Raw genomic sequence first — 57,671 nt, 5'->3', positions numbered from 1 at the left:
TTAGAGACAGGCGCTGATGACTATGTCACCAAGCCAATCAAACCAAGAGTTCTGCTGGCCAGAGTTCGTTCACTATTACGCCGCCAAGACACCAATACAGCTTCAGTCGATGACTCAGACAACCTTCAGTTTGATCAACTGGTTCTGAAAAACACCTATAAGAAGTGTGAACTTTCAGGTGCCGTTTTATCACTAACTGACAGCGAATTTGACCTGTTGTGGTTATTAGCGAGTAACCCTGATACTCCGCTATCACGTGACTATTTGACACAAACGCTACGTGGTATTGAGTACGACGGAATCGATCGAACGATTGATAATAAAATAGTGCGCCTAAGAAAGATTCTTGGCGACGACCACACACCAGCAGAGAAAATTCAGACCATTCGCGGGAAGGGTTACTTATTTGTTTCGACCGCCTGGCGTTAACCTCGCTCAATACGAGCGTAATAAAAGAGAGCGATTATGCGACGTATCTTTTTGGAGTCCTTAATAGGGCTGTTAGTTTGCTTTATGGCTGGCCTTGTCGCCTACGAGATTAGCGTCTATCAGCTCAATACCGACTACGAATATGTACTGGAAGATTACGAAGCAGCTGCCCACCAGCAATTGATCGAGAATATCGCTAAAAATCAAGGCCTTGAAGCGGCCCATCAAGCAATAAACCAGTTTGTAGAAACCACACGAAATAAATTGGTTACATTCAGCCCAGACGATGAAATACCTAGTCCCGTTTCAGAGTTCTTCAGCACTAACCCGAATACCTTTGTTTTTCACGATGATGAACGTGACCTATGGTTTCGCTTAACAAGCAGTGACAATACCTATCACTACCTCCCCAACAGTGAAGCGTTCGTTAGGCAAAAAATAGAGTTGGAGGATGACCTCATTTGGTTGTTCTTTTTAGCGAGCTTTATCTTATATGGCTTATGTCATCTATTTATTATCTTCCGCCGAGTTAAAAAGCTAGAGGCGGCCACTCTGCGTTTTGCGGAAGGGGATCTCTCGACACGAGCCGAGACTTCAAGTGGTATTGCGATTGGTTCACTGAACAAATCCTTCAACCTAATGGCCGATCGAATTCATCGCTTAGTAGAAAGTAATCGCTCACTCACTAATGCTGTCGCTCATGAACTGCGCACGCCAATATTCCGTATTCAGTGGCAAGCTGAAATGTTGAAAGACACCCAGCTAAACGCAGAACAAGAGAGCACGATTGAGAGTATTGTCGAAGACACGGAAGAGATGGAAAAGATGGTCGATGAACTATTGTATTACGCCAAACTCGATAGCACTGACCTAGAAAACTTACAACAACCATTAGAGATTCGAGACTTTCTCGACCACGCCATGACGCGTTGGAACAAAGACACTCAGCTCAGTATCGACCTATCACTGCCAGAGCAACCTAGCTCAATAATGGCAGATGAAACACTACTCAACCGAGCACTAGATAACCTAGTGCGTAACGCAATGAAATTCGCACGTTCGCAAGTGTCGATTGAAGCAAGCGTGCATCAAGATAAGCTACAGATCGCGGTACATGATGATGGTGATGGCGTGGCACAAGAACATCAAGCTCACCTGTTTGAACCGTTTTACGTTGGCGACAAAGCGCGTAACAAAGCCAAGAGCGGCCATGGTTTAGGGCTTTCTATCGTTGAGAAGATCTGTACTCAACACAACGCAACCGTGGAGGTAGGTCAGAGCCAGACCTTAAAGGGTGCAGTATTCACCATAACCATTCAGCTATGTAATGATTCAGCTGACAAACCCATACAGTAACTACAAAACACCTCTGGAATAATGTTCAACATCGGTCGGGAGATGCTGTCTCCCAATGAACTTATTGAATCTAAATTCCAATCTTTCTTAAGGTGTTTGTATGAAAAAGTTATTAGTCGTTTTAGGCATTGTTTCTCTAGCGGGTTGTTCTGGTATTAGCCACAATGAAGAAGTTTACACAGCGCACGCTGAAAGCTTCAACATTGTCGGTTTCCAAGTTCCAGGTAATACTCAAGACCGCGCAATGGAATTAGTACCTGAAGGTGCAACGGTTGATACGATTCGCTCAACAAACTCTGATACGAGCTCTGTTCTGGGTATCATCAACCGTATTATCGGTATCGACTACGTACAAGTTGGCGGTAAAAAGCAGTAATTCGCTATAGTGACGTTAGCCACGTACCATAATTAAGTGTCGCAGTTGCCTACCTATATTCAGTAGCCTGCACAAACTAAGTTAATCTAAGCCAGTGACCCGTCGCTGGCTTTTTTCATCCAGCAGATTTTGTGCTCTGTGCCAAACAAGTGCCCGATTCCCCTTCCCTCTTTTAACTAACAATTCGAAAAATAAGCCGAAAAGTCTTCGATTTCTTATCAAAATTGCCCCTAAATTCGCTAAATGGCCTTCTGCTTAAAGTGACACTTTCAAATCGTTGATCCTTCTATCAACCCAAAATCCGTTAATTGAGGCACAGATCAATTTACTCGAAAATCTTAATTCCCAAGAAAAATTAACACTTAATAAAAGTGTCACGATTTTATAAATAAAACATATGGGTGCGTTCAAAAATAAACAGAAATGATAACTATCTGTAAATACGAGAAATATAAGTTTCATGAATAAAAGAGATCATTGCCATGCTACTAATTAATCAGATCGAATGATGTAAATTCGCTGTGATTAATTTGTTACGTTTTCTTGGATTTTACATGGAAAGAGAAAACAACAATGAAAATAAGAAAGCGTTTAGTTGCCGTTGCTATAGCCAGTGCTATGTCTTTGTCAGTGCATGCAAGTGAATCCGTTCAAATCGATCAACCGATCAACTTTACTAACTTCTCTGGGTTAAACGCTCAGTTAGGAGTCAGTAACGCCTCTAGCTTCAAGATGGTGAAAGAAGTAAACCTGAAAAAGCGTGGTATCTATAAAGTTAAGATCCAGCAGAATATTTGGGGTACCCCGGTATGGGGGCATTACCTAAATGCCACCCAAAGTGCACAAGGTGGGGCGTTAAAGTCGGTTCAAGGGAGCTACCTTAAAACAACGACCTTAGAGCGATCTTTTGTTAAGCCATCAATCAACAGCGCTCAAGCAGTTGAACTCGCAAGTAAAGATCTAAAGACTCAAGGCTTAACCAGCAAATATCTAGACAACGTTCAACATCAGCTATTTATCTATCAAGGCTCTGTAAAGCAAGGCGTCGGACAACAAAGCGTAGATAAAACACGACTAGTGTACGTTGTCTCTTACCTAGTCGAAGGCAGCGAACAGCCGACTCGACCGTTCACCATGCTAGACGCGCACACAGGCGAAGTCATCGACCGCTGGGAAGGTATTGCCCATGCTCAGATCGGCACTGGCCCTGGCGGTAACGAAAAAACAGGCATGTACGAATACGGCACCGACTACCACTACCTTGATGTTCAAGAAGTGGGCACAGAGTGTGTGATGGAATCGGAAAACGTGGTCACTGTTAACCTGAATGGTGCGACCGACGGCGACACCACTTACAGCTATGAATGTCCTCGTAACGAATATAAAGCCGTGAACGGCGCATTCTCACCACTCAACGATGCACATTACTTCGGTAACATCGTGTTCGACATGTATAAAAACTGGTTCGACACAGCGCCACTCTCCTTCAAGCTCATGATGCGTGTTCACTACGGTGAAAACTACGAGAATGCATTTTGGGACGGCAGAGCCATGACCTTTGGTGATGGTGAAAGCTTCTTTTACCCGCTTGTTAGCCTAGATGTATCAGCCCATGAAGTGAGCCACGGTTTCACTGAGCAAAACTCAGGTTTGATATACGCAAACCAATCAGGCGGTATGAACGAAGCATTCTCGGACATGGCGGGTGAAGCGGCTGAATACTACATGAAAGGCACCAACGACTGGATGGTCGGACGCAATATCTTCAAAGGCGAAGGTGCGCTGCGTTACATGGACGATCCATCACGCGATGGCTCTTCAATCAACAATGCATCCGAGTATTACGATGGCTTAAACGTGCACTACAGCTCTGGCGTGTTCAACAAGGCGTTCTACCATCTTGCAACCACACAAGGTTGGGACACCAAGAAAGCGTTCGAACTGTTCGTGCTAGCCAACCAAATCTACTGGTCTGAAAACAGTGATTTCTGGCAAGGCGCTTGTGGCGTGAAGAACTCAGCAACCGATCTTGGCTACAGTGCTGATGATGTTGTTTCTGCGTTCAACTTAGTGGGTGTATCACCGTGTGGCGAACCACCACTTCCACCAGAACCGGAATACCAACGCCTTGAAAATGGTGGTGAAGCCGCAGTTGCTGGCGAAACAGGCTCAAAGACTTACTTCGATATCCAAGTACCAGAAGGCCAAGATAAACTGACGATTGATCTTGCTGTGTCTTCGGGTGACCCAGATCTTTATGTCGGCCTAGATTATGCGCCAAGCTCTCAAGAGAATATCTGTAAGAGCGAAACCGTGACCGATGAAGTGTGTGTGATTGAAAACCCAACTGCAGGTCGTTACACGGTTAACGTTCTAGGTTACTCAGATTACGCAGGTGCAAACCTAAAAGCATCGTACGAATCTGGCAGCGCTAACGTGCCACCCGTCTCTTCTTTCGAACACACCATTGACGGCAAAGAAGTAGAGTTGCGCAGCACAAGTTCAGACAGCGATGGTCAAATCGTCTCTTACCAATGGAACCTAGGCGATGGCAACACGCAAACAGGTGAAGTGACTCGTTATACCTACGCTGAAGTTGGCGACTACGTGGTAACGCTAACCGTGACTGACGATGCAGGCATTGCAACATCAACCAGCAAGTCGATTACGATTGAAGGTGACTCAGCGGAAGGCTTCCCACTAAAACTGAAGTTTGGTAACAAAAACCCGAATGGCAAAGCTCGCGTTAAGCTGGCATGGGATTACGACACCAACGACTACTTCGTGATTAAGCGCAATGGCAAGAATGTTGGTGCAACAGACTTCAACTCATACGTCGACAAGTTCCGTCACAACGGCACAGTCGATGTGGAGTACCAAGTGTGTACCTCAAGCGATATCTGTTCAGAAACCAAGCACTACCGTTTCATTAAAACTCAATAATCGAAAGTAGATTCAGGGCTCCTTACGGGAGCCCTTTTCGCGATTGAGCTACTTGGCTTCTTGGTTAATGAGCTAATGAAACGCCTACATGAAAAAACCACGCATTACACAAAAATCACACCCATCAAGATAACAATACTCACCATAAAAAGGACGACAAATGGCTATTCAAAAAAGCATGCTAGCTTTGGCTGTACTCGGAGGCTCTCTAGCCTTAATTGGCAGTACTTCGGCTTACGCATCCCTAGGCATCACACCACCAGCGAACCAAGAGGTTTGGATCACCACCGATGCGGACGCACAGCATATAATGACTCAGCATGGCGCAACGGTTTACCCGGGAATAACGGGAAACAAGCATTCCATCGTCGCGAAAATCAACCAGAAAGAGCTCGCGAAACTATCCAGCCACATGCATGAAGAAACCCACCGTTGTGGTGGCTACATGGTGCACGAAGACAAAGCTAGCGCACTCAAAGCCGCAGCGATGCCATTGACAATGAGCACCTTCGAAAAGCCGGTGATCAGCCATCAAGATACGGTGAATGACCTACTCGCTCAGGTCGAGCCAAACAACATGGTCACGACCATTGAAAATCTAACCAACTTCACCAACCGTTTTTATACTACTTCTACTGGTGTCGCGGCTTCAGATTGGCTTTTAGAGCGTTGGGAAACAGAAATTAAAGATGTGCCTTATGCGTCTGCACGCCAGATCACGCATGCCGAATACCCGCAGAAATCCGTTGAAGTGACACTGCTTGGCGCTAAAGATCCTGAAGAGATCGTGGTGGTTGGCGGCCATCTTGATTCAACGGTAGGTTCCTGGACAAGTGAAGGTACCATCTCACCGGGAGCCGATGATGATGCTTCGGGCATTGCAACGGTAACAGAGTCGCTTCGCCTGATGATCGCCAGCGGTATTCAGCCAGACAAAACCATCAAGTTCTATGGCTATGCTGCAGAAGAAGTGGGGCTGCGCGGTTCACAAGATGTCGCCAACGCTTTAAGAGATGAGCAAGCCAACGTTGTGTCCGTATTGCAATTAGACATGACCAACTACAACGGTTCAGCGCACGATATCACCTTCATCACGGACTACACCGACAGCAACCTCACCGCCTACTTAAGCGAGCTAATCGACACTTACGCGAGCGACATCAGTTACGGTTTTGATGATTGTGGCTATGCCTGTTCTGACCACGCCTCTTGGCACAATGTTGGCTACCCAGCCGCCATGCCATTCGAAAGCATGTTCAATGATTACAACCCAAGTATTCACACTGAGCACGACACGCTTGAAAACTCCGATCCAACCGCAACACACGCGACTAAATTCGCCAAATTGGCCATTGCTTATCTTGTCGAAACTAGCCTCGACTCACCGGTTGCCGGCCCTAAAGAGCTGCAAAATGACGTCCCCGTTGAAGGACTTACTGCAGGATATGGTGAAGAGCAATTCTTCACATTTACGACGGAAAGTGCAGGTCAGTTAACGGTGACATTAACAGGCCCTCGTAGTGGCGATGCCGACCTTTACGTGAAACACAATGGCACCGTATCAAAAGCGAGCTACGATTGTCGTCCATACCAGAACAGCAGCAACGAACAGTGTGTATTGAACAAGCCAGCGGGTGAATTCAATATCATGGTACGCGGTTACCGTAACTTTAGCGATGTCACTATCGTCGCTAACTTCGTCCCTGATTGGCTGTAAGGTTGGTTAATTGACTAACAATTAAACCTCGTAAACACGGCAAAAACTAAAAATCCGCAAGCCCACGATCATAAACAGATTGGAGCTTGCGGATTTTTTATTGTCTTCGGAGAGCATCTCAACTTAATGACCCTTAGTTATCATCAAGCCGTCTTTTTCATTACCTTGCCACAAATGTACTCACCAATCGGCATTGCAGAGGTCGCCGCTGGTGATGGCGCATTGCACACGTGCAAGCTTCTTGAGCTTTCGGCAAACAGAAAATCATGAACCAAGGTGCCATCTTTGAGGACTGCTTGGGCACGAATGCCTGCTGGATAAGGTTTGAAATCTGACACCGTAATGCTCGGGCAATATTTGTTCACTAGCTTTAGATAACCCGGCTTCCACCAGGAGTTTTTAAACTCGACCAAACCGGTTTTTAGATTATTCGCAGTCACTTTCCAAAAGCCCGCAAAACTCAGCATCTGCCAAGTGTCCTTGAAACTAAAGTTAAGCCTACCATAACCTTCTCGCTTCCAACCTTGAACTGCATTTGGCCCTACTGTTACGGAGCCATCAATCATGCGTGTTAAATGCACGCCCAAGAAAGGCAGCTCTGGGTCAGGGATAGGGTAGATAAGATGATTCACCACTTGGTTGTGTTTGGCGTCTAACTGATAATATTCACCGCGATATGGGACGATTTGGAAGTCGGTTTCAATGCCAAGCATGCTGGTCATTCTATCGGCCATCAAACCAGAACAAGTGATCAAGAATCGGCTATTGAGTTGTAGAGTCTGACCATCGACTTTACACGTTAACTGCACCTCATCTTCTTGCTCATCGGCCAAGATCACTTCAGTGCCAAGGCTAAGTTTGCCACCCGCTTCAACAAACTCTTGAGCCATCACTTCAGTGACTTTTTTGTAGTCGACGATACTGGTGGTTTTGACATAAATCGCACCCAAACCCGTGATGTTTGGCTCGGCAAGTTTGAGCTGAGCTTGATCCAACAAATCGACATCAATATCGTTATCGTGGCAACGCTGATAGAGCGCATTCATTCGCTCGACTTCTTGCTCATTGGTCGCGACCAACAACTTACCGCAGTTTTCGACGGGGATATCGTGTTGGCTACAAAAGGCGATGGTGCGCTCTACGCCACGTTTACAAAAATCGGCCTTTAAACTGCCCGGAGCGTAGTAAACACCAGCATGAATCACCCCGCTATTATGGCCAGTTTGGTGCAGTGCAAAGCCACGTTCCTTTTCGACTAAAAGGATACTTTTATCAGGGTGAGCTTGCTGTAATTGCCATGCCGTCGACACGCCAACAATGCCGCCACCAACGATAATATAGTCGTATATTGAGTTCATAATATTCCTACATTCAATCCTTTTAATTATAGGGAAGACGCGACAGTGTCAGACTCGGTTTGAGGCAAAGATTCTTGCTCATCTTCCGATTCCTTTTTCACTTGGTTGATGTCGTATTTACGACCGCTGTAGATGAAGATGCTCACAAATAGAGCCACACAAACCAAGCGAATCACAATTGACACATCAGGCCAAACCAAAGCGACACCCAGTGCAATCAACACGACTCGAAGAGCGAGATTGATTTCACTTTCTAAGTAACCTTCAATCGCTGCGATAAACGCATACGTACCGATAATAGCAAAGCCACCCGTAACCAAAACGGAGGTCACATCCCAACTTACCAAGTTGGTGTAAGCAATCAGCAATGGCACCAAATACAAGCCTTTGGCTATCTTCCATGCCATTAAGCCGGTTCTCATCGGTGGGGTTTTCGCAATGGTCGCAGCTGCAAACGCCGTTAAACAAACAGGTGGGGTTACGTTGCTGTCTTGCGATAACCAGAAGATGATCAAATGTGCAGACAGCAGCGCAAGGCTGATCGCTTCCAAGCCTAAGCTTTGCTCAAGCAGGGTTTCGACAAAATCTGCAGGGACTAACGCAATCATCTCTTTGGCTGTTTCGAGTGCCATTGGCGCACTCAGCAAGTCTAACTTGTCTGGTGCCGCCAGCATGAAGATGGCTTTCGCCTGTTCAGGTAACTGACCCGAAACCAACAGGTCAAGCAATTGGCTTTCAGCAATCAACTTGTACAAAGCCGGAGCCGAGAGTGTGCCCAAAACGATATAAGCCGCGGTTACCGGCAAGCCCATACCTAAAATTAAAGACGCCAGTGCGATCAAGGCAATCATGACTAGCAAGTCGCCGTTCGCCCAGCTGTTGATCATCAAAGAGAAGGTGTTACCAATTCCGGTGGTGCTGATAACGTTAATAACAAGGCCAATACCCACCAACAACACCGCCGTAGTCGCCATGTTTTTCGCACCTTGAGAAAGCGCTTCGATGATCGCCTTTGGACCCATTTTGTGATTTTTAGAGAACCATGAGGCTACGACGACAGACAGGATCGAGATACCCGCTGCGTAAGTCGGCGTGAAGCCCTTCACCAACAGAGTCACCAACACCGCTAACGGGATCAGGTTATGCCAACCCGACAGCAATACTTTCAATAGAGGTTCACAGCCAGAAGTCACCTTTTGCACACCACTGCGTTTTGCTTCGATGCGCACGAAGAATGCCACAGACAAAAAGTAGATAAGCGCAGGTAAGAAGGAAACCGCAATGATGTCGACATAAGGGATCTGCGTGTAAGACGCCATAATAAACGCACCCGCACCCATCACTGGTGGCATCAACTGCCCGCCCGTCGATGCTGCCGCTTCAACACCCGCTGCGAAACGCGAAGGGAAGCCCGCCTTTTGCATCAAGGGAATACTGATCACGCCCGTCGATACGGTGTTTGCTACGCTCGAACCAGACACTGAGCCCATCAAGCCAGAGCCTATTACCGCGATGAAGCCGGGGCCACCTATCACTTTGCCTGCCGCTGCGCGAGACACATCAATGATGTAATCACCGACACCCGAACGCACTAAGAATGCGCCAAATAGGATGAACATAAACACGAACGTCCAGCTGATTCTTGAGATAGAACCAAACATCCCTTCTGATGAGTAAAAGCTTCGATAAAGCAGTGTTTCAAGGCTCAAACCTGGGAAATGGAAGATGCCACTGGTCCATTGCCCCCACAGCACCACATAGCTCAAACACACCAAAATAAGCACCGGAATAAACCAACCCATGGTGCGACGAATTAGCTCAATAACGATAGCAATCGCCAAGATAGAAAAGAACCAATCACTGGCGACAAACTTCACGCCTCGCTCATACAAGGCATCTTCTGCAAAGGGGATATAGATAAGACAAGCCAGAGCCGCCAAAGCGATCCCGATGTCCACTGCCAAAGCAATTTTGCTTTTTTTTAGTGAGATATGGGCGGGATACCAAAGCGCACAAATGATCGCGAAACCGGCAAAGTGGGTCGCCGAGATCCAAAGTTCTGGCAAGGTAGATAAGGTGTTAAACCAAATGTGTAATAGAGAGAGTATCACTCCCATTGTCGTTATCGCTTTGCCTACCCACGGAAAATCCGTTCGGGTCGGCAGTTCAAATTTTTTCAGTTCCTGCTGCAGCGAATCGCTCATAGAAAACTCCTGCTCTCCACAGCGAAATGCGCAGAGAAAATCCATAAAGTAAGCAGGTGCACGAACACATTCACAATATGAACGCGCACCTAGCAATTTAGTTACGAAGGGTGTTTTTTGAATTGACGAAGACGGTTAGTTGTCGAAACCGTTAGTTGACGATCAACTCAGAAGGGACATCGATACCCACTTCTTGGTAGTAACGTGCAGCGCCCGGGTGAAGTGGAACAGGCAGACCTGCGATCCCTTTCTCGAGAGCCATTGCTTTGGTTGCTTTGTGGATACCTTGTAGGAAAGGTAGGTTTTCGTAGATAGCTTTGGTCAGCTGGTACACGTCTTCTTCAGAGATGTCTTCACGAACCGCTAGGAAGTTGGGTTGAGCAATAGTGGTGATCGGCTTATCAACACCTGGGTAAGTGTTAGCAGGGATCTCGTACTTGGTCCAGATATTGTAATCACCGTTCGCTTGTTTGATTTGCGCATCGGTAAATGACAGGATTTGAATGTCTTCACCCAAGGCTGCAAACGCTTGAGTTACCGCACCAACAGGCACGCCAGCGGGCGTATTCATGCCATCGATAGTGCCATTTTGTAGTGCGCTAGCACTGCCGCCGTAACCCATAAAGGCGAGTTTAAATTGTTCTGGGTTAACCGACAGGCCTTGCATGATCTGGCGTCCTGAATTCTCTGTACCTGAGTTCTTCTTACCGATAGAGAATTTTTTGCCGTTTAGATTTTCTAAATCACTCATGGTGCCCGTTTCTGTCAGATCAGAGCGCACAATAAAGTGTTCCACGTTTTGCCATAGCATTGAGACTGAACGCAGTTGTTTTTGACTGCCTGACTTCTCATATGGACCAAGCCCTTGCCACGCCCATGCACCATACAGACCTTGTAGAATGGCAAACTGTGCCTCGTTCTCATTGAGAAGTTTCACGTTCTCGCCCGATCCTGCAGAACTGATCGCCGCCAAAGAAAAGTGCTGCTTTGGCGCAAGCTTAACTTTGCTCAATGTCGCTAAAGCCACACCCACTGGATAGTAAGTACCGCCCGTTGAAGCCGTCGCTAAAATGTAGCTGCGATCTTCTTGAGCTGAGGCGTTACTGATAAGGCCAATAGAGGCCATTGCGATTGCTAAAGTTTTAACTAGCTTGTTGTATTTCATTGTTACTCTCCATGTAGAGTTATTCACGTTATATTTTTGTTAACAACAATTGCTAGATAGCAAGCGCAATGCCAGTTTTTAACCATTTGTTTTAGTTGATATTTATTTTAAAAATCACTTATAGTGAGCCATTTCTTGCTTATTTAGTCGCTATTGGATGAGCTATTTTTTGCTTATCCAAAGCAAGCTTTAACATCTATTTAAAGATAGCTAAGTCACACTGCATCGTATTTATGTGATCAATATTTATAAAGTAACAAATATGAGGTGAGCCATTTTTTGCTCATTGATTTAGACAGCTCCTCTCATCTCGTCATCACTTACGAATCGACATAATCGCTTCGGTTTAACGCATAGCGCACCATTTTTTGATTCAATGTTCGGCGGGGTAAATCCAAGTCTTGCATCACATCATTGATGCGCCCTTGATAACGCACTAGCGCATCATGAATCACTTTTCGCTCAAAGCTCTGAACCTGAACCGCCAATGGGATGCCTGCCGTGGTTGATTCTGTTACTGAGTTAGGTCGACACGCCAAAATATCGCCAACAGTGAGGCTTTCATCCAGTGCAAAACGAATCGCCACATTACGCAGCTCACGTACATTGCCCGGCCATGCATACGACAACAAGGCATAACGATCGGCCTCACTGGCGATTCGAGTTTCACTGTTCGCTTCTTGGGTGAAGTGTTCAAACAAAAGCAAGGTATCTTCTTCGCGATCACTGAGTGGAGGTAAATGCAGCTGTGCAACGTTCAAACGATAGAAAAGATCTTGGCGAAAGTCGGGGTGATTCAGTAGATCGCTTTTCGAGGCAGACACAACTCGCAGGTCGACGTTTTGTTGCTGATTACCGCCGACGCGTTCCACGATATTATCTTGCAGAGTACGCAGCACTTTGACTTGCATCGACAGCGGCATGCTTTCAATTTCATCAAGGAACACGGTGCCTTTGTCGGCAAACTCAAGCTTACCAATACGCCTCTTAGCAGCGCCAGTAAATGCCCCAGCTTCGTGACCAAACAGCTCGCTTTCGAACAAGTTTTCAGGAATCGCACCACAGTTGAGCGGCACAAACGGATGGGTTTTACGTTGGCTGAATTCATGTAAGCAAGAGGCGACTAGCTCCTTACCACAGCCGGTTTCACCATAGATAATCACGTTGGTGTCTATTGAAGCCACTTTCTGGATTTGCTCTCGCAGTTCACACATCACTTTACTGCGACCGATCAGCACCTGTTCAATGCCTTTCAAATTATCTAGATAGCTTTGGCGACTGATTCTGTCTTGGCCACTTTGATGTTTGTCGACCGCTTCAGATACCGTTTGAGACAAACGCTCTGGATCGAATGGCTTCTCAATGAAGTCATAGGCACCTTGCTGTAAGGCCTTGACGGCCATGTCTACATCGCCATGTCCAGTAATCAAAATAACAGGCACCTCTGGCACAAGACTTTTGAAACGCCCTAGCAGTTCAACACCATCAATATCAGGTAAACGAACATCAGTGATAATGGTTTGAAAATCGCCCTGCTCTACGGCGTTTAACGCATCTTGTCCTAATTCAAATGCGGTGACATCGAAGCCCGCCAGCTGCAACCATTGGCTGGTTGCTTGACGCACAATCGCGTCATCTTCAATTAAAGCAATACGCTGCATAGTTTGGTTCCGCCACTCTACATCTGATTAATATCGTCCACGGTATGTAAAAAAACCGCAGACGAAAAGGAGCTAGCTCCCACTTTGAATAACACTCCTTTAACAGTTTTATAATGTTTGTTAGCTTCGATTTGTCCCACACTTCACCTTCCAAGTCGTGAAGCAGCGAAACTTCGCACCTCGCTGATTTCAAAGAGGCAACTCACTAACTTTAAAAGGATTTAATCAAGAATGGTTAGTAACAATCGATATTGGTTATTCCTGTGTGCTTGTTTATTGATTGGTTTAGTGCAGGTAGCCACGAAGAATGGAATCAGCCAATGGAAGCTTGAACAAGCGCAACGTTATGCGGAACAACGCTTTCTTGGATACATTGCCGAAGCAAGGCGCACGCTTAAACGTTTCTATTATTTGCCCTATCTGGTGACCAACGATGAGACCAGTGTCCGTTTCATTGATGGTGAACAACAACTCGAAAAACGTATCAAGAAACAGCTGATTCAACTGGATAAAGCGGCCAACACCAAGGGCTGGTATCTGCTTTCAGGCAAAGGCGAGTTGTTAGTATCGAGTGTAGAAAGAAGCAAGCTGAGCAAAAAGAACGCCAGCACGATTGTGTCTAAAATCCACCAGCAAGGTGGTGCTATCTCTGTAGTGACCAAAAATAAAGGCGTGACACCCGATTACTTTATTGCCGCGCCCGTTTATCGAGCCTCCGATGTGGTCGGTATTGTCGCGGTGCAAATCGATTTGTCATTATTAACCGATCAATGGTTTGCTGATGGTGAAGCGATCCTGTTCCAGAACCCTCGCGATCAGTTCTTTCTGTCGAGTGATAAACGACTGAGCGCTGACTGGTTCAACGACACGTTCAACTCACAACCAAGCACGACAAAACGCGAGCTGTACGACCAAACCCATATTCGCGTGTGGCGACTGCAAGATAAAGATTACTTGATTCAGTCAATCAAGTTAGATGACCTTAATTGGCGTTTAACCTATCTAACACCATTAACTAACCTCAACCAGACCACTAACTGGATCAGCTGGAGTGTTGCGGTTGGCTGTCTTTTCATTCTGCTGTTGCTGGTTATTCTTTATCAAAGACGTCAGAAAAAGCTCAGTAATCTGCGAATCCAAAAGCTCATCGAAGAGTCGGAAAAACGACTGTCTGGGATGATCAATAAAACCCATGTTGGGTTAATACTGATCGATAAACACGGACGCATTCACGATATCAACCTGATGGCGAAGAACTACTTTTCCTTGTCCGATTCGATGATCAATAACATCAAGGCGTGGCAGTTATTTGAGGCAGGTAACCCGAATTCAACCACCTTGCAGCTGCTCAAGAACTTAGAACAGCATCAAGAACTGGCCGAGATCACCAGCGTCGAAACCATGGCAAGACGCAGTGATGGCAGTTACTTCCCTGTTTTATTCTCTATTAGCGCCTTTCCTTGGCATGCGACGACTTACTACCTGTGTACCGTAATCGATATCAGCAAACGTAAGAAAGCCGAAATTGCGGTGCAAAACGCCAATAAAACGCTGCAGCTGCGAGTCGAAGAGCGAACTCAAGATCTAAAAGATGCGCAGCAAGAACTGGTCGAATCTAGCAAATTGGCTGCACTAGGACGGATGTCGAGTGCGATTACTCATGAGTTAAATCAACCTCTTACCGGCCTAAAAACCCTGCTTTCAAGTAATCAATTACTGATGGAAAGAGGCGAGACTAAGATGCTGAAAGCGAACATGGATCTCGTGATGAGCCTCATCGACCGAATGGCTAACATGACTAGCCAATTGAAGTCATTCGCCTTTCAAAGACTAGAAAAGCCATATCCAGTTTCACTCACCGAAGCACTGCAAGAAACCCTACGTATTCACCAAGCAGAGTTAGACAACGTCGATATCCGCGTGCGTGTCGCCTCTAATATTTCGATGGTGATGGGAGAAGAGGCTAGACTGCGCCAAGTGCTTGGTAACCTACTTAGAAACGCTTTAGATGCGACTCAGAATCAAACACCCGCGACCATTGTTATCAGTGCACATGCCGATCAACAACGTGTGATTATCAAGGTGCAAGACAATGGCTGCGGTGTATCAGAAGACCAACTCGAAACCATTTTCGAACCGTTTCATACCAACAAAAAAATGGGCGAAGGTTTGGGGCTGGGGTTAGCCATCACCGCAAACAACGTGCGCGATATGCAAGGTACCTTGATAGCGAAGAACAACTCAGACCAAGGCATGACATTCACGTTAACGCTGAAGAATATAGATAGTAAGTAATCACTAACAAAAAGCATTACATTACACCTCACAAAGAAACCAGAACTAAAAAACCGCCCACAGAGGGCGGTTTTGATTCACTTATTGGTGTGTGACTTATCAGTTCATCAGTTAAAGGCTTACTCAGCCAACTGCTTCAACAGTAGCTCTGTTGGGCGAACAATCGCGATGATCGATTCGTCGTAGATTTTCGCCGAATCAGACAGTATCGCTTGATAGGCATTCACGTCTGCTGCTCTTACTTTCTCGCCTGCTTGTGCTTTAGCAATCAAGGTTAACGCTAAATCTGCGACTTCAACGGTTTTCTCTGCAACCACCACGCTATCGACCGAAGACACGTTACCAGCGAAGATTGCTTCAGCGGCAAATGCAGCCGATTTAGCTTGCTGATAATGCCCTGCAAGTTGCTCAAGCGCTTGTTGATTACCCGTCGCCACTTCATTGACTAAGTCTTGCATCTCATACACGGCGTAGCTTTCCACAGGTAGCGCATCAACGAAGCGGTTTAAGCGCTCGTATTGGCTGTATAAAGTGCCCTTAGGTTCAGTAGAGTTCCACTTCTCCCAGTTACGTGCGTAGTACTGTGCTGGCTCGGTGTACTTGGCTAGCACGCGCAGGTCGTGAATATCTTGGCCTTTGGCAATGCGTTTTAACAACATATCGGCATCCGCATGATGACGTAGCCCAACCGACACTTCAGACCATGTGTCCATTGCCTTCATGCGCTTGTACATGCTGCGTTCGTCAGTCAGTTCTTCATCAGACCAGAAACGCTCTGCAATGGCATAACTACGTGGCCATAGATAGTTTTCTACCGTGAGGCTGTCTTTGTTCTCTAGCCACATGGTGATCTCGCCACCTAAAATCAGCTCTTTTTCTTTATCTGTTAATTCAGCAGGGTAACCGCCATTTGGCTCTGGAATCACGCTGCCTTCAACATCACTGCTCGCAATCACTTCACCTGTGGTTGGCCAGCGCACGTTACCAATCAACTGATAACTGCCTTCAGCAAACCCATTTGGATTCAGATTCAAGTTGAATTCAGTATAAGACATGAAGTTATCGAAGTGACCGACAAAGGTTTTACCAGGCACATAATCAAGAATGTAGATCTCTTCGCGAGACTTACCGTTGTAATCACTAAACGCACGGAAAGTACCGTCTTTCGCTTCAATGATGGTCAGCGTTCCCTTACGTGGGCTGCCTTTAGAACGAGGTTTCTGCCATTGGTAAGTCACGAATTTTTCGCCACTGTGCAGCTTATCGTCAACCGTGATGCCACTTGGCATTGGATCATTGCGATAGTGATAGCTAGTCGGCTGAGGTTGGTCTAGGTAGTAACCGGTAGAAAGAATACCTGGGTAGCCCTCTTTTGCCGCACGGCCAATGCTGTCATGCCCTTGCCAGCTTTGAATCACGATCGAAGTCGGCAGATCTTTATGCCAAATCTCATCCCAACCCGTCATCTTCTTACCGCGCTCTTCGAGCATCTTCTCAACTTTTACATTGAGGTAAGACTGCAGGCCACGCTCACCATCGATATTATTCTCTTCAATGAACTGTTGGTGCTTTTCGCTGTTTTTCCACTGCGCATAGTTCGGCTCATCGCCACCAATATGGAAATATTCATCTGGGAACAGCTCGGTCACTTCATCAAACACATCGCCCAGCATTTCATAGAGCTCTGGATTCAATGGATCCATCAATGGTTCAAACACGCCCCAACCACGCTCTTGCTCATAGCTTTGACCTTCACCACCCGACATCAGGCGCGGGTAAGCATAAGCAACCGCAGAAGAGTGCCCCGGCAGCGACACCTCTGGAATCACACGAATACCGAGGTTACGCGCGTATTCCACTAAGTAGCGAACTTGGTCTTTGGTGTAGTAATTGCCATCGGCGGTTTCAGACCACAGACGCGGCCATGATTCGGTTTGAATGCGAATGCCTTGGTCGTCCCAGAAGTGCCAATGGAACACGTTCATCTTCGCCGATGCCATCGCGTCTAACTGACGAATCAGCACATCGAATTCAATGAAGTGACGCGAGGTATCGTAAGAAACACCACGCCAGCGAAAACGAGGCTCATCGACAATCGTGACAGCAGGAATGTGGTAGCCAGTCGCTGTCGTTTCAACGAGCTGTAAAAGGGTTTCGATGCCGTGAATTGTGCCGTATGGGCTTGGTGAACTCAGCGTTATTTGATCACCCTGAGTGGTAATTTTGTAGGACTCCACAGAATCAATGTTTTGTACTTCAGATTTTGGTGCCGCGTCGATATCAATGATCAGGTTCGCTTGGTCTGAACTATCTACCTGCCAGTTTAGAATCGGAACACCCGTCTGGCGCTCAAGGCGATCAATAAAGCGTTTCGCCGTGTATTCAACACGGTCAGAGTTAAAGCCTTTGATGTAAACCTTGAAGTTACCGTCGACCTTAACTTGCCCAGCTTTCAGCTCGACTGTTTGCGGGTACGGCATTAAATTTAGATCGGTATTTGGAGCCATTGCTAACGCCATTGGGGACACTACTGAACCTGAAATCAATAGGGATAATATAGTTTTTTTCATTATTGGTTTTCCTATATAACGGGTGTTCTGTTTTGTTTATCGGAGGCAATTCACAAAACAGAACCATCAACCACTGCTGTTGTTTATCTTTATTCCAAACGCTTGTCGTTAGTTCACAAGAGCGACCGCTTCTCGAACTAACTCCGCGATCTCGTCCCACTGTTCGTTCTCGATCATCTTCGGAGATACCATCCAAGTACCACCACAGCACACCACGCGATCCACGGCTAGGTAGTCATTAACGTTGTGTTTTCCGATACCGCCCGTTGGCATTAAAGACACATCAACGTATGGCGCTAGCAGAGATTTCACCATGTTGATGCCACCAGACGCTTCCGCAGGGAAGAACTTCAAGAAGTTAAGGCCAAGCTCTAGCGCTTGCTCGACTTGGCTTGGATTGTTTACGCCCGGAACGATTGGCATACCGATTTCTTGGCAACGCTTTACGGTGTTTGGGTTTAGGCCCGGAGCCACAATGAATTCGCTGCCCGACTCTTTCGCTAGGTCAATCTGCGCTGGCGTTAATACTGTGCCAGCACCGATACACATCTCTGGATACGCATCGCGCATCGCACGAATCGCGTCTGCTGCCGCTTCAGTGCGGAATGTCACTTCAGCAACGGGTAGGCCGTTTTCTACCAACACTTTTGCCAGTGGAATCGCGTGTTCAACCTTGTTGATTTGGATAACAGGGATAACTTTGAATTGCTTAAGTGTGTTGATCATTTCTTGAGACATAATAATTCCGCTTTTTATTTTTTAATCAGTTGGCTCATAGCGCTCACGGGGATGATGGCGCCAGAGTATTGAATAACGATTGAAGCCAGTTGGTGGCCAAGTTCGGCTGCGTCGGTGGCACTCTCACCAATAAGGCGAGCTGCCAAATAACCCGCGGCGAATGAATCGCCCGCCGCGCAGGTGTCGACCACGTTAGAAACACGTGTCGCTGAAACATAATTCTCAACAATATCGTCCTGTTCAATTTGAACAATCTTGCATGGCTCGCAGCCACGTTTGATGACGATCTCTTGGCAACCCAAACGAAGGCAACGTTGTTGAACGCTCTCTGAGTTCCCCCAGACAAGCAGATCGTCGTCTTCGGTAATCAAGGCGATGTCCACCAGCGGCAGTAACTTGGCATACCAATGTCGAGCTTGCTCGGTGCTCCAAAGTTGCGGGCGATAGTTATTATCAAAAATCACCTTTCCGCCTTGGTTTGAGAACACGCTAATGGCTTTGAATAGGCGCTCACGAGAGGCGTCATCCAAGATCGCGATACTGATACCGCTGATGTAAACCGCGTCGACTTGCTTCTCTGTCAGGGCGATTTCAAGCTTATTCAAGTCATTAGCATGGAAGTAAGATTTTACTGCCGCATCGTTGCGCCAGTAGTGAAAGTGTCGCTCACCCGTTTCATCGGTTTCGACCATGTATAAACCGGGCAGCTTGTTTGGGATGCGTTCGACGAAATTGGTTTGAATACCTTCTAGCTGCCAACTATCAATCATGTTCTGAGACAGTTCATCGCTACCTAAACCCGTCGCGTAATGAACGGACAAGTTTTGATGTTGGGTTAAGCGAGAAAGGTAAAGCGCGGTATTGAGCGTGTCACCGCCAAATTTTTTGGTTAATGGAGAGCCGCTTATTTCGACCATACATTCGCCGAAGAAAGCAATATTGAACAGAGAAGATGCCGACATAGCCGCTCCTAAAATAGAGATAATTGACTTTAGAAAAGGCCCTACCGTTAAGCAGGGCCTGAATTAAGCAAACCAGTTGTGGAGACTAAGTTTAGCTTGTTTGATTTGCAGGGCGTTGAGGTGCAGCGTCTTCTTCAATTACACCTGAATCAGACATTTCCATCTCCATCAAAGCACGCTCATCATCAAGAATCGCTTTCGCCATTTCTGGTGTTACTTGGTTAGCCGGAGTACATAGGCTCACAGCCACACCTGCTGCTAGAGCAAACAGACATGAAGGAATCACAGGGTTGCCCCAGAAAGCCGTGTAATCAGCGTTTAGCATTACTACAAATGAAGCCACAGAAGCACCCGCTAGTGTTGCAAGCGCACCTTGCCAGTTGTAGCGTTTCCAGAATTTACCCAACATACCGCACACGAACATGCCCGACATTACCGTTGAAATCATCTTAGTGATGTAGCCAATGATGTCGTTCGACGTCAATGCGAACAGCAATGCAAAACCAATCACCACAATCAAAGCTAGACGAGAGTAGTTCAACATTGATTCTTTGTTTGGTACGCGGCCTGTGAACATCACGTAGACGTCACGCAGTAGGATAGACACGCCCGCAATCGCATCGGAGCTTGCGCTCGACATGGTTGCAGAAAGACCCGCGATAAGAACAATCATGCCAACGCCAACAGGAAGAACCGTTGCAGCTACGTAAGGGAACGAGTAGTTCGGGTTATCCAATGATGGGTCGATTGCGTGTGCAGCCATACCAATGATTGCAGGGATGATTGAGAAGAAGAGGTACAACACACCCGATGCCACAAATGAGCGACGAATGGTTTTAACGTCTTTGCCTGAGTAGATACGTTGACGGAATGAAGGCGTCGCCAGTACACCCACACCGATAACTACAGCCAAAGAAACAGCAGGCAAAATACCCAGTTTATCGATTGCTAAAAAGCTCGTAGCAGCAGGGTCCATCGCAGCGTAAAGGTTATCCATGCCACCAATGTGATCCACAGACATAACCGCCATCAAGATGAAGCCAGCAAAAAGGATGATAGCTTGGATAGTATCGGTCCATACAACTGCTGTGTAACCACCGATAACAACGTAGATAGTGAAAGCTGCAGCAATAATGATTTTCGCAAGATTAAGGTCGATGTCTGCAATCCACGCTAGGTACATGCCACCGCCTAGAATGTGCGCACCTAACCAACCGATTGACGCGATAAAGATAAGTAGGCCAACCACGTTTTTCACGATTCGGTTAGCGCCTACGTAGTAAGCCAGCTCTTCACTCATGGTCATGAAGTTCAGTTTACGAACCGGAGCAAACCAAAGGGCTAGCAATAGGATGCCTATAGCGCCACCAATACCGTACAGAGCACCTGCCCAGCCATTTGCGTAGCCGAAGCCAACCGCGCCCATACTTGAACCCGTGCCGACCATAGTCGCAACAGTTGTACCAAGTACTAAAAACAGTGGCAGGCCACGGCCGCCTAATAAGAAATCTTCGCCAGATTTTTGATTACGCGAGACAAACCAGCCTAACCAAATTAAAAATAATACGTACACGCCGAAGCCTGTAAGAAAAAGTGTGCTGTTCATTTGACACCTCTCAGTGAAATATTAAGTTCATTCCTGAACTCTATTTATGATTCATTCATTTTATATTTCATATAATTACTTTATTGGTTTTGTATATTTTTAATTAAAGTAATTTTTATAAATGTAGGGTGAGAGTATTAAAGGATAATAACAGGGATGCTTACCCCCTAATACTCTCTAAGTAGGTTATTGTGATTAGGTTATAACTAAACGCGATCAGCGCGGTAGCAAGTCACATCTACTTCAACTTTCACGTCTACCACTAGGTCACAGACCATGCAGATACGAGCCGGTGGGTTAGCACCGAAGAACTCTTTGAATACCTTATTAAAAGATTGGAAGTAACGAGAATCCGTTAGCACAACCTTTACGTGCATTACGTCTTCTAGGCCGTAGCCCGCTTCAGTCATGATATCGACACAGTTTTGGATCGCTAGGCGAGACTGGTCAACAATGCCACCCTCTACCACTTCACCATCTGTCATCGGTGTCTGGCCAGAAACGTACAGGAAACCACCCGCTTCAGTTGCGCGTGCAAATGGTAAATGTTGTCCGCCTGTACCTGTACCGCCTTCAACACCGTAACGTTTAATAGTCATTTTTTAACTCCACTTCTTTATAGATAATATTGGTTCTGATCCAATATATTTAAATTAATTCGTCGTTTTCTTATTACTGTATATTTAATAAAATATTAAATTCTAATTACGGTAAATAAAAACGCCTGAACGATTATTTTTTACTTTTCCTTTTTGGTAAGTTAACTCACCATTTACAAATACACTTTCGATTCCCTCAGCAACTGAAATAGGGTTTTCAAATGTTGCTGTGTCTTTAATATTCTTTGGATCAAATAAAACTAAATCGGCAAATGCGTCTTGGCGAATCTCACCTCTTCCCGCGAGGTTGTAGCGCTTCGCAGACATTCCGGTCATTTTGTGAATCGCTTCTGGCAGCGCAAACAGTTTTTCATCTCGGCAGTAGTGGCCTAATACTTTCGGGAAGGTGCCCCACAATCTTGGGTGCGGATGCGGGTCATTTGGCAAACCATCAGAACCAACCATGGTCAGCTTGTATTTCAAAACGCGCTTTACGTCGTTCTCATCCATGCAGTGGTATACTGCACCTGCTGGTTGAAGCGCTTTTGCTGCGTCCATCAACGGTAGATTCATCTCATCAGCAATTTGCTTAAGCGTTTTGCCGGCATGTTCTGGCTTTGCTTTAGACCAAGTGATGAAGATATCGAAATCGTCTGTCACCTGTTTCAAATCTAATGTCGAAGAGCTCGCTGAGTATGGGTAGCAGTCGCAAGACACATCTTGGTGCTCAGAAACCTTGTCCATCAAATCAAGTACTTCAACGGTTCTGCCCCAGTTGCCCGCACCTGCACATTTAAGGTGAGAGATGACAACTGGCACTTTCGCGTATTGTCCTGTCTCAAACGCCTCTTCCATCGCGCTTAAGATCTCTTCAAATTCGGTACGCATATGCGTGGTATAGATGCCGCCGTGGCTAGACAGTACCTTTGCTAACTGCATCACTTCGTTGGCATTCGCTTGTTTCGCACTTGCGTAAGCCAGACCTGAACTCAAACCTAATGCACCTTGCGCCATCGCTAAATCAAGGTTGCTTTGCATCGCTGCAATTTCATCTTCGTTTGCGGTGCGTTGCAGGTCGTCCATCACTTGGTTACGCAGTGTGGTGTGGCCAACTAACGCTGCTACGTTTACTGCGGGTTGAGCTTGTTCTACCGCTTGTGCATACGCCGCAAAAGTTGGGTATTTAAAATCAGCCTGTGCACCTAAAAGATTCATTGGGTCAGGTGGATCGCCAGCCAAAACCGTTGGCGATGCGCTGATGCCACAGTTGCCAACAATCACGGTTGTCACACCTTGGCTGATCTTAGGTAGGCAGTCTGGGTAACGAATTACGTTGGTATCGTCATGTGTATGTACATCGATAAATCCAGGAGCCAATGCTAAGCCTGCTCCCTCAACCAACTGGCCACAATCTTCGTGATCGATTTGACCAATTTCGGCGATTTTTCCATCAAGGATTGCTACATCGGCACAAAACGATTGTTCGCCGGTGCCGTCAAACACCTCTACATTTTTGATTATCGTATCGAACAACATTTTTCACTCTCTCAATCCACTGTGTTGATGGAGCTATATTAAGAATCCAGCCGATTATTTTCAGTGACAAAACACACATAATATTTTAATTTGTGTGATAGTTTCTACCACAAAGTAGATTGAAGATATATTTAAACGTTAAATAACAACAACTTAAATCATGTTAGGAATCAGCAATGAAACAAAAACCTGCACAAAAAGATGTTATAAAGTATCAAAAAGATAGTTTTGTCTTGACTGAAAAAGGCCAAAAAGGGAGAGCAGCATCACAATCTGAGAACGGTATTTACCGACTGGTTGATGAAGATATTTCGCTTCCGGTAGCAATTATCAAACAATCCGCCTTAACCAATAACCTAAATTGGATGCAATCATTCGCCGATCACCATCAGGTTAAATTGTCACCGCATGGCAAAACATCAATGACCCCTGCTTTTTTCCGCCAACAGCTGGAAAATGGCGCTTGGGGTATTACAGTAGCAACGCCTGCACAGGCAGAAGTTGCCGCTATGGCTGGCGCGAAGAAAATCATCATGGCCAACCAGTTGGTGGGTAAAACCAACATGGCGATCGTTGAACAGCTGATCAGTGAATTTGATGTCGACTTTTACTGTTGTGTGGATTCATCAGTAAACGTGCAGCAACTCAACCAATATTTCTCCAACAAAAAGCAGACGCTAAAAGTTCTAATCGAGTTTGGTGTTCCGGGTGGCCGTTGTGGTTGTCGTTCACCTCAAGAAGTTCTAGAACTGGCGCAAATTATCCAAGATACGCCTGCGCTTTCGCTAGCGGGTATTGAGGTGTATGAGGGTGTGATTCATGGCGACAATGCCGAGCAAGACATTCGTACCTTCTTAAACCAAGCGCTGACCTCGGTCGAAAGCCTCGCATCAGACGGTTTAATTACCGGTCAACCTATCATCACTGGTGCAGGTTCGGCTTGGTATGACGTGGTGGCAGAATGCTTGGCAAACCTAACGGATTATTTAGCGATTATCCGCCCAGGTTGTTATGCCATTCACGACACAGGCATCTACCTAGACGCACAAAGTAAGGTATTGCAACGTGCCCAAGTAAACCAAGGCTACGCGTGTGAACTCGGTGGTGACTTAGAATCGGCACTTGAGGTGTGGGCGTATGTTATCTCTCGTCCAGAGCCAACCAAACTGGTGATCGGGCTAGGTAAGCGTGACGTGGCCTTCGATGCAGGCTTACCTATTGCCGAACGCGGTTATCGCAATGGTGAAGCTATTTCTGTAAAAGGTCTGACGGCTACCGCGGTGATGGATCAGCATACTTTTGTTGAAACTGATGGTTCTGCTGAGATTGAAGTGGGCGACATGATTGCGTTCTCAACCTCACACCCATGTTTAACTTTCGACAAATGGCGCTACATTGCCATCAGCGATGACGATAATCAGGTAAGCCACTGGGTAGAAACCTGCTTCTAGTTCGATTTTTCAATAAGCTAGAATCAGCGAAGCAATCAGATATACTAACGGGGCTAAGGCTTAGTTTTAAATGGATTAGCGCTCAATGACTAATAAGCTTTATGACTAAAAAGCTAAAAAGCTTGGTTCTAACGAGCTAGGTTTTGAAAACTAAGTCATAACGATTAGCCCCATCAACAAAGGATCAGGATTCTTGAGTTTAGAAGTAGATATCATTTCACAGATAACGGAGCGTTTTCCCGCTCTTCGTGATGCAGAGAAAAAAGTCGCTAAGCTGATCATGGACGACATTGATTTTGCAGCCAATGCCAGTATCACAGAGCTTGCTGAAGGTGCTCAAGTCAGTGAAGCCACGATAACCCGTTTTGCTAAGGCAATCGGCTGTAACAACGTGCGTGATATGAAAATCAAGCTTGCTCAAACCTTAACGGTTGGGCAGCGCTTTATTCTCGAACCCGTAAACCAAACGGGCTATCAAGGTATCTACGAATCGATCAAGCAGAGCCTAGACATCAACCGCACTCTATTCAAAGAGCAAGACGTTGAAACCGCAGTCAGCTGGCTGCACAACGCCAGACAGATCATTGCGATCGGCATGGGTGGTGGCTCGACTATCGCCTCTCAAGAGCTGCAACACCGACTGTTTCGTTTAGGCTATCCAGTGGTGTCATACAACGATGGCTTAATGTCACGCATGGTTGCTGCCACGGCAGATGCCAATGATGTGATGGTGATGATTTCCGCAACAGGTTTTACGCCCGTTATCACCGAAACCGCCGAGCTAGCAAAGCAATACGGGCTTAAGATCATCGCGATTACCCCGCAAGACACGCCACTGGCAAAGATTGCAAATATTGTATTGCCAATCAAACACATGGAAACCGACTTCATCTACAAACCATCAGCGTCTCGCTACGCAATGCTGGCATTGGTGGATGTGCTTTCAATGGGTATGGCGGTCAACCATAAGAACCGCTCGCGCGATAAACTGCGCCGCTTGAAAGTTGCTTTAGACTCCTACCGAGGTGGTGGCGACCGACAACCTCTCGGTGATTAAACGTTACCGACACCAAGCTTGTCGCAGCTAAATCAAAATAGAATCTGAATTAAAAAGCCCCGCAGTATTCACTCGTTCGAGTCGATACTGTTGGGGCTTTTTCACTTATGTGTTACAGGCTGTCACTCGCCAGAATTAAACGAAGCTAAGATAAACTCGACTCGGTCCTCAACAGATAACTTGGGCACTTCCACCAGCTGATAACCGAATTGGTTATAGGCTGTCACCATCTTTTCGTAAGTGGCGATCGCTTCATCGAAATCTTGTTTACGTTCTTCGTCATTGATGAAAATCGAATCCCATGGCGGGAAGATAAATACCTTGTTGTTGTATTCAAGCTCATTGCATTGATTCAACAGAGATTCAGAAATCGGCAAAGCTTCCAACAAGCTGTAACCGTATGAATCAACGATACTTCTATCAAAGAAAACCGGCTGTTCACTCGATTCGAACGCTTGGTAGTTGGCTAGTTCTTCTCGCACCATTTCATCACGAAAAGCCACTTTATCTAACCATGGCAAGGCAATCCCTTGTCGTGCTACTTGGTGTTGAATGACTTTACGCCCAACCTCTGGTGCGCAGCGATAGCCGCAACTTTTCAACGCCTCGATAACCGAGGTTTTTCCTGAGCCCGGACCACCGGTAAATACGATTAGATTATTCAAACAAACCTCTTCAAAAGGGAAAATTAACGAATCGGGCCGTAACGAAACCCAAGTTAACGAATTAAGCCTAAGATCGGCTTGAATTCTGGTGCGCGACAATCTTTCACTAGCTCGTACAAGCTCATTTCCAACCCAGTTATTTGGACACCAGCATCAGTTAATCGACGGATTGCTAGATCCTTGTTGAGTGCCGTTCGCGAGCTAACACAATCGCCAACTACCTGAACCTTGTACCCAAGATCTAACAACCCCATTGCGGTTTGATAGACACAAATATGAGCCTCAATACCACACACCAACCAAGTCTCTACATCCTTGGTTTGAAGCGCCTCAACAAACTTGGGCTCGTTACAAGCGTTAAACGTAAATTTCGGTATCGGCTTAGCATCACTCAGCAGGTCATTCAACTCGTCGACCGTAGCACCTAGCTTGTCTGGATTCTGCTCCAAACGAATAATTGGCAGACCCAAAACCTGCGCTCCTTGAACCAACTTTCCGCAATTAGCAATCAGCGCATCGCTGTCATCAACAAGGCGTGCGAGCTTACCTTGCACGTCCACAACCACCAAACCTGTGTTTGCTCTGTTTAACATCCAACTCTCCTTGTCATCATTAGAATCAGCGTACTGCTTTACTCTCAATAAACACCGCAATAAATACTACAATAGAACAAATATAATATTTCTTATGTTTTATTTTTCAATTAGTTAGATAAATACGAACTCATTCCAACCTTAAAAAACATCGTTTTATTTTTCAATTAGTTAGATAAATACGAACTCATTCCAACCTTAAAAAACATCGTTTTATTTAGCAAGTTTAACCATTTGTCAATATATGAATTTTATTTATAAACAATATAACCAAAAAATTCTCTGTTACCCCTTGATAAATCAAGGACCGAAGACAATCACGATATCAATGAAAAAATAGGTTTCATTTGCGAGGGTTTTATAAATCAATTATCAGAGATACCGTGATTTACATCACAGGATGAGTAAACAAGGTATTATCATGAAAAAATCAGCATTAGCACTCGGCTTAATCGGTTTAGTTTCACTTCCAACTTTTGCAGCAGGTATCGATGGTGGCGCATACGTAGGTGGCGGACTGAGTGCCTATCAAGGTTCGGATACTGATGGCGCGCCAAGTCTGGATTCAGACGGCATGGGCTACAACCTATACGGCGGTTACCAATTCAACCGTATCGTTGGCGTAGAACTTGGCTACAACGATTACGCAAACTACAAAAATAGCTACGAAGACCTATCACCGACGTCTATCTCTGTATCAGCAAACCTCGGTTATACATTCGACAATACCATTCGACCATTCGTATTGGCAGGTTTGAGTTCCGTAGACCTAAACGCAAGTAGTGGTTCTGGTTTTGACGATGACAGCGGCACTGGCTTCCACTTTGGCGTCGGCGTTGAATACTCACCTATCGAACACTTAACACTTCGAGCTATTTCTCAGGCTGATGCGGTAAGTGTAGATAATACGATTGGTGGCAAGACATACAGTAGCGATACTTTAGCATTCAACAGTGTGAGCTTCGGTGGTTCATACGACTTCTAATATTCTCCCCAAACGACTACGTCGTAAGTAAGTAGCTCAAATTCACTTTGCTACTCTGCCCTGTGATAAGGCAGCACAGTAAAGTGAATTTTTGTATCTATGTAACGATTCAGCTTACAAAGCCATACAGTAATGAGCAAAAGACTCAGGGATAATTGTCAACAACGGTCGAGAGGCCAAAAACCAACAACGATTAAAAATCGACAGTGACCGACAATCACATTTGAAGACATGACAGAGTGAGTAACAAAGATGAACAAGATAACAAAATCAGCATTAGCACTGGGTTTAATCAGCGCAGTTTCTCTTCCAGCTTTAGCTGCAGGTACTGACGGCGGTGCGTACATCGGTGGCGGCCTTGGTGTGTACCAAGATTCTGATACAGACGGTCAAGGTAGCTTAGATTCAGACGGCATGGGTTACAACCTATATGGTGGCTACCAGTTCAACCGTATCGTTGGTGTTGAGCTTGGCTACAACGATTACGCAGACTACAAAAAGGGAGCGGCAAAACTGTCCCCAACGTCTATTTCTTTGTCAGCAAACCTAGGTTATACGTTCGACAACACAATCCGTCCATTCGTGCTAGCAGGTTTAAGCTCTGTTGACCTAAACGCAAATAACGCAGCTCTGTATGATGACGATAGCGGTACCGGTTTCCACTTTGGTGTTGGTGTTGAATACACGCCAATCGAACACCTAACGCTGCGTCTAATTTCGCAAGCAGACGCAGTAAGCGTAGAGAACGACTACGGTTTGTATAAAGAAGACAAAACACTTGCCTTCAACAGCATTAGCTTCGGTGGTTCATACAACTTCTAATGTGATTGAACCACATAGAATAAGCTGAACATACTAATTCACTTTGCTGTTCCACCTTGTCATGAAGGTCACTCAGTAAAGTGAATTTTTTGTTTCTACACGCCCTATTGCGTCATGTCACTTTAACCGGTTTATCGCTCACCATCACTTATTGAGCTTTATGCGTTGATATTGGAGCTTTCTTGGTAGCGAGACTAAAATAAAGGGATAAGAGACGCAGGAAAACAAGACCTATGAATCTACCAAGCTTAAACATGTCGATAAACAAGCTGCCTTTTGTGTTGGCCGTGTATTATCTGCTTGTCGTCAACCTACCTCTCTCCCAAGAACTGTTTAGTATTGTTCAGGCATCGAAATCTGAAAGCGTTGCGTTTCTTATCTCCATTCCTATCTTCTTCCTTGCTGCCTTTAACTTCATCTTCCAAGTCTTCAACTGGCCTATCTTCTCTAAGCCGTTTTTCATCTTATTGCTGATCACCTCAACCTTAGTCAGCTACAGCATGTTCAATTACGGCATATTCGTTGACTACGGCATGATAGAGAATGTGTTTGAGACCAATAGCGGTGAAGCAGCCAGTTATATCAGTGGTCACTCGATCTTATGGCTACTGGCTATGGGCGGTATTCCATCGTTCATCCTGTTGTTTACCAAACTTAAAAAAGAATCTTGGAAAGGTTTCTTTGTCTGGAAATCGATTGGGCTGCTCTCTTCCTTGATCGTCATTGCGATTATTGCCGGGCTGTTTTACAAAGATTATGTCTCGATTGGTCGTAATAATTCGCACATCAAAAAGATGATCATTCCGACCGAGTATGTGGCATCAACGGTCAAATACATCAATAACACCTACATCAAAGAGCCTATCCCCTACCAAGAGCTAGGATTAGATGCGAAGCAAAAACCGCAAGCCAAAGCAGCAACCAAACCGACGTTACTAGTGTTTGTACTTGGCGAAACCGCTCGCGTGTATAACTACCAATATCATGGCTATGAGAGAGAAACGAACGCTCACACCAAACCTTACAACCCGATATTTTTCTCTGATGTTCAGTCGTGTGGAACCGCCACCGCTGTATCTGTACCCTGCATGTTCTCTAACATGAACCGTAGTAACTACGACCGTGATAAAGCCTACAACCAAGATAACGTGGTCGACATTATGAATCGAGCGGGCATTCACTCTATTTGGAGGGAGCATGATGGCGGAGACAAGGCGGTCGCGCACCGAATCAAAGAGATGACGCTCGTCGCCAAAGACAGCGACCCATTGTGTAATAACGACGTATGCTACGACACAGCGATGCTAGAGAACTTCGAACAAGATACGCAAAACCTCAAACAAGATAGCATCATTTTCTATCATATTTCGGGATCCCACGGCCCAACGTACTTTGAGCGTTATCCGGAAGAACATAAGAAATTTACGCCTGATTGCGCTCGCGCCGATATTGAAAACTGCACCAAACAGGAAGTAGTTAACACCTACGATAACACCATCTTGTACACGGATTTCTTTCTCTCACAGGCTATGCAGAAACTAGAGAAACTCACCGATAAGTACAACGTGGCGCTGATGTACATTTCCGATCATGGTGAATCTTTAGGGGAGAACGGCGTCTACTTGCACGGCATGCCTTATTCATTGGCACCGAAAGAGCAAACCCATGTGCCTATGATCATGTGGATGTCTGATGGTTTTGCCGAGCAGAAAGGGATAAACCAAACCTGCTTGAGAAAGGCAGGCAAAGAACAGAGCTTCTCCCAAGACAACCTGTTCGACTCACTGCTTGGCCTAATGGACGTACAAACTAAAGAATACCGAGAGAACCAAGATATCTTCGCTGCGTGTCGCTAGTTTTATAGGTGACTTATGTAAATTAATTTCCAAAGGTTCGTTTACATAAGCACCATTCGGTCGCCATTACAGCGAAATCAATGGCGGCAAAGGAGTCAAGTTAACCAAAGGAGTACTTTGCCAGTGACTTTCACTGGCAAATAACCACATTGGAGCAACCGTATTCTGTTTGAGTGAAGTAACATCCACTAACACCAACAGGGCGTAAAAACGATGTACATAGTCAACCGTCTCTTTGGGTAACCTTAAATCGGAAAACTGCCGACTACCCGCCTTTTTTACTGCTCGTTGTACCCGTCCTTCTCCAGCGTTATATGCCGCAAGAGTCAGGTTAATATCACCATCAAACTTACGATATAAAAAATCGAGATACTGCATCGCCGCATGAGTGCTAGGCTCAATCTCAAACCTTTGATCTTGCCTGTCATTGACGGTCAAGCCAAACCTTTCAGCAGTGGCTGGCATCAGCTGCCATAAGCCTGCCGCTTTAGCGGGAGATATAGCATTGGAGTTATACGAAGATTCCAGCATAGGCACCAACACAAAGCTGTCAGGGAGTGATCGCTCAGTAAGCTGTCTAAAGATTTCGTTAACCAGTGGGTCAAACTCTTCTAGCTTTTTCAGTATTTGGTTTTGGTATGGTTTAAGCGTGTTTATGTGGGGTTGGATGACATTTTGGGATGGACGGTTTTGCGCATAACTGGAGCTACTTTGAAAGCACATAATTAATAACACCAGTCCTAAAAACCAGTGCACCAGAAGTTGAAAGCCAAAGCCTTTAGCCAAAACATCGCTCCATCATCGTATTGTTTTTATACGTGTTAATTGTTCTTATCCCTGTTTATACCCAACTGTCAGCCTTGAAAGCACACCTATAAATCTGTTCACTCAAAGAATCACCAAAAAAAGGTTAATACCACGATGGTGCAACCCAAAAATACCGCGAAACAAATGGGAATCACTAAATGCTTATCCTTCTCGAGAGAGATAAAACCTTGTGGCTGTTGAACGATAAACATGACTAGCAAAATATTGTAGATAGCAATCAACAAACCTACGATAAAAACATCGAAATACAGCAAACTCGTCGCTAAATAGACGTAATAGCCAATTAAAATATAATCAATGAGTACTAACCAAGCCAGGCACTTCCGTGAATTAAACATGACGTTGATTGATTCAGTCATAACGACTTAGCACTTCAAAAGAAGTGACAGGTTGGTTCAACTCCGCTTGTCTAACCGCCCTTCTCTTACTGTCAGGCAACACCTTATCTAACTCATGCTGACCAAGTGGAGAAGCTCTTGTGGCACTGCCTATCGAAAACGACTTATAGACTTTATTCAGCTGCTCTAGGGTATTTGCGGTCAATATATACAACTCTATACGACGGTTAACTCCAGATTTCGTATTCTCATTGTCAACAGGAGCGGTATCACTCATACCCGTCACCTGAAAGATATGGTGCTCTTGAAGCCCCCCTTTATTGAGATAGTAACGTGCGCTGTTTGCCCTATTGCTTGATAGTTCCCAGTTCGTCATGCGGCTACCCTTATAACGACTGGCATCTGTGTGACCAGTAATGATCATCTTGTTCTCGATTTTTTCGAGTAGCCTTGCGAGGTTCAATAACAGGTCTTGATAAAATGGCGTCACTTTAGCTCCGCCTCGGAAAAACATCGGCCCTTTGTCTGAATCAGCAATCACCAATTTGGCTCCCTGAGGCGTAACGAAAACACTGACACTACCTAATGCATCAATACCTGAAAGCTCTTGGGTTATACGTTGTGCCAGCAATTCAAGCTCCTGTTGGCTATTAAACTCGCCTTCTAACACTGAGGTATCATTAATTCGATGAAGATCGGCATCATAGTGAGAGGTCGCGACATGAGGCAGTGGCAATGGGTTTATGGAATTACCACCACTTTCACTGGTACCTAGGTGCATGATTGGATCATTTCCGTAAGCAAAGTAGTTAAGCAGTTTCTTCTGATCATCCACATCCACCACCTGCAAAATCCACAGCACCAAAAAGAGACACATCAACGAAATCATCAGATCCGCCATTGCGACCTTCCAACCACCATGTTGCAGTTCATTGCGCTTACGGCGACCTTTTTTCTGAATAATGACTTGAGGTTGCTGCATCATCGTCTCCTTAACTTGATGACGGCTGTTGTCTTAACACTTCAACCGCCTTTTCAAGTTCAACAAATGATGGTTTGTAGCGAGTCTCGATATTTTTTCGACCTGCATTAGCACACATGTGAGCCGACTGGCCTTGAGCATAAGCTGACAATATCGACTTAACGCAAAACAGTGGTGCGAGCTGATTCTCAGACACATCTTTAATGCTGCTCGACATCGGACCTAACACACAGTAACACCCAAAAACGCCAGTGAAGGTACCCACCAATGCGCCAGCAATGTTCTTACCAATTTCGGTTATCTCACCATCCAGCCCCTGCATAGTGAGGATTATTCCCATCACAGCCGCTAAGATCCCTAACCCTGGCATCGCCTCAGCAGTGGCATGTAGCTTCTCCGACGGCTTAGTATATTCGTCTTCCAAATGTTCGATTTCTTCTTCAAGAAAAGCCTCGAGCAAATGCTGAGATTGCTTGCCCGTAATCACCTGACGAAATGAATCGATAATGAATTGTGTGGTTAACGCGTCTTTGGTAATTCGAGGATACTTCGCGAAAATCTTGCTCGATTCCGGGTTCTCAACATGAATATCCAACGCTTTGATGTTCTTCACTCTCGCGGTATTAATCAGCTCAAACATCAAAGACAGTAACTGCTGATAATAGTCCTTGTTGTAAGGAGTAGAGCGAAACGCAATACCAATCTGTTGCACCATCAATTTGAGGGTTGAAGAGGTCGTAGACATCAGCAAGCTAGCGAAGGCTGCACCAAAAATAATGATGATCTCTGACAGCTTAAAGATGAACTCAAACTTACCACCAAGGAAAATGAAGCCACCAAAAATCACACTTAATACGACAACAATGCCGATTAACTTTTGCATACATCACTCTCCTTAATTCTGCTTTTGAGAATGTCTAAGCCTCGATGTTTGAGCCTGTGAACCTTAATCTCATTGATATCGAGGACTAACGCCGTCTCTTTGGTGCTCAAGCTCTTCACGTAAATCAGATACAAAATCCGCTGTTCCATTGCTGGGAGTGAATTCAGTACCAGCTTCACCTCGTTAAACAATACTTCTTTATCGGTTTCGGGCACTGCAGTAACTACAGATTCCAACTCGATATCATCAAAGACATCCACGAGGGTCATGGCTTGCTGGTAATCATCCGCTTCTACCCCTAAGTGTCGACAGACTTCATTACTGGTTGGCTCCCTGCCGAGTAGCTGGAGTAACTGCCGCTCGGCATGTTTGATGCGGTTGACGAGCTGGCGTTTATCACGCTCCATGTAGTCACGTCGACGCAATTCATCGATCAGTTCACCACGAATGCGCACCGCAACTGCACGACGAAAGTCATCATTTGCCACATGGTCAAACTTTCTCAGTTCAATCACTAAGGTCATCATGGCGGTTTGTTTAAGGTCCTCAAACGTCCCCTCATCAACCGCATAGCGATATTGATACAGCAGCCCATTAATCAACTTAATGTTTTGCTGCAATACCAACTTCTCGAGCTCCTGTAGAGCCGCTTGGTCACCGGTTTGGGTATGTTGATACTTAGGCTGCATTAACATGATGGCGACCTATTGAAATACCGCTTTCGTCACAAGCACATCACCCACTTGTAAGCTGGGTAACTCGTCCAAATCGTCTTTTAAGTCGTCTTGAATGACATAAATAAACTGCTTGTTATAGAAGTAAGACGCCTCCTTCACACTGAATTTTTTGATGATTCGATTTTTGATTCGGCTGAGCTGCTCGTGCACGTAACCACTGTTCCGCTCTGGCGTAAACATAGATACATCCAGCAACAGTAGGCTTTGTCGGTTACCTAGGTTAATCGGTACGAGTACATTTTCTAACTGAACCTCGATCTGTTGCGTTGGAGCAGGTTCTGGCTCACTTGGGGTTAACCATGAACTCAACAGTGCCATATTTAGTTGATTGGTTTGATAAAACCAAAATCCGGTCACACATAATGCGAGAGTTAAAGCAAAGGTGATGAAAACTTTAATCATGTTCAGACCCTCGCAATATATGCTTGGTATTCCAGTACATACTCGGGTTGATCTTGCGTATGAGCATCACTAGAGGATAGGCGTTCTTGTTCGAACGGCTGATTTTGTTGCTTCGACTCAGGTTGATGGTGGCTAGGTTGGTCAAGACTAATGTTCACCTCAGACAACTCTGAATTTTGCGAAATCAATTCGTGTCGCAAACGCTCCGATGTCGCTAAGATCGCCTCTCTGGTTAGCGCCGATGACGCACTCATTTGGATGTTCACTTTGTCACCATCAACGCGAATGTACATCTCTACCTTGCCTAACTCTGGTGGATCAAAGCGAATTCGAGCCGCCTGATTTAACGTGTCGAACTGAAGCTGAATTTTATCCCTCAATACTTGATGTATCTGCCTTTGACTTTCTAAGCTAAGCTCTTTGGTCGCCTCTACCATCGGAGCCGAAGCCCTAACATAGCTGCTATCACTGGTAGCATTAACCGCTTCAACTATCGGCTGCCCCATTAACAATGGAGTGGTGGAAGTAGCCCCTAACTTGAGACTTGCTGGAGTGGCATTGAACATTGAACTGGCTAGCTGATGATTAAACGATAAGGCCAACTCTGAGCTGGTATACCTATTGGGGGTGTGACCAACAAATGAAGGCGTGCTCGCTTGCCAATCAGCCCCTGAATGATCCACTCCTTTAGAAGATAATAGCGAGCTGCTTTTTAAACTGAATTCAGAGCCCGCTCCCCGTCTTTGATTCATCAATTCCAACTGCTGGGTAACAAAATGAGCAATCGTACTTAACTGCGGCAGTTGAACCTGTGGCTGCTGCACGAAATCTTGTGGCGAGTCGAACGACTGCACTGCTGCTCTATCACTCAGATTCAACCCTTCCGTTGATGCCTCCAATCGAGTTAGAGGTGAGTGAGAGTGAGTAGTATCAAACCCAGGACTCAATAGTTCAGGATTAAATAGTTGTGAGTAAGAAAGTACCGAATGAGAAAAACTAGCCGTGCTTTCAGAGGCACTCGTATTAGGTATCAAAGCGGAATCTGGAGAAATTGCAGACATAGACGAACTCACCTGATCAAGCACCGAAAATAGCGACTGAAAAGACTGCGCAAGCGGCGTCATACGTATCTCGCCTAGTTCTGAAGCCAATGGTTCAAAAGCTAAAGCTTCAGAGGCTAAGGTTTCAGAAGCTATAGGCGTCGCTAACGTACTCGCGGTGTTACTTTTCACTGAAGGACTTGCCGTCGACAGTAAATCCAAACTGCTCCTATAAGACGACGTTTGTGCTTGTAATTCCATAATTACTCTCCCGCTCTGACCTGTGTCTGAGCATAGGCTTTGTCACGTTCACGTAGACTGATATTGTTACTAAGCTGCTGTTTTAATAAGGCTTGCTCATGAGTCACTAAGATTCGACATTGCTCATGAGCCGACTTAAGTCGCCTAACGATAGCAACATAATCAGGGTGCGACTGTTCAACCTCTAGCAGCACCTTTTTCACCAACAGATTAAGCTTCACGATCTCAGCAAATTTTTTGCGATTTGCTGCGTCCTCTAACTTACTAACAAGACGTTCTACCTGTTTAGGATTGGGCTTCATCAAGCCACTCCATTGCGCCTTCCCATCCCTCTTTCAGATCGGTCACGACACCAATCAACTTAACGATAAGTTCGGTATTCATCTCTTTCGACGCCTCAAATACAGTCGCAATGGCGTGCTCATACAAGGCGTGTATGTTTTGGATAAGCTCTTCCCCAGTCGATAAATCCAGAGATGCATCGAGCCCAACTAAGATATCAATCGATTTTTGCGTTGCGTTAGATTTGAGCTCCAAGTCTTTGGTTTCAATTGAAAATTTGACACTTTCTAACTCTTGGATCAGTCGCTCGTGTAACATACAAATCAATTCAAAGCTCGACGACACTGAAGCATTAGCCGTCACTTGAACATTGGCATAGTTGGCTTGCTGCTGTTTCCCTAAAAGCATGTGTTGCTCCTTAGATCGTGAAAAGTCCAGATACCGAATCCAATTGACTACTGAGTGAGTTCAGTTGAGTAAATTGAGACAGGTAGCGGTTGTAGTAAGTCTCATAGCGAGTGTCGAGCGCCGCTAAGGCGTCATTAATGCGGCTCTTTTCATTATCGAGCGTATCTATTCGTCGACTCAGGGAGCCGTTAGAGAAGTCGATATAGGTTTCAAGTTTGCTTTCAAAAGCTTCAAAGACTCCACCGCTTCCAGTGAATAGTGTTTCAAAATCGACCGTCGTTGCCGCACTTTCAAATTTGCTGGAGTCGAGGCTAAGCTTGCCATCGCGGTCGATTTCGAGCCCTAACTCAAACAAACGAGTACCGTTGTAGTCATCACGTATAACGCTAGCCAGTTGGTTTTTGATGCTGCGCACTGCGCTATCCGAAGCCAATACGCCCCTTGTCTCATCTTCATTACCAGAAGCGGTTAGGTTAGTGATCTCAGTAACAGCGCTGTTATAGGCATCAACAAATTCTTGTAAGGAAGCGACCGTGGCGGAAAGATCATCGCCAATTTCAATCTTTGTTGCTGAATCTCCGCTGTTGTTCGATTTAGTCACCGTAAGGTCAACGCCATCAATGAGTGATTCAAAGGTATTACTTGAATTAGTAAGTTGAGTGCCAAACTCGCCACCGAGTGCGATCACCGCATCTTGGGCTGTTTGCATTGGTGCGGCGCTTGCTGCTGCCACCACCGTATCCCAACCGCTGGCGGCATCTGCAGACAAAGTAAAAGCAGCGTCAGCGCCTTCATTTTCAGAACCAAACAGCACTTTCATCGACCCTTGCGACTTAACGAGAGTGGCTTGAATAGAACCGTCAAATTGATCATTGAAGTAACTTACAAACTCGCTGTACGTAACATCACCACTTACGTCAGTGTCTGCATCCATAATGTTGATGTCTGTAGTAACGCCGCCTTGAGTGACAGAAAACACGCCTCCCGACGCCATAACATCATTTGAATCGACCGAGTTGGCATCAAAAACTACTTGATGATTGGAAGCCACCTGTTGCACAAAAACATCTAAGTTGATGTCATTCACACCAGAGTCGACGGAGAGAGAGAAATAGTCATCACTCGATGTCGAGGTTGACGTTTGAGTTAGGCTGGACCCAGATTGAGTAAACTCGTAAATTTTATCTTCAAGCGACTGAAGGGCCGTTTTAACTTTACCAATCGCAGAGGTCTTTGAGGTAATCGTTGACAACTTTTGGGTATAGCGCAACTCAAAAGGCTGCACATCTAGACTAGCAAAATTGCTAGCTAACTGAACCGCATCAACGTTCATAACTCTTCCCCTTAACTCGTATAGGAGGTACAGCTCTACCCTCCTGCTACTCGGCTAATATATAGCCGCTACTGAGTAAATAATTGCTACTCAAACTAGCCCAATAGGCTCATCGCTAATTGAGGCACCATCTTCGATGCACTCAGCATAGAAGCACCCGATTGCATAAGCATTTGCTGCTTGCTCATCATTCCAGACTCAGAGGCAAAATCGGTATCCATGATTCGACCTTTAGAAGACTCTAAGTTTTCCGTCATATTGCCAAGGTTGGTAATAGTGTGTTCAAGACGGTTAATATTCGCACCGAACTCTGCTCGCGCAGTACCCAACAGCTCAATAAGGCCACCTGTACCAGATAGAGCATCAATATTAGATGCTGCACTTAAAGCACCGCCACCAGCAGCTAGTGCGTGACCTGTCACCGCACCGACTTCAGTTGATGCATCAACCGATAAGGTTTCCGTTGATGAGGTACCTATCTGAAACACAACCGCACCGGCACCAAAGCTACCTGTAGTGAGCAAATTGGTACCACCAAAATTTGTATTCGACGCTATGTTAGCTAACTCATCACTGAGCGCATTAAACTCAACATCAATCGCAGTTTGGTCTGCTGTAGAATTAGTCCCATTTGCATACTGAACGGCTAGGTCGTTCATTCGATAAGCAATATTGGTCATCTCGTCAAAGGCCCCCTCTGCAGTTTGCATCATAGAAATCGCATCCTGAGAATTACGCATTGCTACATTCATCCCGCGTGATTGAGCTTCCAAGCGGTTAGCAATTTGTAGGCCTGCCGCATCATCGGCAGCTGAGTTAATTCGAAAGCCGGTAGACAGTTTTTCCATGGATTTAGTTAATGCACTGTTGGTCGACTGCAATGTATTTTGAGTCACTAAGCTTGCGTAATTTGTATGTACTGATATAGCCATCTGATGTTCCCCATCTGTGTTTGCTGTTCACTAACTGTTAACGACAGTGGAAAAAATTCATTTCATATTTTTCGGAAAAAAGATCACTAAATTTAAAAATAGCAAGACTCAAAAATGAGAAGTGCGTAAAAGTATCCTAGTATATTAATCAACAATATTCATAATAATGGTTGTTATGAGACACGTATTAAATGCAATAGCTGCACGGCTAACAATTCCAATTGTGTTACTCATGATCTTGGCGATGGTGATTCTGCCGCTGCCACCAATTTTATTGGATACGTTTTTTACCTTTAATATCATGCTTGCCATCGTCGTCTTGCTGGTCAGCAGTACCGTTTCACGAGTGCTTGATTTCTCTATATTTCCCTCGCTATTACTTGTCGCTACCCTACTTCGATTAACCCTCAATGTAGCCTCTACCCGTATCGTTCTACTCGAAGGTCACAATGGCGGAGACGCCGCTGGTAAGGTGATTCAGTCTTTTGGTGAAGTGGTTATCGGCGGGAGCTACGTTGTCGGTATCGTGGTGTTCATGATCTTGATGATCATTAACTTTGTGGTCATCACCAAGGGGGGCGAACGGATTTCAGAAGTATCAGCACGCTTTACTCTGGACGCCCTACCAGGGAAACAGATGGCCATTGATGCAGACTTAAATGCAGGCGCTATCGATCAGAAAGAAGCCAAAACTCGACGTTTAGAAGTAGGAGAAGAAGCGGAGTTCTACGGCGCAATGGACGGTGCCAGTAAGTTCGTTCGTGGTGATGCGATTGCTGGGCTATTAATCCTGTTCATCAACTTAATCGGTGGGGTTCTAATAGGGATATTTGAGCACAACCTAACCGCAGAAGCAGCTTTCCAAACCTATGCCCTACTGACCATTGGTGATGGTCTGGTTGCACAAATTCCATCGCTGCTACTGGCCACATCCGCCGCTATCATCGTGACGCGAATTAGTGATAACGATAACGACATGGCACAAACGGTGAAAAGGCAGTTACTTGCGTCACCGAACAATTTATACATGGCTGCGGGAGTCATGTTTGTTATTGGTAGCGTACCAAACATGCCGCACTTAGCCTTTTATACCTTTACCGTATTGTTAGCGTTTGTCGGTTGGAGACAATCTAAATTTCAGCATGTTACGCCCGATACAAGCCCCGATTTAGATACGCTTCCTCAGCCTCATCAAGAAAATACGATTGATTGGAGCATTATTCCCAACGTGGATGTGATTGCCCTGTCGTTAGGCTTCAAGTTGGTTCCTTTAGCAAGCTCTCAAAAGGGCGGTAACCTGATTAAGAGTATTCGTGGCAGCCGAAAGACACTCAGTGAACAAATAGGCTTTGTGATGCCAGAGGTGGTGATAACCGACAACCTCTCACTAAAACCTTCCGAATACGCCATTAGCATTGATGGCGATGAGATTGAGCGTGGCGAAGTTTATGCCGATAAAGCGATGGCAGTAGGCAACCATATTGAGCATCCTGATCTCGATGGCATTGTTGGCATCGACCCAGCCTATCAGCTTCCAGCGCTATGGATTAAAAAAGGGGATAAAACCAAAGCGATCAATCATGGCTTTCAAGTTATTGAGGTGCATGATGTCATCGCCACTCACGTCAGTAAAGTGTGCAGCGAACACCTAGAAAACATCTTCAATTATGATGACGTGAAAGCCCTCAACCAGCGACTTGCTATGCAGCATCCAGAGCTTGCAGAGAACCTAGCAAACGTTATTAGTCCGAACCTACAAATGCAGGTCATCCGTCAGTTACTGGCTCAACAAGTGCCTATCATTAACGTGAGGACCATCGCCAACACTATTATTGAAAGCGTCGACACCATAAAAGACCCAATCTTGCTGTCTTCTAATATCCGGGTCGCGTTAAAACGAACCATCGTCAATTTGATCTCGCCAAACAGCAAGACTATCCATGCTTTCATTATTGGTGCAATCTTAGAAGGAGAGTTAAAGGGCGCGATCTCTTTGAGTCAGCAAAGCGACCCCAATATTCCTCTGGACTCGATTCCTGTTGAGCCGACGATCTTGCAGAAATTCCAAAATCGCATGCCGACCATAGTACAAACCATGCAGAGCCAAAACCTGCCACCGGTCATCGTAGTGCCTCCCACCACACGCCCTATGATAGCCAAGTTAGCCAAGGCCTTTGCCAAAGAGCTGATTGTGCTGAGTTACAATGAGATCCCAAATGAGTATGGATTAAATGTGTTAGGGGATGTGGAGTAAATAATAATTCGCTCATTGAATCTGATTCTAGAACACACGAACTCTGTTTTTTTCAATGACTACGCCACGTAGTAACTTTCCAGACTGTCGATTCTTAACAGAGACTGTGTCACCTATCAGCCCACTTTCCAACGCCATTCCTAACGTTTCTAAACGTATACGATTCGATTGAAAAACCACATCCACAGAGTGCCCCTTTTCAACATCATAATCCAAATACATCGAGGAAGTGGTCAACAAGCCTCCCTTGTTCACTGAGCGCTTAATTTTGCTGCCAACGATTTCGCTGGCCTTGAAGAACACCTTTTGGTCTTTGTAGAGTTTGATCGGTTCAATCGTAATATCGTCATGCGTTAGCCGTTGGCCTTTCTTAAGTGCTTTATTAGCTGTCGCAGTCCAGACGGTTATTGTCGACGTTGAGGTCGCAGAAAGGGTCCATCTCTCAGGCGCACAGCGCACATTCCACTTTTGTTTGCCAAGCTTGATCTTGCTTCTATGGGTCACTTCAACAGACTCAGTACACGGCGGTAACTGATGAATAGCCCGAGAAAAACGCAGCTGAACATCGAGTTGGTACTGTTGGGGATAGCGGTAGCGAATGGTTTGCTCAATGAGCGAATGGATTTGAGTGGAGAGTTGCTGTTCAAGTGCAATGCTATCTGATTCTGCATTCACCTTGGTCACACAACCATAGACGAGCAGCAATGTACCAGCTAGCTTTAATAATCTAACCATACACCGCCTCAGCCTAAACATTGACTCTTAATTGATGCTTACCAAGCGCCTCTTCCATTGCTTGATGCTGCATCACCATGACACTGCCTTGGCGCGCCAACTTGGTTTTACACTGGTTTATCGACTGCTCAATTTCCGCATCCAACGTTTGAACGCGTTGCAGTGCCTTTCCTTTAAGCCGAGCCTGCATGTTTTTTGCGTACTGTCGCTCCTTACAACCGAGCCTTTTGGCCAGAGTAAATCGCTTGGCGTCAGCGTCAGCTAGCCGTTGAGTCAGTGATGTGACCGCTTGATTGAGGGATTCCAGCTTCTGATACTCACGACTCAATATCGCAGCACGAATATCATCTAAACGTACAGATAACTCGCCCGACAAAGCCAGCACATGCTGACCATAGGTAATATAACCAATCAGGTCACTTCTACGTTCCATGATCCAGTCTCGTAATGACTTTCGCTAGCTCATCCATATCAAACACTAACTCTCCCGTGGAAATTTGCGCTTTAATCTGCTCGACTTTAGCCATATCGATATCGTCTATACCGTCAAAAAGGCTCTTGGTATTATCGAGTAACTCCACTTCATGCTGAGAGAGGTTAATCGACTTCACCTTCGCTTTTTGATCGGGCTCGGTTTTTTTGTTTTGAACCACATCTACCTGAGTATGAGGCACAACGTGTTTCACATTGTCGACCTTAATTTGACTCATCTCTGCCTACCCATTTTGCTGCACTACTAATTAACTATAACGGCAGTATTTCGTCTCTGTTTCACCTTTTTCTCAATAGTTTGATTACATTGTCTCTGGTTGGCCCACTAAAGCCGCGATGAATTGACCTAAGCGACAGCTCTGGGTTACTCACTAACTGATGCTTAAAACTGCCTAATTTTTGCAACTCGGGGTGTGAACAAAACGCGATAAGCTGGTCAGCTTTTTGCCTTTTCATTTTCAACATTTTCGATAATGCCAAATACAGTTTATTAACCCGTTCAAGCAAGGCGTCGATTTGTTGATTGGAGCCCGGCTCATTGACCAACAAGCGACTGATGTCGTCCAACACGGGATAGCGAGCTTGAGCCGGCACCGCAATCGGAGGCCCTTCAGCATACCGACCACCTTGGCCTGAAACGAAAACCTGCCCATCCCACAAACGCCATTGTTGGTCTCGAATACCGATCACAAACTCTTGTTGTTCATTGATTCTGAGCTGCAAATGCGCATAAGCAAACATCATCTTGAATTGTTCTAGCAATACCTCTCTGTCTTCTGAACGTTCAAACGCCAACGGTATCAAGCGGTTATTGATGTACAGAGAGACAACCTCATCGCGAAACCGCTCTCGCTGTAAGTCGAGCCCCGGAATCGTAAATTCGATAAAAGGATTGTCGCCTTGAATCGGTGCAAAACTTGAGTCCACGACATAGTCACCAAACAATCTTTTCTGACTCCAAAACACCAATTTTTTCTTAATGACATCGATGTGGTTGGCTTGCTCAGGGCTGTATTGATTCAATTCTGCTAACTGGCGCAGCTTAATCAATTCGCTCGCCACAGTTCGTAGCACTTCCCCCGCCATCATAAGCCTGCTGTACATTTTGTGAGAATCGGCAACCTCAGCAATCAGCTTAGGCCTTTCTTGCAAGTTCATTTGCACCATTTGCTGCCTAACGAGTGCATTGTTCGGCTTGTTACTGGTTAGCTTTTCCGGCTTTTTAATTTTTCCCGTCGTTGTCGGATTCACCTGATTTTTGCGCTGCGTAATACCCGTGAGTTTCATACCACATCTCCGATTAGGTCAACCTTGGCTCGTTAGCAAAGTTCAGCTTGATGATCTCTTCCGATTGCATTTGTTTGACTATATCAATGATATCTTTACGTGCTTGCTCAACCTGACTGACCGGCACAGCACCAATGCGTACTAGGTTTTCTTTGAGCTCTGTCGATACCCGTTGTGGCATAGAGTTAATAATGTAAAGGCGACAATCTTTATTGGTACCTTTGAGGGCATATGCCCATTGCTCCAGGCTGACTCTTTCGTTAATCAGGTTGATGGTTTCTAGGTCTTGATTAAATAGGGTGAAGAAATCAAACATCGCCTCTTCCACCAGCTCTGCGGCTTCAGCGTCTTGATCATGAAGGAATTGGAATAAATTGCTTTTGTCACCGGAATAACGGTTGATAAGGTTCGCGACCACTTTCGAACCTTGCAGGCTGGCAGACCCGCCGCTGTGATAATTGACTTTGCAGCGATCGATAAGGTCTTTTAGTGTCTCCATCAGACCAGAGGTTAACACCTGTGTCTTAGAGATTTGCAGGATTAACGCATGGCACTCTTGTTCCTCATACTCCTCCATAACACGACCGCTGTATTCCAAAGGGAGGTGGGCAATCAATAGCGCTTGCAGGTTAATGTGCTCTTTCTTGAGATCATTGACCAAAAGCTCCGGAGGAATCCATGCCAGCTTTTCAGCATGTGAGCGGATCTCATCACCATAAATCTCCGACACAAGATCTCTCGCCAAATTGCCGTTTAACGTCTTTTCCAGCACATTGGTGATGTATTGTCGTGTCCCGCCGAGAATCCCGGAGTGCTTACGAAAATCATCAAAAAAGCCCGACAAAGAGACCAGCGCATCTTTGGCTTTGATGTCCTTCATTTTACTCATGGCATGCGTGATCTGTTTGATCTCTTCATGGGTGAAGCCTTTGAGTACTTCAGAACCGATGTCCTCTCCCATGGTCAACACCAACATCGCGACGCCGTCCACTGATTGATAGGTTTGTTTGCCATCCATGCACCTTCTCCCTACTGACTTTTATTTGATTCGTTATGCTTGTATCCAAGTACGTAAAATCTCAGCCACCCTATTCGGGTCTTCTTTTGCGATTAATTTGAGATGTTTAATTTGAACTTCGAGTGGGCTATCCGCAGATGGCAAGTTGTCATCAAGCGCCTTAATACCGGTTGCATCAATACCTAACGATTCCAGTTTGGATTGTAAGGCTGCATCAGCGGCACGCTCTTCTTTGGTAATGACGTCATCGTATTCCATGCTTTCCGCTTCCAGCTCTTCTTGCTCCGCTGACTTAGTAAGGTATTGTGCTAGAGGTCGCAGCACCACCATGATCATCAAGCCACTGAGCATCACTCCAAGTAGATATTTAAGAGGCTGCATAATATGCGTGTTCTCAAACCAAGCAATCGGGGCTTGCTCTGGAATACTGGCAATCACAAAAGGGAAGTGAGTGATGTGAATGCTGTCGCCGCGCTCGGTATTGAACCCTATTGCCGAACGAACCACATTCTCAACATTAGTAAGCTCTTCAGGTGCCCAAGTTTGATTGGGGTTCGCTAAGTCGTTCACCACAATAGAGACAGAGAGGTTCTGCAATACACCTTGCTGATGCTGAGTATGGCGAACCTTGCCACTCACCGCATAATCACGCGATGTTTCACTTCGATTGACCTTGGCGTTAGGCTCTGGTTGAGGCTCTCCATCGGTCACTGGTGGTGTGTTGCTCAATGCCCCCGGAATCCCGAGCGCCATCGACGACTCGTTCATGTCACTCAATAAGGTCTCTTTTCGAACCACAGGATCAGCGTAGATTTCTTCTGTTTCTTCAACCTTAGAAAAATTAATATCACTGGCAATTTGAACTCGAAAGTTGGCTGCACCGAGAATTGGGGTCAGCATGTCAGTCGCTTGAGCGACCAAGTTTTTTTCAAGGTTACGCTTGTAATCGGATTGCTTGCCAGTCGTCACGGTAATGTCCCCAACCGTCGCATCATTTGATAACAAACGACCATGTTGATCGACCACTCGCACATGTTCCGATTTAAGTCCAATAACCGCACCAGATACTAAGTTAATGATGGACTCAACCTGAGTCGGCTTAAGGTCCATCCCATTAATAATGTGCACAATCACCGAGGCTCTCGGCTGCTCAGCGTCATCACGCATAAACAAACTTTCCTTCGGTATGGCCAAATGAACACGAGCCAAGCTCACTGCACTCATGGTGGTGATACTGCGTGCTAACTCGCCCTCTAGAGCATGGCGATAGCGAGCATTCTCCATAAACTGACTCTCGCCGAGGCTCTTTGAGCTATCTAGCGAATCAAAGCCACTCGGCAATTGTTCTTTTAAGCCTTTAGACGCCAATATCATGCGGATTTTGGCGACGTCACCTTCGGGAACCAGTATTTGTCCATCGTCCTGACTCAACTGGTAACGTATTGATTCCTCATCCAACATTTGCAGTACTTGGCTAGAGTCGAAGTTCGCTGATTTGCTATAGAGAGGTCTAAACCGTTCTGATGACGTCCACAACATAATCACGATGATCGCCGCAGTAATCGTCGCAAAAATAGTGATGATAATGACGTTGCGTTGTGAACTTTGCCAAAACCTCGTGAGCCAACTAGAGGCCTCAGTGAGCTTCTCTTTGGCTACTCCCATATTATTGGTCAACGCGGGTTGAGTTTCTGCTTCTGCTGCCATCGCTAATCCCTAGCCTAAATTGGCATTTTTATGATGTCTTGAAAGTTGGACACCATCTTGTTGCGCACTTGCATCAATGCATTAAACGAGAGCTGAGCTTTCTGTGATGCGACCGTCGCTCCCAATAAATCATCGCTTTTACCTAACTCAACGGCGGTGATTTTTTCCGAAGCATGAGATTGGTATCTATCTACGGTATCGAGCACACTTTTCAAGGTGTTGCTGAACGCCAGTGAATTATCGGATACCGGGTTAACCGTGTGATTGTCATGCGTGATGCCTCTCACCATCGCTCCCGTGACAGCTTGGTTAGAGAACGGATTACTGGCAACCTCTTGCTGCTGCTCTATCTTCCCTAACATTGCTTGTTGCATTTGGACTGCAGTCATCTTTTCCATTGTTTACCCTCGCAGTTGCATCACTTGCGCACTAACCGAATCTCTACGCGACGATTCTTATCCCGGCCTTGCTGAGTCGTGTTGTCATACTTTGGATAACGATCACCGTGGCCACGTATCTCAATCATTTTCTTTGACACGCCATTGCCCATAAACCACTGCGCAACGTCGGATCCTCTCTGCTTTGAAAGTTGTAAATTAGCGACGGAGTCACCGGAATTGTCGGTGTAACCATCAATCAGGATTCTAATGATTCTCGAGTCTCGTTTGACCAAAGTGCTGATATCATTAATGGTGCGTTTCTGCCCTTCGGTAAGTGACACCGCCCCTTGCTGAAAGCGCAATTCGACTCGACGCGCATGCTGGAAGTTGACCGGCGGCAAGCCATAACGGCACTCATTAAATTGCTCTAAAGCTGGCTTAAAGTTGGTGGTTGGGAAATAGACATCAAAGTCCATCGCATTAACGTTAAACCAAGCGCCACTTGCCATATCATCCAACATCAAGGTTGCGCCATCGTCTGTCACGAGAGCGGCCCCTTGCTTGTTTACTCTTTCGATGGTGGTTGTGGTGTAAGACTGAGACGTTCCCCAAACAGGCTCTGTAGTATTGAATGACGTTGATGTCGGCAGTGAACGCACACCACGCTTTTCCACTCTGACCTCCATCGGGCTTGCCGCCAACAAAATGAATTGCACAGAAAACCCGGTGTGAGGATCGAAAGAATTCAGTTCACACTGATCGACAGACTCTGTGAACCGCCACTCGACACTATCGAACGGAACAATGTAGCGCTGCGCCAAAACCTGAGTCGACAGCATCACTCCCCAGCCTATTAGCAATGCGCTCAGCATCTTGCCAAGTGCACGGCGAAAGACAGAGGAAGTGCCCAAGCTAACGGTTGCCCAAAAGTACTTATTCATAACAAATCAAACAGTGAAATTCCGGCAACACGCGCAAAGGTTTTTTGCGTAGCTTCTAGCGCGATCATACCTTGGTTAAGTTCAACGGATGCCTCTGCATAATCGAGTTCCTCTAGCTCAGAGCGAACGGTTTCTGCAAAGAACACCATATCGATACTGGTCTCTTTCAGCCTGTCTAAGGCGTTGTATTGACTCCCAATATCAGTTAATGAAACCAACAAGCTTTGATGAAGCGCTTGATTGGTATTGAGCGCGTTATCTAAAGCAGCAGTAAATCCCCCAGTTGGAAGCTCCAATTCTGTTATCGCATTGTCTAAATCAGTAAAAATTGCACTGCTACCTATGGTGTCGGTGATGGTTAAGTTACTTGGCACGTATTGATTATCACCGACTTTAGTTTCACGATAATCTGAGTTGGGATTTAAGGCATAAGGCGGTGTTGTAGTGATCGCTGGCGTGCTGATATCCGTTCCTGAAAAGAGATAACTGCCGTCATTGGCTTGGTTCAATGTGTTCAACACTTCCGTTTTGAGGGACTTAAGTTCTAGCACAATCCCCGCTCTACTCTGTGAATCAAGCGTACCGTTTTTCCCTTGTAGGAGCAGTTCGTTCACTTGTTGAGAGAGCTCCTCAAGCGTGTTGACGTTAGTTTCGTAGCGCGTCAGCTGTGACTGCACGTTTTCGATATTGCGTTGGTACTGCTGATTGTCAGAGACGGTCTTTTTGAGCCCTTCAAGGCGCACAGCGGCAATCGGGTCATCGGATAAATGATTGATCTTCAGCCCGGTCGACATTTGCTCAAAAACTTTGTTCAAGCGGATATTGTTGTCCATTAATGAACGCTGCATCACCGCGTTAAATTGGGAGTCCGTTACACGCATCACTTTTCTCCTAGAATGCTCTTAGCAAGGTCTGAAACATCTGATTCGCCGTACTAATGATTTTCATGTTGGCCTCATAAGCGTTGAGGTACAGCAACATGTTGGCAGCCTCTTCATCGGAATTAACCGCACTGACACTATCCCTCGCCACTTGTGCGTCTTCCATGCTGACTTGAGCTGCCGTTGCCTCGCTCTGCGCCTGTCGAGTGAAAATACCGATATCACCGAGTAACCCTGAATAGGCGCTGTAAGGTGTTTCTCCCACCACAGAGCCATTGGTTAGTGGTGTTTGTGACAACATCGATAGGTCTTTCAACACGTCACCGTTTCCGGCAAGGGTCGCACTCGATGAAAAGGCTAAGTCTTGTGCAGTGAGGTTAGGATCAATCGCCAAAGATAAGGCTTCACTGCCTGGGGTGTAGGTAAACAAGTTCTGACCAGCTACACCATTAAGATCAAACCCTGAATTCAATGCCGTATTCACTCCATCAGCCAAGCCTTTGGCAAGATCTGCTAGCAGCGTTTGGATGGGATCGTATTGGTTCGTTTTTAGCGCTTCGAGCGCCCCTAACTCTCCACCTAACGAAGCATCAACAGGCGTCGTCATCGACTGAAAGGTAATGTTCAGTTCTGTGCTGTAAGGATCGCCACTGGATAGGTCTCGCTCAAGCGATGCGGCATAACCACCAATTACTAAAGGCTGACCGTTTGGTGTCGAGAGTTCGACGCCGCCATTGGTGTAGATCACCTTAACATCGAGAGACTTAGAGAGTTCATTGAGGTGTTTATCCATCGCATCTTGTAAGCCACCAACGCTCTTGCCGAGCAGCGCATCTTCTTGCAGTTTTTGGTTTAGAGAAGCGATGCTTTCTAATTGGCTATTCACATGGGTAACCAGTGCGCCATAACGCTCACTTTGCGCGGCTTCTTGCTGACTCAACTGAGCGGATACGGCGTTAAACTGCTGCGCTAGAGCATCAGCATTTGTCAGTACTTGCTGGCGAAAAGCGACGCTTTCAGGTGTCACACTGGCCTCATCAATGGCAGCAAAAAATCCATTCATTCCCTGTGTGAGGCTAAGCCCATCAGCTCCTAACAAGTTCTCCAAATTGGACAAACCATTAAAATAGCTTTGGCTATATTGGGCAGATTCCGTCGCTTCTCTTAGTCGATTAATAGACGATTGATCGGCAATCCGCAGGATATCGCTAACCTCAACGCCAGAGCCTAAGTTAATACCATTCACGGCATTGCCAGATAAACTGGCTTCCATCGTCACGATTTGACGGCTATACCCAGGGGTATTCACATTAGCGGTATTTTGCGCCGTTGTATTGAGAGCTACACGGTTGGCGAGTGCGCCACTTAATCCAATGTTGGTCATTCCCATTACTGATTCTCCTTATCAAAAGGTCGGCCGATAACTTGTGATGACAACTGTTTAAAAATCATCTCGGCTAATCCAAACGACGATTGACGACTGATTCGTTGTGCAAGCTGAGCATCTAGCATGCCCTGAAACATATCGTCTGATTTCATCGACAACGGATTATCTTTGTCACTAAGCGCTTGGCTGGCAGAGCGCATTCGGGTCAGCATTTGTTGTAAAAACAACGCCTCAAACTGCTGTGAAGCCGCTAATAATCCTGAGGCAGAATTATCATGCTTCAATTTAGCAAGCGCGTTGTTGTCTAAGTAAAAGTTGGTCATAGCTTGGCTTGAACCTGCACTGGCTTTCGCCATGTGCACCGTTTCAGGCGCTCTATTCATCATTACTCTTGCAAATGGCAGCGGATGATCAGCATGTTTAACCGACGCTGCCATTTTTGGGTTATCCAGTATTGGCGTCGCTTGGTTACTCGATATCGGTTCAAGCGCCGTGTGAGTCAAAGCCGTTAGGTTCGTCATTAGATCACCACCAAATCACCGTTGATGGCACCTATCTCATCGAGTGCCTGCAAAATTTGCATAAGCGCTTCTGGTGTCGCACCAATGTTGTTAATCGCATCAACGATCTCTTGCAGATTGGTCCCTTTCGGCCAAACCATAGTGGTCCCATCCTCCTCATCAACACTCACTTGAGAGTTCTGAATAATCGCGGTTTCTCCAGCAGTATTGAAAGCACCACCAGGCTGAGAAACAGATTGAGATTCCAATATCGTCACGGTAATCCCGCCTTGGCTGACCGCCGCTTCAGACACCGTCACGTTCTGGCTGATCACCACAGTTCCGGTGCGAGAGTTGAACACGACCTTAGGCAGTCGTCGCCCCTCATCAACCTCAAGCTCTTGAATCATGGCAACAAACATCACTCGGTCTTCGCTATCAATCGGTGCAGAGACTTGGATCTGACCTTTATTGAGCGCTTTGGCTACCTGCCCGCCGAACATCTTATTAATGGCTTTGGAAACATTGAGCGCGGTTTCGTAATTCGGTTGTTTGAGTTGCAAGCGTATCGTTGGCTCTAAATCAGTACCGGTCGATACCTCACGCTCCAAGGTCGCGCCATTGGGAATACGCCCGACGGTCGGTGTGTTCCTTGTAATGCTGGTTCCGTTTTCACCGGTAGCATTGAAGCCACCAACAACCAGACTGCCTTGTGCTATTGCGTACACTTCGCCATCGATACCTCGTAATGGAGTCAGCAATAAGGTGCCGCCGCGTAAGCTTTTTGCGTCTCCCAATGAAGACACCGTCACCGTCAGGGTTTGACCTGCCCCTTGGTGAGGTTCCACCATGGCTGTGACACTAACGGCGGCGACATTTTTCAGTTTAGGGTTGGTGGAATCATCCAGTTGCACCCCAAATTGTTTGATCATGTTAACCACCGATTGTTGCGTGAATTTCACTTGCGATTTATCGCCAGACCCGTCCAAGCCAACAACTAATCCATAGCCAATAAGTTGGTTTTGTCTGTCTCCATACACCTCTGCGACTTCAGCAATCGGCCGCGCTGCATCGACCACCGAAGTAAAACAGAGCAAGCACCAAGGCAACGCCAACGAGGTTAAGTAGAAGCGAATTTGGGATTTCATTAGAATGGCATCCATGGCGAATTGAAGAACTGGGTCAACCAACCTGCAGTATTGGTATCAGCAAACGAGCCGCGGCCAGCATAAGTGATTCTTGCATCAGCGATTCGCTGGGAGGAGAGGGTATTGTCTGCCTGAATATCATCGACCCTGACATTGCCGGTCAGACGAATATATTCGTCCCCTTGGTTCAGCTTGAGCCACTTTTCACCTCTTACCCTAAGCACACCATTGGGCAAGACGTTGTAAACGGTGACAGTAATAGAGCCTGACAAGCTGTTGCCTTGCTTTGAGGCAGCAGCACCATCAAAATCACGGGTGGCATCAACGGAAGCACTCACGTCATCAAACGTCTTGTTGCCCAATGTGGGAGCGGTAATGTTGGCACTGGAATCTTTGCCATATTGAGTTGAAGCACTCTTATCTGATTCTGTCTTTTCATCCAACAACACCGTTAAAATATCGCCCACACGGTACGCTCTTCGATCTTGAAACAGGGTCATCGAGGTGGTTCCCGTATAAAGGCTGCCTTTGCTGACTCTTGTCACTTGATAGTCCAGCTCTGGCGGTGCATACGCTTCATCATTCGGCGATGGTGGAATAAAATCGTCTTGACGACCGGCACAGCCGGCAACCATCACCACCAGCAAGGTAACTACGGTTAGGTAATAAATCACACAGATTGCATGCGCCTTACCCAACCCTGGTTTAATTGACTTTTCCATGTCAGAACTCCCTAACGACCATCGCTATTCGCTCGTTAAAGCGAAAGCTATGATTGTTGCGCGATGTACTGCAGCATCTCATCGGCTGCGCTGACCATCTTGGCGCTCATCTCATAAGCGCGTTGGGTGGCGATCATATCGACCATCTCTTCCACCACCTGTACGTTCGACCCTTCAAGTGCTCCTTGTTTTAATTGGCCTGAACCTTCTGTTCCGGCGACGAGCTCGACCGCTTCACCTGAACCTTCAGTTTCAATAAATAGGTTTCCCCCTTGAGCAGAAAGCCCCGCAGGATTCATGAATTTAACGATGGTAACTTGCCCTAGGTCTTCAGGGTTAACTTGGCCCGGTATCGTGGCGCTGACCACACCATCAGCAGTAATGCTGACTAGGGTCGCTTCTGGAGGAATGACAACTTCAGGAATCAAAGGATAGCCTTGCGTGTTGACTAGCTGCCCATCAGAGTTAGTTTGAAATTGCCCATTTCGGGTATAAAGCAGTTCTCCTTCTGAGTTCTCTATCTGGAAAAAACCATCCCCCAAAATAGCTAAATCAAACTGTTGATTCGTATTCTGAATATTCCCTTGGGTAAACACTTTCTCGGTGCCGACCACTCGAACACCATTACCAAGCTGAATACCTGTTGGATGTTCATTGAGCTCTGTGGTTTCGGTACCCGCTTGTTTATCGACGCTATAAAAAAGATCTTCGAACACCACGCGGTCACGCTTGAAACCCACCGTATTGATATTGGCAAGGTTGTTCGAAATAGCCGTCATTTTTGCATCTTGTGCGGCCATCCCTGTTTTGGATATCCATAAGGCACTGTGCATAATTCCCTTCCTTAAGCTTTGAGAAGCTTATTGCCTATCTGAGCGATTTCATCTGCAGATGCCATCACTTCAATTTGCATTTCGTATTGTCTAGTAAGCGACATAATGCTGACCAGCTCTTCTAAACTGGAGACATTACTCGCTTCTAAATAACCTGAACGAACCTGAACGGTAAAATCTTCAGCCAATGCTTGCCCACCTTTCGGAACAAAATGACCACTGGCATGCATGGTCATTTGCTCATTCTCAGGCTTAACCAGCTTGAGGGCGCCAACCTCTAGCGACGCCTCACCACCAATTGGGGTAATAGACACCAACCCATTCGAGCTCACCGACACAAACTCAAAATCTGGTAACACCATTGGACCTTCTGTCGACATCACCCGACGCTCACCAAGATAGAGTTGCCCATTACCATCCAATCGAAAATTACCCGCCCGGGTAAAGAGCTGAGCAGGTTCATCTTCTAGCCCTTCGAGCGTAATAAAGCCATCACCATTGATCGCAATATCCAATGGTCGCTCTGTACGTATATCTTCACCCTGAGCAAAGTTATTAATCGATGAGTTGGTTCTGGAAGTAACGGAAGTCAGAAAGCCTGAGCCCTCAAGGCGCATCGGTGTTGAGTGCTCCATTAAGGCTTTAAAACCTACGGTGTCCGCATGTGACAGATTATTTGCGCGAACGTGCTGAGCGAGCATGGTTCGCTCCGCACCTTTCGCTGCACTAAATAAAATAGGATTCATAGCGCTACACCACGTTGAACAAGGCTTGCGTCAATTGATCCGATGTCGATATCGACTTGGTATTGGCTTGATAGTTGCGCTGAGCCGTCATCAAGGCCACCAATTCAGACGTCAGATCGACGTTAGAACCTTCGAGCGCACCAGAAGTCAAATCACCGAATACCCCACTGCCCGCGGTACCAAGAACTGGCGTACCGGAACTGAAGCTTTGCAACCAAGCAGTATCACTGGTTTTGATCATGTTTTGAGGAGAAGCAAAGTCGGCAAGCACCACCTGACCTTGCAATTGAGATTGGCCGTTGGTGTAGGTCGCAAATATACGACCATCGTTTTCCATACGAACACTGGCATAGTCACCAGAGGTATAACCATTCGGGCTATTTTTGGAGACAACGAAGTCACTACCAAATTGAGTGACCGCAGCAAGATCAATATTAACCGTAACACTGTTCGCCCCATTCGCAGGGTCAAAACTGACTGAATAATTTCCCCCTGACGAAATGGTGCCATCGGCATTAAAAGTAAAGTTTGCAGTGTCTGTTGCAGTTGGTGACGCGGCAGGTATCAAGGCATCAGCGCCATCAATCGCTTTACCATCGACCAAAACATGGACATCCCAATCATTGGATGCACCTTTTACAAAGTACTGACTCACCGTATGTGGGTTACCCAGAGAGTCATAGACTGGAGTGGTATAGGAATGGTTGTAGGTGGATGAATCACTGTAATCAAATGCGGTGGCGGGAACTTGCTCTCTGGCATCTAAATTGGCAACAAACTCAATGGCATCTGTTTCCCTAGCCTGCAAGGATGCAGTACTGATCTGCACGGTGCCTACCGAACCCAACAGCAGATTATTATTGCCATCAACCGAGTAACCTTGCAGAGCCGCACCACTATTTGCTGTGATCACGCCATCGGCATTCATGTTGAAAATACCAGAACGGGTATAGAGGGTTTGCCCTTTACTGTCTTCAAGCACAAAGAAGCCATTACCACTCAATGCCATATCCAGAGATCGCCCTGTACCTGTAACCGTTCCACTTTTTTCAAAGTTTTGCGAAACCCCAACCACTTCAACGCCACCAGCTTCACTACCGCTATAAACGGAAGCAAACTCGGTTCTCGACTCTTTAAAACCTGTCGTAGAAACATTAGCAATATTATTCGAAATGGTGTTCAGCTCTGAGTTCGAGGCATTAAGCCCGCTCAGTGCAATACTAAAACTCATAATGTCTTCCTCTTCACGCTAAAGAGGCTATCTCCGCAGGTTTACTTAGCTAGCGAAGAACGACAGCCGCCATCTTACTTACTTTAAAAAAACAAACTAAAACCGGCAAAAGCCGAAAAATATAGCGAAAATCTTTTAACCTATTTCAAACTTTACTCATTTGAGAAGGCAGCAACGTCATAAAACGCCACCATGCCAACTCCCTTTACCTGCAAGTGACTGGTACCACCGATTAGAGGTGTCGTCACATGTTCCACTTGGCCATGCTGATAAATCGATGGCTGATAATCTTGTCCACTGTCCAATTTGATACGCATTTGGTACTCACCCGTCAGCCCCATGGCTTGCGCATCCAATGTGTAATCCACTCGCCCTGCACTGTTCGGGCCAAGGTTCATCGACTTAACGTTGCCAAGTGAGTCAACTAACTCCAGTATCACGGTATTCGATGGCGCCTGTAACTCAACGTATCCCGCATGCTGATCAACACCCGATGCAGACAAGCGATCACTTTTTACCGTCACTGTTTTATCAATCAGCGCTGCGGTGCTAAGCACTTGTAAGTTATCGAGCATTGTCGAGTTGTTTTGCGTCAGCTGAACAAGGTTTTCTGTACTTTCAACCTGAGAGAACTGCGCCAACTGTGCGACATATTCCGTGCCGTCAGTTGGGTTGAGTGGATCTTGATTTTCAATCTGAGCCACCATTAAAGTAATGAACTCATTCTTTAATGCACTCGCACTATTCGGATTATCTTGAGGGGTGATCGTTGACGCAGACTCAATATTATTGACCTGCGCCGCACCGGATATCGTCGTCATGGTGTAATTCCTCTGGCGTCATTGGCAGCAGTTACATTAACTACGCCAAAGCCCCATCAGTGATTGTTGCATCGACTTTACGTTGCCGAGCACTTCTACGCTGGCTTCAAAACTACGAGTAGCCGATATCATGTCAGCCATTTCGTTAACGACATTAATGCCAGAGTAATAAACATACCCTTCGTCATTGGAGAGAGGATTGTTGGGCTCATAACGGCCTTCCATCATTGAAGAGACTTCAACAACATCGGCAATGCGAATCGGAACCACACCTTGCTGTTGAGTTTGCTGTGCATTGAAGTGGTTATAGACTGCTGAGAAAATCGGTTTCAGCGGTTTATAGACTTTTGATGGGTCACCAGATACTGAATCGGCATTCGCCAAATTACTGGAGATAGTATTAAGCCTGACGGTCTGTGCACTCATCGCTGAGCCTGCCGTCTCGTAGATACCTAAGAAAGCCATGATGTCCCTACCTAATTCACTTATTGTCCCTTGATGGCAGACTTTATCCCGTTGATCTTAGACTGCAAAAACGCAAGGCTCTGATGATAATCCATCACATTTTTTGCGAACCTAGCTTGCTCATTTTCTAGCTCAACAGTGTTGCCATCTCGTGTTCTTTGCACAGGAATCCGATATTGAGCCGTCGTACCTATGTACCAGTCTTTTGAGTGACCAATACCACTGAGTACCGCCTCGAATCTTAGATCCATCGCTTTGTAATTAGGCGTGTCCACGTTAGCAATATTGGAGCTCAATACTGCCGCTCTGTCCAAACGAAACTGCACCATTTTGGGGTGTACCCCAAGCGCATCGTCTAAGTGAATCATTGCCCTAGCCTCGTCGTTGTTTGGCCTTAATCCTTTTAAGAAGTAGGCCTTTAACTTTTTATATTTTCTCTCACAACCGAAGTTGAAATGAGATTGCTTTAACCTATAGTTAGGATTAATTAGCGTGTCAAATTTGAGAATGACCGCAAAAACCAACAATTGGTACTTGACATGAAGAAGTTATCATTAACTGAATTCGGAAATCCGAGCATAAAAATGCGTAAGTTTCTGTTAAGGCACTCAAGCCATTTCTCTACAGAAATTATTGATATTTTTAAGTTTAACTTTGCGGGCCGTCACGTAAAAGCGACGTTTTCAGAAGCTCGTCGACCTCCAGCAAATAGCATCAAAACCGTTCTTCATATTGAGGAATTTGGGCATGTTT

General features: G+C 45.9%; 54 protein-coding genes (2 of these 54 running past the window's edge). 13 read left to right on the top strand and 41 right to left on the bottom strand.

Translation table 11 applies throughout. From position 1 onward, the window contains the following. The 5 genes from HRQ85_RS02085 to HRQ85_RS02065 all read left to right on the top strand — a co-directional run. Positions 1 to 429, top strand: partial view of a response regulator transcription factor gene (locus tag HRQ85_RS02085; protein WP_065677243.1) — the 3' portion only. 276 nt of this gene lie to the left of the window's left edge; 429 of the gene's 705 nt are visible here — the last part of the coding sequence; its start codon lies beyond the left edge, outside the window; the stop codon is at positions 427 to 429. Positions 430 to 465: 36 nt separating this feature from the next. Beyond that, a complete protein-coding gene (locus HRQ85_RS02080; protein ID WP_172378537.1) occupies positions 466 to 1,785 on the top strand; it encodes a sensor histidine kinase in 1,320 nt (439 codons plus the stop codon). A gap of 100 nt (positions 1,786 to 1,885) precedes the next feature. Next, positions 1,886 to 2,161, top strand: a complete 276-nt coding sequence (locus tag HRQ85_RS02075; protein ID WP_017065177.1) for a hypothetical protein — start codon at positions 1,886 to 1,888, stop codon at positions 2,159 to 2,161. Between the two features lie 573 nt (positions 2,162 to 2,734). Next, on the top strand, positions 2,735 to 5,104 hold the full coding sequence (locus tag HRQ85_RS02070; protein ID WP_172378536.1) for a M4 family metallopeptidase: 2,370 nt from the start codon (positions 2,735 to 2,737) through the stop codon (positions 5,102 to 5,104). A gap of 160 nt (positions 5,105 to 5,264) precedes the next feature. After that, positions 5,265 to 6,821: a M28 family metallopeptidase gene (locus HRQ85_RS02065; protein ID WP_172378535.1), complete on the top strand. Its 1,557-nt coding sequence runs from the start codon at positions 5,265 to 5,267 to the stop codon at positions 6,819 to 6,821. A gap of 143 nt (positions 6,822 to 6,964) precedes the next feature. On the opposite strand, the gene lhgO is transcribed toward HRQ85_RS02065, so the two are convergent. The 4 genes from lhgO to HRQ85_RS02045 form a co-directional block, all read right to left on the bottom strand. Beyond that, positions 6,965 to 8,179, bottom strand: a complete 1,215-nt coding sequence (lhgO, locus tag HRQ85_RS02060) for an L-2-hydroxyglutarate oxidase (RefSeq protein WP_172378534.1) — start codon at positions 8,177 to 8,179, stop codon at positions 6,965 to 6,967. Between the two features lie 26 nt (positions 8,180 to 8,205). Beyond that, positions 8,206 to 10,383 carry a TRAP transporter permease gene (locus HRQ85_RS02055; RefSeq protein ID WP_172378533.1) on the bottom strand — a complete coding sequence of 726 codons (2,178 nt, stop codon included), beginning with the start codon at positions 10,381 to 10,383 and terminating at the stop codon, positions 8,206 to 8,208. Between the two features lie 151 nt (positions 10,384 to 10,534). After that, positions 10,535 to 11,548 carry a TAXI family TRAP transporter solute-binding subunit gene (locus tag HRQ85_RS02050; RefSeq protein WP_048610053.1) on the bottom strand — a complete coding sequence of 338 codons (1,014 nt, stop codon included), beginning with the start codon at positions 11,546 to 11,548 and terminating at the stop codon, positions 10,535 to 10,537. 320 nt (positions 11,549 to 11,868) lie between these two features. Continuing rightward, positions 11,869 to 13,209: a sigma-54-dependent transcriptional regulator gene (locus HRQ85_RS02045; RefSeq protein ID WP_172378532.1), complete on the bottom strand. Its 1,341-nt coding sequence runs from the start codon at positions 13,207 to 13,209 to the stop codon at positions 11,869 to 11,871. A gap of 231 nt (positions 13,210 to 13,440) precedes the next feature. On the opposite strand from HRQ85_RS02045, the gene HRQ85_RS02040 reads away from it, so the two are divergent. After that, positions 13,441 to 15,504 (top strand): sensor histidine kinase, encoded by a 2,064-nt coding sequence (locus tag HRQ85_RS02040; RefSeq protein ID WP_172378531.1) that lies wholly within the window; start codon positions 13,441 to 13,443, stop codon positions 15,502 to 15,504. A gap of 119 nt (positions 15,505 to 15,623) precedes the next feature. On the opposite strand, the gene HRQ85_RS02035 is transcribed toward HRQ85_RS02040, so the two are convergent. The 6 genes from HRQ85_RS02035 to HRQ85_RS02010 form a co-directional block, all read right to left on the bottom strand. After that, positions 15,624 to 18,074: a family 20 glycosylhydrolase gene (locus HRQ85_RS02035; protein WP_172378530.1), complete on the bottom strand. Its 2,451-nt coding sequence runs from the start codon at positions 18,072 to 18,074 to the stop codon at positions 15,624 to 15,626. 108 nt (positions 18,075 to 18,182) lie between these two features. Then, a complete protein-coding gene (locus HRQ85_RS02030; protein ID WP_081229197.1) occupies positions 18,183 to 18,812 on the bottom strand; it encodes a bifunctional 4-hydroxy-2-oxoglutarate aldolase/2-dehydro-3-deoxy-phosphogluconate aldolase in 630 nt (209 codons plus the stop codon). Between the two features lie 14 nt (positions 18,813 to 18,826). Next, the gene (locus tag HRQ85_RS02025; protein WP_172378529.1) at positions 18,827 to 19,774 is read right to left on the bottom strand and encodes a sugar kinase; all 948 of its coding nucleotides are present in this window, start codon (positions 19,772 to 19,774) and stop codon (positions 18,827 to 18,829) included. A gap of 91 nt (positions 19,775 to 19,865) precedes the next feature. Then, a complete protein-coding gene (locus HRQ85_RS02020; RefSeq protein ID WP_048610233.1) occupies positions 19,866 to 21,380 on the bottom strand; it encodes a sodium:solute symporter family protein in 1,515 nt (504 codons plus the stop codon). A gap of 206 nt (positions 21,381 to 21,586) precedes the next feature. Continuing rightward, positions 21,587 to 21,979, bottom strand: coding sequence for a RidA family protein (locus HRQ85_RS02015; protein ID WP_017065166.1), 393 nt, complete (start codon positions 21,977 to 21,979; stop codon positions 21,587 to 21,589). Between the two features lie 102 nt (positions 21,980 to 22,081). After that, positions 22,082 to 23,515, bottom strand: coding sequence for an N-acyl-D-amino-acid deacylase family protein (locus HRQ85_RS02010; RefSeq protein ID WP_172378528.1), 1,434 nt, complete (start codon positions 23,513 to 23,515; stop codon positions 22,082 to 22,084). Between the two features lie 176 nt (positions 23,516 to 23,691). Between HRQ85_RS02010 and HRQ85_RS02005 the strand changes: the two genes are divergently transcribed. Next, the gene (locus HRQ85_RS02005; protein ID WP_172378527.1) at positions 23,692 to 24,966 is read left to right on the top strand and encodes an amino acid deaminase; all 1,275 of its coding nucleotides are present in this window, start codon (positions 23,692 to 23,694) and stop codon (positions 24,964 to 24,966) included. A 193-nt stretch (positions 24,967 to 25,159) separates the two neighbouring features. Continuing rightward, the gene (locus HRQ85_RS02000; RefSeq protein WP_017632021.1) at positions 25,160 to 26,023 is read left to right on the top strand and encodes a MurR/RpiR family transcriptional regulator; all 864 of its coding nucleotides are present in this window, start codon (positions 25,160 to 25,162) and stop codon (positions 26,021 to 26,023) included. A 122-nt stretch (positions 26,024 to 26,145) separates the two neighbouring features. Here HRQ85_RS02000 and HRQ85_RS01995 read toward each other — a convergent pair whose 3' ends face one another. After that, a complete protein-coding gene (locus HRQ85_RS01995; RefSeq protein WP_172378526.1) occupies positions 26,146 to 26,688 on the bottom strand; it encodes an AAA family ATPase in 543 nt (180 codons plus the stop codon). Positions 26,689 to 26,741: 53 nt separating this feature from the next. Continuing rightward, positions 26,742 to 27,281: a hydrolase gene (locus HRQ85_RS01990; RefSeq protein WP_172378525.1), complete on the bottom strand. Its 540-nt coding sequence runs from the start codon at positions 27,279 to 27,281 to the stop codon at positions 26,742 to 26,744. Between the two features lie 421 nt (positions 27,282 to 27,702). Here HRQ85_RS01990 and HRQ85_RS01985 point away from each other — a divergent pair, with 421 nt between their 5' ends. The 3 genes from HRQ85_RS01985 to HRQ85_RS01975 all read left to right on the top strand — a co-directional run bounded on the left by HRQ85_RS01985 (position 27,703) and on the right by HRQ85_RS01975 (position 30,944). Beyond that, complete coding sequence (locus tag HRQ85_RS01985; protein ID WP_444823264.1) at positions 27,703 to 28,266, top strand: porin family protein; 564 nt, start codon at positions 27,703 to 27,705, stop codon at positions 28,264 to 28,266. Positions 28,267 to 28,518: 252 nt separating this feature from the next. Continuing rightward, positions 28,519 to 29,088 (top strand): porin family protein, encoded by a 570-nt coding sequence (locus HRQ85_RS01980; protein WP_052879330.1) that lies wholly within the window; start codon positions 28,519 to 28,521, stop codon positions 29,086 to 29,088. 233 nt (positions 29,089 to 29,321) lie between these two features. After that, positions 29,322 to 30,944, top strand: coding sequence for a phosphoethanolamine transferase (locus HRQ85_RS01975; protein ID WP_172378523.1), 1,623 nt, complete (start codon positions 29,322 to 29,324; stop codon positions 30,942 to 30,944). A gap of 66 nt (positions 30,945 to 31,010) precedes the next feature. Here the strand turns inward: HRQ85_RS01975 and HRQ85_RS01970 are convergent, their stop codons facing one another. The 10 genes from HRQ85_RS01970 to lafA all read right to left on the bottom strand — a co-directional run bounded on the left by HRQ85_RS01970 (position 31,011) and on the right by lafA (position 39,370). After that, the gene (locus tag HRQ85_RS01970) at positions 31,011 to 31,667 is read right to left on the bottom strand and encodes a lytic transglycosylase domain-containing protein (RefSeq protein WP_050643769.1); all 657 of its coding nucleotides are present in this window, start codon (positions 31,665 to 31,667) and stop codon (positions 31,011 to 31,013) included. A gap of 456 nt (positions 31,668 to 32,123) precedes the next feature. Further along, complete coding sequence (locus tag HRQ85_RS01965; protein WP_172378522.1) at positions 32,124 to 33,092, bottom strand: OmpA family protein; 969 nt, start codon at positions 33,090 to 33,092, stop codon at positions 32,124 to 32,126. 10 nt (positions 33,093 to 33,102) lie between these two features. Then, the gene (motA, locus tag HRQ85_RS01960; RefSeq protein WP_048610084.1) at positions 33,103 to 33,975 is read right to left on the bottom strand and encodes a flagellar motor stator protein MotA; all 873 of its coding nucleotides are present in this window, start codon (positions 33,973 to 33,975) and stop codon (positions 33,103 to 33,105) included. After that, entirely contained in the window at positions 33,963 to 34,670 is a 708-nt protein-coding gene (locus HRQ85_RS01955; protein WP_172378521.1) for a sigma-70 family RNA polymerase sigma factor, read from the bottom strand. The genes motA and HRQ85_RS01955 overlap by 13 nt, the downstream gene beginning before the upstream one ends. A gap of 9 nt (positions 34,671 to 34,679) precedes the next feature. Continuing rightward, positions 34,680 to 35,114: a flagellar biosynthesis sigma factor gene (locus HRQ85_RS01950; protein WP_059017860.1), complete on the bottom strand. Its 435-nt coding sequence runs from the start codon at positions 35,112 to 35,114 to the stop codon at positions 34,680 to 34,682. Positions 35,115 to 35,116: 2 nt separating this feature from the next. Further along, on the bottom strand, positions 35,117 to 36,415 hold the full coding sequence (locus tag HRQ85_RS01945; protein ID WP_172378520.1) for a flagellar hook-length control protein FliK: 1,299 nt from the start codon (positions 36,413 to 36,415) through the stop codon (positions 35,117 to 35,119). Positions 36,416 to 36,417: 2 nt separating this feature from the next. Further along, complete coding sequence (locus tag HRQ85_RS01940) at positions 36,418 to 36,717, bottom strand: hypothetical protein (protein WP_059017864.1); 300 nt, start codon at positions 36,715 to 36,717, stop codon at positions 36,418 to 36,420. Continuing rightward, the gene (gene fliS / locus HRQ85_RS01935; RefSeq protein WP_048610093.1) at positions 36,701 to 37,105 is read right to left on the bottom strand and encodes a flagellar export chaperone FliS; all 405 of its coding nucleotides are present in this window, start codon (positions 37,103 to 37,105) and stop codon (positions 36,701 to 36,703) included. The genes HRQ85_RS01940 and fliS overlap by 17 nt, the downstream gene beginning before the upstream one ends. Positions 37,106 to 37,115: 10 nt before the next feature. Then, positions 37,116 to 38,438 carry a flagellar filament capping protein FliD gene (gene fliD / locus HRQ85_RS01930; protein WP_172378519.1) on the bottom strand — a complete coding sequence of 441 codons (1,323 nt, stop codon included), beginning with the start codon at positions 38,436 to 38,438 and terminating at the stop codon, positions 37,116 to 37,118. A gap of 95 nt (positions 38,439 to 38,533) precedes the next feature. After that, a complete protein-coding gene (gene lafA / locus HRQ85_RS01925) occupies positions 38,534 to 39,370 on the bottom strand; it encodes a lateral flagellin LafA (RefSeq protein ID WP_048610097.1) in 837 nt (278 codons plus the stop codon). A 166-nt stretch (positions 39,371 to 39,536) separates the two neighbouring features. Between lafA and HRQ85_RS01920 the strand changes: the two genes are divergently transcribed. Beyond that, entirely contained in the window at positions 39,537 to 41,624 is a 2,088-nt protein-coding gene (locus HRQ85_RS01920) for a flagellar biosynthesis protein FlhA (RefSeq protein ID WP_172378518.1), read from the top strand. Between the two features lie 27 nt (positions 41,625 to 41,651). Here HRQ85_RS01920 and flgA read toward each other — a convergent pair whose 3' ends face one another. The 19 genes from flgA to HRQ85_RS01825 form a co-directional block, all read right to left on the bottom strand. Continuing rightward, complete coding sequence (gene flgA, locus HRQ85_RS01915; protein WP_048610364.1) at positions 41,652 to 42,359, bottom strand: flagellar basal body P-ring formation chaperone FlgA; 708 nt, start codon at positions 42,357 to 42,359, stop codon at positions 41,652 to 41,654. 13 nt (positions 42,360 to 42,372) lie between these two features. Beyond that, positions 42,373 to 42,792 (bottom strand): hypothetical protein, encoded by a 420-nt coding sequence (locus tag HRQ85_RS01910; protein WP_050651142.1) that lies wholly within the window; start codon positions 42,790 to 42,792, stop codon positions 42,373 to 42,375. Next, a complete protein-coding gene (locus tag HRQ85_RS01905) occupies positions 42,782 to 43,069 on the bottom strand; it encodes a flagellar biosynthesis anti-sigma factor FlgM (RefSeq protein ID WP_172378517.1) in 288 nt (95 codons plus the stop codon). Before HRQ85_RS01905 ends, HRQ85_RS01910 begins: the two co-directional genes overlap by 11 nt. Positions 43,070 to 43,130: 61 nt before the next feature. Further along, positions 43,131 to 44,138 carry a hypothetical protein gene (locus HRQ85_RS01900; RefSeq protein WP_172378516.1) on the bottom strand — a complete coding sequence of 336 codons (1,008 nt, stop codon included), beginning with the start codon at positions 44,136 to 44,138 and terminating at the stop codon, positions 43,131 to 43,133. Between the two features lie 13 nt (positions 44,139 to 44,151). After that, complete coding sequence (locus tag HRQ85_RS01895) at positions 44,152 to 45,156, bottom strand: FliG C-terminal domain-containing protein (RefSeq protein WP_048610108.1); 1,005 nt, start codon at positions 45,154 to 45,156, stop codon at positions 44,152 to 44,154. A 33-nt stretch (positions 45,157 to 45,189) separates the two neighbouring features. Further along, positions 45,190 to 46,863, bottom strand: coding sequence for a flagellar basal-body MS-ring/collar protein FliF (gene fliF / locus HRQ85_RS01890; RefSeq protein ID WP_061037797.1), 1,674 nt, complete (start codon positions 46,861 to 46,863; stop codon positions 45,190 to 45,192). 14 nt (positions 46,864 to 46,877) lie between these two features. Then, complete coding sequence (locus HRQ85_RS01885; RefSeq protein WP_050643537.1) at positions 46,878 to 47,261, bottom strand: flagellar hook-basal body complex protein FliE; 384 nt, start codon at positions 47,259 to 47,261, stop codon at positions 46,878 to 46,880. 20 nt (positions 47,262 to 47,281) lie between these two features. Further along, positions 47,282 to 48,184, bottom strand: coding sequence for an OmpA family protein (locus tag HRQ85_RS01880; RefSeq protein ID WP_086968993.1), 903 nt, complete (start codon positions 48,182 to 48,184; stop codon positions 47,282 to 47,284). Then, positions 48,181 to 49,065, bottom strand: a complete 885-nt coding sequence (gene flgL / locus HRQ85_RS01875) for a flagellar hook-associated protein FlgL (protein WP_172378515.1) — start codon at positions 49,063 to 49,065, stop codon at positions 48,181 to 48,183. The genes HRQ85_RS01880 and flgL overlap by 4 nt, the downstream gene beginning before the upstream one ends. Positions 49,066 to 49,075: 10 nt before the next feature. Then, on the bottom strand, positions 49,076 to 50,455 hold the full coding sequence (gene flgK, locus HRQ85_RS01870) for a flagellar hook-associated protein FlgK (RefSeq protein WP_172378514.1): 1,380 nt from the start codon (positions 50,453 to 50,455) through the stop codon (positions 49,076 to 49,078). Further along, a complete protein-coding gene (locus tag HRQ85_RS01865; protein WP_172378513.1) occupies positions 50,455 to 50,973 on the bottom strand; it encodes a rod-binding protein in 519 nt (172 codons plus the stop codon). Before HRQ85_RS01865 ends, flgK begins: the two co-directional genes overlap by 1 nt. After that, positions 50,973 to 52,100: a flagellar basal body P-ring protein FlgI gene (locus HRQ85_RS01860; protein ID WP_050651147.1), complete on the bottom strand. Its 1,128-nt coding sequence runs from the start codon at positions 52,098 to 52,100 to the stop codon at positions 50,973 to 50,975. Before HRQ85_RS01860 ends, HRQ85_RS01865 begins: the two co-directional genes overlap by 1 nt. After that, complete coding sequence (flgH, locus tag HRQ85_RS01855; RefSeq protein WP_048610372.1) at positions 52,100 to 52,735, bottom strand: flagellar basal body L-ring protein FlgH; 636 nt, start codon at positions 52,733 to 52,735, stop codon at positions 52,100 to 52,102. Before flgH ends, HRQ85_RS01860 begins: the two co-directional genes overlap by 1 nt. A 134-nt stretch (positions 52,736 to 52,869) precedes the next feature. Continuing rightward, the gene (flgG, locus tag HRQ85_RS01850; RefSeq protein WP_172378512.1) at positions 52,870 to 53,655 is read right to left on the bottom strand and encodes a flagellar basal-body rod protein FlgG; all 786 of its coding nucleotides are present in this window, start codon (positions 53,653 to 53,655) and stop codon (positions 52,870 to 52,872) included. Positions 53,656 to 53,666: 11 nt separating this feature from the next. Next, positions 53,667 to 54,401, bottom strand: coding sequence for a flagellar hook-basal body complex protein (locus HRQ85_RS01845; protein WP_048610119.1), 735 nt, complete (start codon positions 54,399 to 54,401; stop codon positions 53,667 to 53,669). A 4-nt stretch (positions 54,402 to 54,405) separates the two neighbouring features. Continuing rightward, complete coding sequence (gene flgE / locus HRQ85_RS01840; protein ID WP_048610121.1) at positions 54,406 to 55,632, bottom strand: flagellar hook protein FlgE; 1,227 nt, start codon at positions 55,630 to 55,632, stop codon at positions 54,406 to 54,408. 152 nt (positions 55,633 to 55,784) lie between these two features. Next, positions 55,785 to 56,453, bottom strand: a complete 669-nt coding sequence (locus HRQ85_RS01835; RefSeq protein ID WP_050643541.1) for a flagellar hook capping FlgD N-terminal domain-containing protein — start codon at positions 56,451 to 56,453, stop codon at positions 55,785 to 55,787. Positions 56,454 to 56,489: 36 nt separating this feature from the next. Then, positions 56,490 to 56,918, bottom strand: a complete 429-nt coding sequence (gene flgC / locus HRQ85_RS01830) for a flagellar basal body rod protein FlgC (RefSeq protein WP_048610123.1) — start codon at positions 56,916 to 56,918, stop codon at positions 56,490 to 56,492. Between the two features lie 20 nt (positions 56,919 to 56,938). Beyond that, positions 56,939 to 57,286 carry a flagellar basal body protein gene (locus tag HRQ85_RS01825; RefSeq protein ID WP_048610376.1) on the bottom strand — a complete coding sequence of 116 codons (348 nt, stop codon included), beginning with the start codon at positions 57,284 to 57,286 and terminating at the stop codon, positions 56,939 to 56,941. 171 nt (positions 57,287 to 57,457) lie between these two features. Here HRQ85_RS01825 and HRQ85_RS01820 point away from each other — a divergent pair, with 171 nt between their 5' ends. Further along, a protein-coding gene (locus HRQ85_RS01820; RefSeq protein WP_048610125.1) for a FliM/FliN family flagellar motor switch protein crosses the window boundary here: on the top strand, positions 57,458 to 57,671 show its beginning. 554 nt of this gene lie beyond the right edge of the window; the window shows 214 of its 768 coding nt (coding positions 1-214); the start codon lies at positions 57,458 to 57,460; its stop codon lies beyond the right edge, outside the window.

The organism is Vibrio sp. Vb339, from assembly GCF_902751245.1.
Lineage (GTDB): Bacteria > Pseudomonadota > Gammaproteobacteria > Enterobacterales > Vibrionaceae > Vibrio > Vibrio coralliirubri.
This window is presented reverse-complemented; position numbering and strand designations above follow the sequence as displayed.

Excerpts from the sequence above, each read along its gene's own strand:
- HRQ85_RS01885 (WP_050643537.1), bottom strand. The coding sequence starts at position 47,261 with ATGGAAAAGATGACTGCAGTCCAAATGCAACAAGCAATGTTAGGGAAG.
- fliD (WP_172378519.1), bottom strand. The coding sequence starts at position 38,438 with ATGAACGTTGATGCGGTTCAGTTAGCTAGCAATTTTGCTAGTCTAGAT.
- HRQ85_RS01965 (WP_172378522.1), bottom strand. The coding sequence starts at position 33,092 with ATGCAGCAACCTCAAGTCATTATTCAGAAAAAAGGTCGCCGTAAGCGC.
- HRQ85_RS02005 (WP_172378527.1), top strand. The coding sequence starts at position 23,692 with ATGAAACAAAAACCTGCACAAAAAGATGTTATAAAGTATCAAAAAGAT.
- HRQ85_RS01990 (WP_172378525.1), bottom strand. The coding sequence starts at position 27,281 with ATGTTAAACAGAGCAAACACAGGTTTGGTGGTTGTGGACGTGCAAGGT.
- HRQ85_RS02070 (WP_172378536.1), top strand. The coding sequence starts at position 2,735 with ATGAAAATAAGAAAGCGTTTAGTTGCCGTTGCTATAGCCAGTGCTATG.
- HRQ85_RS01975 (WP_172378523.1), top strand. The coding sequence starts at position 29,322 with ATGAATCTACCAAGCTTAAACATGTCGATAAACAAGCTGCCTTTTGTG.
- HRQ85_RS02080 (WP_172378537.1), top strand. The coding sequence starts at position 466 with ATGCGACGTATCTTTTTGGAGTCCTTAATAGGGCTGTTAGTTTGCTTT.
- HRQ85_RS01905 (WP_172378517.1), bottom strand. The coding sequence starts at position 43,069 with ATGAGTCAAATTAAGGTCGACAATGTGAAACACGTTGTGCCTCATACT.
- HRQ85_RS01980 (WP_052879330.1), top strand. The coding sequence starts at position 28,519 with ATGAACAAGATAACAAAATCAGCATTAGCACTGGGTTTAATCAGCGCA.
- HRQ85_RS01910 (WP_050651142.1), bottom strand. The coding sequence starts at position 42,792 with ATGGAACGTAGAAGTGACCTGATTGGTTATATTACCTATGGTCAGCAT.
- HRQ85_RS01955 (WP_172378521.1), bottom strand. The coding sequence starts at position 34,670 with ATGTTAATGCAGCCTAAGTATCAACATACCCAAACCGGTGACCAAGCG.
- flgA (WP_048610364.1), bottom strand. The coding sequence starts at position 42,359 with ATGGTTAGATTATTAAAGCTAGCTGGTACATTGCTGCTCGTCTATGGT.
- HRQ85_RS01825 (WP_048610376.1), bottom strand. The coding sequence starts at position 57,286 with ATGATTCACTTAGACGATGCGCTTGGGGTACACCCCAAAATGGTGCAG.
- HRQ85_RS02025 (WP_172378529.1), bottom strand. The coding sequence starts at position 19,774 with ATGTCGGCATCTTCTCTGTTCAATATTGCTTTCTTCGGCGAATGTATG.
- HRQ85_RS02040 (WP_172378531.1), top strand. The coding sequence starts at position 13,441 with ATGGTTAGTAACAATCGATATTGGTTATTCCTGTGTGCTTGTTTATTG.
- HRQ85_RS01970 (WP_050643769.1), bottom strand. The coding sequence starts at position 31,667 with ATGTGCTTTCAAAGTAGCTCCAGTTATGCGCAAAACCGTCCATCCCAA.
- HRQ85_RS02010 (WP_172378528.1), bottom strand. The coding sequence starts at position 23,515 with ATGTTGTTCGATACGATAATCAAAAATGTAGAGGTGTTTGACGGCACC.
- HRQ85_RS02055 (WP_172378533.1), bottom strand. The coding sequence starts at position 10,383 with ATGAGCGATTCGCTGCAGCAGGAACTGAAAAAATTTGAACTGCCGACC.
- HRQ85_RS01865 (WP_172378513.1), bottom strand. The coding sequence starts at position 50,973 with ATGACGAACCTAACGGCTTTGACTCACACGGCGCTTGAACCGATATCG.
- HRQ85_RS01940 (WP_059017864.1), bottom strand. The coding sequence starts at position 36,717 with ATGAAGCCCAATCCTAAACAGGTAGAACGTCTTGTTAGTAAGTTAGAG.
- HRQ85_RS01895 (WP_048610108.1), bottom strand. The coding sequence starts at position 45,156 with ATGGATGGCAAACAAACCTATCAATCAGTGGACGGCGTCGCGATGTTG.
- fliF (WP_061037797.1), bottom strand. The coding sequence starts at position 46,863 with ATGGCAGCAGAAGCAGAAACTCAACCCGCGTTGACCAATAATATGGGA.
- HRQ85_RS02015 (WP_017065166.1), bottom strand. The coding sequence starts at position 21,979 with ATGACTATTAAACGTTACGGTGTTGAAGGCGGTACAGGTACAGGCGGA.
- HRQ85_RS02065 (WP_172378535.1), top strand. The coding sequence starts at position 5,265 with ATGGCTATTCAAAAAAGCATGCTAGCTTTGGCTGTACTCGGAGGCTCT.
- HRQ85_RS01920 (WP_172378518.1), top strand. The coding sequence starts at position 39,537 with ATGGTTGTTATGAGACACGTATTAAATGCAATAGCTGCACGGCTAACA.
- flgG (WP_172378512.1), bottom strand. The coding sequence starts at position 53,655 with ATGCACAGTGCCTTATGGATATCCAAAACAGGGATGGCCGCACAAGAT.
- HRQ85_RS02045 (WP_172378532.1), bottom strand. The coding sequence starts at position 13,209 with ATGCAGCGTATTGCTTTAATTGAAGATGACGCGATTGTGCGTCAAGCA.
- flgL (WP_172378515.1), bottom strand. The coding sequence starts at position 49,065 with ATGCGTGTAACGGACTCCCAATTTAACGCGGTGATGCAGCGTTCATTA.
- HRQ85_RS01860 (WP_050651147.1), bottom strand. The coding sequence starts at position 52,100 with ATGAAATCCCAAATTCGCTTCTACTTAACCTCGTTGGCGTTGCCTTGG.
- flgK (WP_172378514.1), bottom strand. The coding sequence starts at position 50,455 with ATGGGAATGACCAACATTGGATTAAGTGGCGCACTCGCCAACCGTGTA.
- HRQ85_RS01985 (WP_444823264.1), top strand. The coding sequence starts at position 27,703 with ATGAAAAAATCAGCATTAGCACTCGGCTTAATCGGTTTAGTTTCACTT.
- HRQ85_RS01880 (WP_086968993.1), bottom strand. The coding sequence starts at position 48,184 with ATGAATAAGTACTTTTGGGCAACCGTTAGCTTGGGCACTTCCTCTGTC.
- fliS (WP_048610093.1), bottom strand. The coding sequence starts at position 37,105 with ATGCTTTTAGGGAAACAGCAGCAAGCCAACTATGCCAATGTTCAAGTG.
- HRQ85_RS01945 (WP_172378520.1), bottom strand. The coding sequence starts at position 36,415 with ATGGAATTACAAGCACAAACGTCGTCTTATAGGAGCAGTTTGGATTTA.
- lhgO (WP_172378534.1), bottom strand. The coding sequence starts at position 8,179 with ATGAACTCAATATACGACTATATTATCGTTGGTGGCGGCATTGTTGGC.
- HRQ85_RS02030 (WP_081229197.1), bottom strand. The coding sequence starts at position 18,812 with ATGTCTCAAGAAATGATCAACACACTTAAGCAATTCAAAGTTATCCCT.
- HRQ85_RS01950 (WP_059017860.1), bottom strand. The coding sequence starts at position 35,114 with ATGATTAAAGTTTTCATCACCTTTGCTTTAACTCTCGCATTATGTGTG.
- lafA (WP_048610097.1), bottom strand. The coding sequence starts at position 39,370 with ATGGCTATATCAGTACATACAAATTACGCAAGCTTAGTGACTCAAAAT.
- HRQ85_RS01835 (WP_050643541.1), bottom strand. The coding sequence starts at position 56,453 with ATGACGACGATATCCGGTGCGGCGCAGGTCAATAATATTGAGTCTGCG.
- flgE (WP_048610121.1), bottom strand. The coding sequence starts at position 55,632 with ATGAGTTTTAGTATTGCACTGAGCGGGCTTAATGCCTCGAACTCAGAG.
- HRQ85_RS02020 (WP_048610233.1), bottom strand. The coding sequence starts at position 21,380 with ATGAACAGCACACTTTTTCTTACAGGCTTCGGCGTGTACGTATTATTT.
- HRQ85_RS01900 (WP_172378516.1), bottom strand. The coding sequence starts at position 44,138 with ATGAAACTCACGGGTATTACGCAGCGCAAAAATCAGGTGAATCCGACA.
- HRQ85_RS02075 (WP_017065177.1), top strand. The coding sequence starts at position 1,886 with ATGAAAAAGTTATTAGTCGTTTTAGGCATTGTTTCTCTAGCGGGTTGT.
- HRQ85_RS02035 (WP_172378530.1), bottom strand. The coding sequence starts at position 18,074 with ATGAAAAAAACTATATTATCCCTATTGATTTCAGGTTCAGTAGTGTCC.
- HRQ85_RS01845 (WP_048610119.1), bottom strand. The coding sequence starts at position 54,401 with ATGAATCCTATTTTATTTAGTGCAGCGAAAGGTGCGGAGCGAACCATG.
- flgH (WP_048610372.1), bottom strand. The coding sequence starts at position 52,735 with ATGGTTGCCGGCTGTGCCGGTCGTCAAGACGATTTTATTCCACCATCG.
- HRQ85_RS02050 (WP_048610053.1), bottom strand. The coding sequence starts at position 11,548 with ATGAAATACAACAAGCTAGTTAAAACTTTAGCAATCGCAATGGCCTCT.
- flgC (WP_048610123.1), bottom strand. The coding sequence starts at position 56,918 with ATGGCTTTCTTAGGTATCTACGAGACGGCAGGCTCAGCGATGAGTGCA.
- motA (WP_048610084.1), bottom strand. The coding sequence starts at position 33,975 with ATGCAAAAGTTAATCGGCATTGTTGTCGTATTAAGTGTGATTTTTGGT.